Below are 57,671 nucleotides of genomic sequence, written 5' to 3'. Positions count from 1 at the left end.
ATCCAGGCGTAAAAGGGATAGGACCGAAAACGGCACTTTTATTAATTAAGAAATACGGATCTGTAGAAGGTGTTATTGAAGCACTCGGCGAATTAACACCTAGAAGACGGCAACTGATTGAAGAGGGAATGGACATGCTGCTGTTATCAAAACAACTTGCTGAAATACATTGTGATGTCGATATGACTGATAATATAGAGAAAATGGAAACCCCTATTTACAATCAATTAAGACGGGAGCTAATTGAAAAAGAAGGTTATTCGATGATTGTTAGACAAGCGGATTCACTTTTTATCTAAAACAGAAGGGGGAAGGCTAAGGGATGATTGAACACTTACGGCAGATGAGTAAAGAAATAATAAATCAAGCACCAAAATTAGCACAAGTAGTTACAGAAAAGCAGAACAGTAGGTACCCAGCATTAAAAAATTAGCTAGTCAATTTCTTCCTATGCGCGAAAGTCTGTTTTGTCTATACGCTGAAGCAATTACGTTGGATGAAAAAGATCGATATAAACTGTTAAAAGAATGGGCGGAGAAGAATGGGAAAATAGTTTCCATGAAAAGCTCTATATCCCTCGATGCGATGTTGAGAGAACTGCCAGAATACCGAAACTTTATAGGAAACATTATGAGGAACGAAGCGCTTGAACTCGGCTTAACTCCGGCTGAAATGTATGATGTTATTGAAGTTCTGGACACATCGCTTAATGAAGGGGTTTACTATTTTAGTTTGCAGTTCATTATTAAGGAGCAAGAACGCCACCAAGTGACGCAATCAATTGTCAGAGAGTTGTCTTTTCCTATCGTATCCATTACTGACCATATAGCAGTACTCCCAATAATAGGCTCTTTTGACGATGAGCGAGTTTTTACTTTGCAGGAAGATATGCTATTCCAAGCATCTGAACTTGAGTTAGATCATTTAATAATCGACTTATCGGGATTAGGCACGACGGATACGCATGTTGCGCAGGAGTTGTTTAACTTATTCGATGCATTGAGATTGCTTGGCATTCAGCCAATAGTGAGCGGCATTAACCCATCGATTGCGCTATCACTCGTACAACTTGGTTTATCGTTCGGAAAAGTAGAGAGTTTTGCTACGCTGAAACAGGCACTTGAATCTTTATACTAATTATAAAAAGCTTCGGTTGCATGGGCACGAACTTATCAGTCGAAGCTTAGTATGTTGATGTCTTTTCTATTTTTACGAATGTAAGAATTGATTTGTTCTTCTTATAGGAAACTTGTCGCAACTTACTTGGTCGATTTATCCCGCCATTATCATGAATGATGAGCGTGACATCATCGGCAGATTTGTCATATCCTACAACAGGCACCCAGTGATAATCGAATTCATATTTACCGCGCCATTTAAATGAAAACCATTTATCGAACTTGGCAGCAACCGGATGTCCCGCATCGATTTGCTCTATAACTTCATCAATTGTACAACGTGCGACATTCCAATCGCTTCCCAGTAAATTATTCATGTTTTTAATGAAGCGTCGTGTAAATAAACCGATTCTTGTTCCGCCCAGAATTCGGTATAGTTCATTGACATTGTACTGGGATGCTTCCGGGAAATGATGAGCCAACATGAGGTATGCAGTAACTGGACCGCAGGCAGATTGGCGAAAACGTTTATCAATATCGTCATCGTGTTGTGATTTTCCAATAAAATCGAGTGGATCTATCATTATTTAAATCCCCTTTCATGAATACATGCCCACAAAGTATACTGTTACCCAAGTTTACGAGGGATGGGATTAGAATACAACTTTAATTGTTGATAACAAACTCATTATTACCGCTAAATCTATTAGTACTAAAGAAAATTTCATGAAAAGCCTTATATTAAAATAATTATTTCCTTTTTCTCATTAAAATATTGCGAAAAGTATATTAATGCTTTACAATAAGGATATAGAAGTTGGTTCTATTTTTTTTGCCAATAAAATGAATGAGTGTTCATTCAAAAAGATAAAGGGAGGTATTCCACGTGGCTTATCAAATTAAAAAAGCAGCAGTTTTAGGTTCGGGTGTTATGGGATCGGGCATTGCAGCTCATCTCGCAAATATAGGGATTCCCGTACTTTTATTGGATATTGTTCCAAAGGAATTAACAGACGGCGAGAAAGCGAAAGGTCTTACGCTTGAAGATGGTCAAGTACGCAACAAAATTGCAACGAGTGCATTGCAGAATCTAGTAAAACAAAAGCCTGCGCCGTTAACGTCAAAAAGCAATTTATCCCTTATTGAAGCAGGGAACTTTGATGATGATCTTGAAAAACTAGCAGAAGTTGACTGGATTATTGAAGTCATTGTTGAAAATCTAGAAGTGAAAAAAGGTTTGTATGAAAAAGTCGATGCAGTTCGTAAACCTGGCACAATCATTACTTCGAACACATCAGGTATAAGTATCGAAGCAATGAAAGAAGGACGTTCGGAAGATTTCCAGAAACATTTCCTGGGAACACACTTCTTTAATCCACCGCGTTATTTGAAACTATTAGAAGTTATTCCGGCAAGTACAACAGCTCCTGAAGTTGTCGATTTCATGGTTGGTTTCGGTGAAGATATTCTTGGTAAAGGGGTCGTAATCGCTAAAGACACACCGAACTTTATCGCAAACCGAATTGGTACGTACGGATTACTCGTTACACTCCGTGAAATGGAGAAGCGTGGGTATTCAATTGGTGAAGTGGATTCCGTTACGGGGACATTAATAGGACGGCCAAAATCAGCAACGTTCCGTACACTAGATGTTGTCGGACTTGATACGTTTATGCACGTAGCGAAAAACGTTTACGATAAAACAGAAGGCGAAGAACAGCAAGTGTTCGAATTGCCGGAATTTATGAAGAAGATGATTGATAATGGTTGGTTAGGTGCCAAATCGAAACAAGGATTCTACTTGAAAAAAGATAGAGAAATCCAAGAACTTAATACAGAGACATTTGAATATAGCAAAGCGAAGAAATTGAAAACGCCTTCAATTGAAATGGCTAAACAACAAAAAGGCCTTGCGAATCGTGTGAAGTCTCTTGTTTATGCAAAAGATCGCACGGGTGAAATTTTATGGAACGTATTTGCACCAACGCTTCTTTATTCAGCAGAATTACACGGTGAAATTGCAGACGACATCGTTGCAATCGATAATGCAATGAAGTGGGGATTCGCTTGGCAACAAGGTCCATTTGAAATGTGGGATGCAATAGGCGTTAATAAATCTGTTGAAAGAATGAAAGAAGAAGGAGAAGTAATTCCTGCTTTCGTTCAAAGTTTACTAGACAAGGGTTATGAATCTTTCTATAAAGAGGTAGAAGACGAACTTTATTTCTTTGATGGAGAAGATTACAAGCCAGTACCTGTAAATGAAAAAGAGATTGATTTAAGGCGCTATAAGAAAAAGCACGGTGTTATTAAAAAGAACTCGGGCGCAAGTCTTATTGATTTGGGCGACGGTGTTGCTCTACTAGAATTCCATTCGCAATCAAATGCAATAGGGCTCGATATTATGCAAATGATCAACTTTGCGGTTGATGAAGTTGAAAAGAATTTTAAAGGGCTAGTGATTGGCAACCAGGGAAGAAACTTCTGTGTAGGGGCGAACCTCGGACTGATCTTAATGGAAGCCCAGGATGACAATATCTTTGAACTCGATTTCGTCATAAAAACATTCCAAAACGCGATGATGAAAATTAAATACTCTTCGAAACCAGTTGTTGCTGCACCATTCGCAATGACACTAGGTGGCGGGGCCGAAGTTTGTCTTCCAGCCGCACATATTCAAGCTACGACAGAAACGTATATGGGGCTTGTTGAAGCAGGTGTTGGGCTGATTCCAGGTGGAGCAGGAAACGTTGGGCTATATGCAAAACATCTAAAAGGCATGCCAAACGGAGTTGTAGTTGACTATCAAAATGTCGCAAACAAAGTCTTTGAAACGATTGCGATGGCGAAAGTATCTACCTCTGCTGAAGAAGCACGTGATAATAACTTCCTCAATTTTGCAGACGGTATTAGCGTCAATGCAGATCATCAAATTTATGATGCGAAACAAGTAGCAATATCTCTACATGATAATGGCTACCAAGCACCAAAACGCCAGAAGATTCCAGTGACTGGAAGTTCGGGTTATGCAACGTTACTTCTCGGTGCAGAAGGAATGTTCTTGTCAGGATTTATTAGCGAATATGATTTGAAGATTGCGAAGAAACTTGCGTATGTACTTGCGGGTGGAAAAGTTCCATACGGCACATTTGTGGAAGAGCAATACATGCTAGACCTTGAGCGTGAAGCGTTCCTAAGCCTTGTTGCAGAACCAAAATCACAACAACGTATGCAGCACATGCTCGTAAAAGGAAAACCACTGCGTAACTGAATAGATAAGCACCTTTGAATGGTAAAAAAATTCAATATATAAGTAGTTTAAAGGAGGAAGAAATAATGCGTGAAGCAGTTATAGTAGCCGGCGCACGGACACCGGTAGGAAAAGCGGGCAGAGGCTCACTTGCAACAGTTCGTCCGGACGATCTCGGCGCGTTAGCAGTAAGGGAAACATTGAAGCGTGCAGGTGGTTATGACGGTGCTATCGATGATTTAATTATTGGTTGTGCGATGCCTGAAGCGGAGCAAGGAATGAATATGGCGCGTAATATCGGGGCTCTTGCGGGGTTACCAGATACGACGCCGGCCATTACAATAAACCGTTTCTGTTCGTCAGGCCTTCAATCGATTGCCTACGGTGCAGAACGAATTATGCTCGGTCACTCGAAGGCGATTATTGCAGGTGGCGCTGAGTCGATGAGTATGGTGCCAATGATGGGGAATACAGTCCGTCCGAACGCCCACTTAGCAGAAACGGCACCCCAGTACTATATGGGAATGGGCCATACAGCAGAACAAGTTGCAAAGAAATATGGTGTTAGCCGTGAAGACCAAGATGCGTTTGCTGTTCAGTCCCACGAAAGAGCAGCTGCAGCAATTGCGGCAGGCAAATTCGACGATGAAATTGTACCTGTAGAAGTTACGAAACGTAACGTAGATCATAACGGAAAACTTGAAGAAACAACATCCATGTTTGGAATGGATGAAGGCGTTCGACATGGCACGACAACAGAAGTACTTGCACGTTTACGTCCAGCATTTCACGTAGCGGGTTCGGTAACGGCAGGTAACTCTTCACAAACATCTGATGGCGCCGGAGCAGTCCTAGTCATGGACCGTGAAGTTGCGTTAGCAGAAGGTCTAAAACCGATTGCAAAATTCCGTTCGTTCGCTGTTGGCGGAGTTCCACCTGAAATTATGGGTATCGGACCGATTGTAGCAATCCCTAAAGCACTTGAACTAGCGGGGCTTTCAATCGAAGACATCGATTTATGGGAATTAAACGAAGCATTTGCATCTCAATCGCTTCAAGTTATCCGTCATCTAGGTCTTGATATGAACCGTGTAAACGTTAACGGTGGAGCGATAGCATTAGGCCACCCACTGGGAGCGACAGGTTCTGTCTTAACAATACGCATGATGAATGAATTGAAACGCCAAAACAAACAATTCGGCGTCGTAACAATGTGCATCGGCGGCGGAATGGGCGCAGCAGGCGTATTCGAAATGCTCTAAAGAAAAGCACAAGGTGCCGTTTAGCCCCGACAAGCGCTGGAAGAATTACTGGAAAAGGCGTACTTTGCCTTTACCAGTAATTCTGAAGCGACTCGAGGGGCTGGCACCTGGAGCTAGACAAGAAGAAAAGCGCAAGGTGCCGTCCAGATGCGACAAGCATAAGACGGGTCAATGAAGTGGCGCCCTTTGCCACGTAATTGAACTGGCTTATGACTCGAGCATCTGGCACCCAAGGATTATTAAAAAAGAATAAAGCGGTTTAACTAAAAGGAGGAAAATAAAATGACTGAATTAAAAACGAATGATTTAATAAAAGGCGGAGCTTTTCTTATTGAGGATATTGAAGCGGATAGGATCTTCACACCAGAGGACTTTACCGATGAACATAAAATGATTGCTCGAACGACAGCAGATTATGTGGAAAACGAAGTTGTACCGGTTATTGATAACCTTGAAAACCATGAATTTGAGCATTCTGTAAAGCTACTGAAAAAGGCTGGGGACCTGGGTCTTCTTGGTGCAGATGTACCTGAAGAATATGGAGGACTTGGACTAGACGCTATATCTTCATCTCTTATTTCTGAAAATATGTCCCGTGCAGGTGGTTTTTCGATTACACACGGTGCACACGTTGGAATTGGAACATTGCCAATTGTACTATTCGGTAACGAAGAACAAAAGAAGAAGTATTTACCAAATTCCGTATCAGGTGATAAAATCTCCGCTTATGCTTTGACAGAGCCGGGTTCAGGATCTGATGCGTTGGGCGCAAGTGCTTCTGCGAAGTTAAATGAAGCAGGCACACATTACGTCCTAAATGGAGAAAAACAGTGGATTACAAATGCTGGATTCGCGGACGTATTTGTTGTATATGCAAAAGTTGATGGCGATAAATTCTCAACATTTATTGTTGAAAGAGATTACCCTGGTGTATCAGTTGGTGCAGAAGAAAAGAAAATGGGTATTAAATCATCTTCTACACGCACATTAATTTTGCAAGATGCACAAGTTCCAGTTGAAAACTTACTAGGCGAAGTTGGCCGTGGTCATGTGATTGCGTTTAACATTTTGAACATCGGTCGTTACAAGCTCGGAGTAGGTACTGTAGGTGGTTCAAAACGTGCGCTTCAATTAGCAATCGAGTATGCAAATGAGCGTAAGCAGTTTAAAACGGCAATTTCTTCATTCAACTTAACGAAAGAAAAAATTGCGACGATGGGCACACAGATTTATGCGGCAGAAAGCTTGATTTATAGAACAATCGGTTACTTCGAAGAACGTAACAGTGCAATGACACCTGAAGAACGTAAAGATGGTAAAGCGATTGCAGCATCAATTGCTGAATATGCAATTGAGTGTTCGATCAATAAAATTGCCGGTTCCGAATTACTAGACTTTGTTGCTGACGAAGCAGTTCAGCTACATGGTGGATATGGCTTTATGGCAGAGTATGAAGTTGAGCGTATTTACAGAGACTCGCGTATTAACCGTATATTCGAAGGAACAAACGAAATTAACCGTTTACTTGTGCCAGGAACATTTATGCGAAAAGCAATGAAAGGCGAATTGCCTTTACTTCAAGAAGCGCAAAAACTTCAAGAAGAACTACTCATGATGATGCCAGAAGAAATCGGTGACGAAGCCCTTGCACAAGAAAAAGTACTTGTGAAAAATGCGAAGAAAATTGGACTTCTAGTCGCAGGGCTCGCAGCACAACGCTTTGGATTAGAACTTGAAAAAGAACAAGAGGTTCTAGTTAATATTGCAGATATCGCAAGTAATGTTTTCGCAATGGAATCTGCATTACTTCGTACAGAAAAAGCAATTGCACGTAACGGGGTAGAAAAAGAACAACAGAAGATTCTATACACTGAAATCTACTGTCAAGAAGCGTTTGAAGCAATCGAAAAAGATGCGAAAGAAACACTACTTGCAGCAGTTGAAGGCGATAACCAACGCATGATGCTGTCAGCACTACGCAAGTTAACTCGTTCAACACCTTATAATGTTATTGCTAAGAAACGTGAAGCATCAGTAAAACTAATCGACCAAGCAAAATATATCGTTTAAGTATAGAGGCGCAACACCAAAGTCTTTACTTGATAGGAGTGGAGAGCGTCGACTCCAGCGGAATTAGCGAGACAGCCGAGACCCAGCAGGAGCGTAATTTGCGACGATGCGGCTTGGCGCTCGCCCGCGGAAAGCGTCCGCTCGTAACGGAAATCAGGGTGAATGAAGCGAATCGGACTTACAATGGCCTCATTAGCTCATTCTCAATCAGATATAGTAGGATTCAATATCCTGCAATATAAACAATCACCTAGAAGCCATTAATGGTTCTAGGTGATTTCTTTGCTATGTTTGCTATAATGAATAAAAATGGAGGTGTTACAGTTATGGAAATTACATATTACGGATACCCAAAATGCAGCACATGTAGGAACGCGAAAAAGTGGCTGGAAGCAAAGGAATTTAATTTCAAAGAAGTAAACATTGCAGAAACCCCGCCAACAGAATCAGAGTTGCGCGAAATAATAGCTACATCAGGATTGGAAATTAAAAAGTTTTTCAATACAAGTGGAAAAGTATACAGAGAGCTTAAATTGAAAGACAAACTACCGACAATGACCGAAGCAGAGAAAATCAGCTTGCTTTCATCAGACGGCATGTTAATAAAAAGACCGATTGTTCACGGAAATGGAAAAACAACGGTTGGATTTAAAGAAGAAGATTTTGAAAAAGTCTGGAAGTAAGACAACTACTCTTGTATTTACCTACGTGTTATGGCACTATTAGATTGAAAGAATATATAATCAGGGGGCTAGAATTATGAAAACACCAGTAGAGTTGAAATATTCAGAAGAGCACGAATGGGTTAAGGAAGAAGACGGTAACTACCGCATTGGAATTACGCACTTCGCACAATCTGAACTTGGCGATATTGTTTTCGTTGAACTTCCAGAAGTCGGAGATCAAATCAAGTCGAACGAGCCTTTCGGAAGCGTTGAATCAGTTAAAACAGTTTCTGAGCTCTATGCACCAATTAGCGGAAAAGTACTTGAAGTGAACGAAGAGCTAGAAGATAGCCCTGAATTCGTTAACGAATCTCCGTTTGGACAAGCTTGGATGATCGTTGTTGAACCATCTGACGTGTCTGAAATTGATACACTTATGACAGCTGAAGAATATGACAAAATGACAATCGAATAATTGTTGTAATGAGCGCCGGCGCTGTTTCGGCGTTTTTTACATTCCAAATGTAACGAACGCTAACCAAGGAGGACTCGTCGTGCCAGAACAAAGAGTGATAATTGTAGAAGGTAAATCAGATCGAAAGAGAATCTTAAGAATCCTGGCAGAACACGTGAAAGTAATTTGTACAAATGGTACCATTAGTTCGTATCAACTTGAAGAAATGCTCACACCCTATGAAGGATGGGAGATGTTTGTTTTTGTCGATGCCGATGAAGATGGTGAAAAACTAAGAAAATTATTCAAAAGGGAATACCCTTTGGCGATTCATATATATACTGAGAAAGTATACCGGGAAGTTGAGACGACACCTGATAGTGTTTTGGCGGCCGTCCTCTCAGCGGCACATATTGAGGTCCACTCTAAATTTTTGAAGTAAAGAAGGTTGAATTTATGGAAACATGGACACGAAAAGAATGGGAAACGGCTAGTATCAACTATGAAAAATCTTTGTATTATTTATATACCCCGATGTGCGGGACATGTGCAGTAGCATCTAAGATGATGACTGTTATTGATGCGATGAAGCCGGATTTACCTATTGGAAAAGCGGATTTGAATTATCTTGGGGACCTTGCGGTGGATTATGAAATTGAAAGTGTCCCGTGTCTGCTCATTATGAAAGATGGCGTGCTGCAGGAAAAAGTGTATGCGTTCCAATCAGTACCTGATCTTCTGATGAAAATAAATTGACATACTTTATAAGCCTATGGTAAGTTGTTACTAAGATTGAATTGAATATGTTAACTCTTATTGAGAGAGGCGGAGGGAAGTGCCCTATGAAGCCCGGCAACCATCACAATTGTGAAGTGGTGCCAAATCACCCACAGCGAATGCTATGGAAGATGAGAGATTGGACAAACGTAAATAACTAACTACTAACGTGAACCCTTTCTGCTCTTCTGCGGAAAGGTTTTTTTATTTTTATAGGAGTGGAAAATAGATGATTCGTTTAGCAAATGTAAAAAAACAATTTGGCCTTGGCGCAATAAGTATTGCAGCGGTAGATGATGTATCACTAGACATAACAAAGGGCGAAATATTTGGAGTCATCGGGTATAGTGGAGCCGGTAAAAGTACGTTAATCCGACTATTAAACGGTCTTGAGATGCCGACCTCCGGAACAATAGCGATTGGCGGTTTAGAAATTTCGTCGATGACCGGAAAAGAGTTAAGGGAAGCGCGCCAAAAAGTAACTATGATATTCCAACACTTCAACTTGCTTTGGTCGAGAACAGTGAAAGAAAATATTGCATTTCCGCTTGAAATTGCCAATGTACCGAAAAGTGAACGAGAACGAAAAGTGGCTGAACTTATAGAGATAGTAGGCTTAAGTGGTCGTGAAAACGCGTATCCATCGGAATTGTCGGGTGGACAAAAACAACGCGTAGGCATTGCTCGTGCGCTGGCAAACGATCCCGAAGTCTTATTATGTGATGAAGCAACCTCAGCGTTGGATCCAGAAACAACGGATTCTATTTTAGATTTACTGACGGGTATTAATGAACGACTCGGCTTAACAATTGTGCTCATTACGCATGAAATGCATGTCATTCGGAAGATTTGCCACCGGGTAGCGGTAATGGAAGCGGGTAAAGTTGTTGAGATGGGAAATGTTCTGGATGTATTCCAGTCACCGCAAGAACCAATTACGAAACGGTTTGTTTCTCAAATTACGGAACCTGTGGAAGCGAAACAGGCGATCACGCACATTATTGAAGAATATCCAAATGGTAAACTTATAAAGTTAGTGTTTGTAGGAGAACGAACGGAACAACCAGTACTTGCAAGCCTCATTCGTAAATTTGATGTTGAGATAAACATTGTGCAAGGAAATATATCACATACACATGGCGGCGCATACGGGACGCTTATTCTTCATTTAAATGGTGAAGCCCCGATTGTACAAGAAGCAATCCATTTTCTAAACGAAGAAGACGTACGAACAGAGGTGATCAGCAATGATTGAAAATCTATTTCCAAACGTCGATTGGGCTAAGATGTGGAATGCGACAGTAGAGACTATATATATGACGGCGATTTCGACTCTACTTACATTCATTATTGGGCTTGCCTTAGGCGTCTTATTATTTCTTTCAGGGCCAGGGCAATTATGGTCAAATAAGCTAATTAATACAATTTCAAATGCGTTTGTTAATATCTTTAGGTCGATTCCGTTTATTATTTTGATTATCTTGCTGATTCCATTCACTAAATTATTGTTCGGAACAGTGCGTGGTCCGGATGCGGCTCTGCCAGCGCTAATCATAGGTGCTGCCCCGTTCTATGCAAGAATGGTCTTAATCGCATTGCAAGAGATTGATAAGGGTGTTATTGAGGCGGCAAAATCAATGGGCGCAAAAACATCTACGATTATTTATAAGGTTTTATTACCAGAATCAATGCCAGCCCTTATTTCTGGAATAACCGTCACTTCAATCGCACTTGTGGGCTATACGGCGATGGCCGGAATTATAGGTGCAGGTGGTCTGGGTACGCTAGCATATATGGATGGATTCCAACGCAGTCGGGAAGACGTGACGATGGTCTCGACAATACTAATATTAATCATCGTTTTCATTGTTCAATTCTTTGGAGATATTGCAGTAAGAAAACTTGATAAACGATGAAAGTCAGGTAAACCTGCTTACATAAATTGATAAATAGGAGAGATGCTAAATGAAGAGGATATTACTAATCGCATTACTCGCGTTCGGTGCACTGGCACTTGTCGCATGCGGAGCAGCTGAAAAGGATAAGGAAGATACAGGTTCAGGCGATGCTAAAGAGAAAACAGAGGATGTTAAACTAGTTGTTGGCGCATCCAATACACCGCATGCCCTTATTTTAGAAGAGGCAAAACCGTTGTTAAAGGAAAAAGGAATTGACCTTGTTATTGAACAATACACAGAATTTATATTCCCCAACCAAGATTTAGAGTCCGGTACTCTTGACGCAAACTATTTTCAACACGCTCCTTATTTAAATGCACAAATTAAGGATCACGGCTATAAATTTGTGAATGCGGGAAGTATCCATATTGAACCAATTGGTGTGTATTCGAAAAAATATCAATCAATAGACGAATTGCCAGATGGCGCGGTTATTCTAATGAGTAACTCAATTACAGATCACGGGCGTATACTTGCAATGCTTGAAATAGAAGGACTTATTACACTTGATGAAAAAGTAGAGAAAACGGCTGCTGAAGTGAAAGACATCATTGAGAACCCAAAGAATCTTGTGTTTGAAGCAGATTACGATCCTGCCTTAATGCCAGAACTTTATAAGCAAGATGAAGGTGACGCGCTATTAATTAACTCGAACTTCGCGATTGATGCGGGATTAGACCCAATCAACGATTCGATTGTTCTCGAAGATACAGATTCACCTTATGCTAATATTATTACTGTAAGAGAAGGCGATGAAGATAACGCAGAAATTAAAACATTGCTTGCAGTCTTAAGATCTAAAGAGATTCAAGATTTCATATTAAAAGAGTGGGACGGTTCAATCGTTCCGGTTAAATAAATAAAGTAACCCCTCCGATTATATTATAATTGGTGGGGTTTTTACGTTTATAGGCTGAAAAATAAAGATGTTGTTCCAATAGCGAAAATATTGTGGTATTCTTAGCTCTTATATACATAAAAGTAATAAGAGGAGGACTATATTTTGAAGAAGTTGGGACTTATATGGCGTATTATTATTGCAATAGGGCTTGCCGTCATTCTTGGTTTACTTCTGCCGAACATTCCTGTAATTGGTGAGGCATTTACAAGTTGGTTTGTCAGTCTTGCCGCAACATTTAATATGATATTTGGTGGGTTTTTGAATTTTATCGTTCCACTAATTATCATCGCTTTCATCGCACCAGGAATTGCAAAGCTTGGTAAAGGATCCGGGAAACTTCTTGGAATAGCGGCATTAATTGCTTATGCCTCTACAATAGCAGCGGGTATTCTTGCTTACTTTACTGCGTCCACGTTATTGCCTAAGTTTATTGGCAGTGTTGGAGAAGGGAATATTGAAGATGCGGCTCGTGTGGCCGGAGAAGCATTTTTTGAACTTGAAATGACACCAATTATGGGTGTTATGTCTGCACTTCTACTAGCATTTTTATTTGGTATCGGGATGGCTTCTATTGGTAGTAAGTCATTGCTAGATGTATTTGAAGAATTTAATGTGTTAATTGAGAAAGTGATTACTTTCGTTATTATTCCGTTATTACCATTTCATATTTTCGGGATATTCCTTAACATGACATATACTGGAGAAGTCGCCAGGGTACTTTCTGTTTTTGCGGTTGTATTCGCGATGATTATTATTCTTCACCTTGTCATGCTTACAATACAATATACAGTTGCGGGTTCTGTTTCAAAACAAAGTCCATTATTCTTAATGAAAACGATGGCGCCGGCTTATTTTACAGCTCTTGGAACACAATCGTCTGCGGCAACTATTCCTGTTACATTAAGACAAGCACGTAAAACAGGTGCATCGGATAAGGTAACGGATTTCACAATTCCCCTTTTCGCAACGATTCATCTATCAGGTAGTACAATCACGTTAGTATCATGTTCAATCGGCGTCATGATTATGAATGGTGTCCCAGTGGAATTCAGTTCATATCTTCCATTCATCTTCATGCTAGGTGTCACAATGATTGCAGCACCAGGTGTTCCGGGTGGTGCGGTTATGGCGGCAGTAGGTTTACTTAGCACGATGCTAGGTTTCAGCGAAGCAATGGTTGCGCTTATGATTGCACTTTACATGGCGCAAGATAGTTTTGGAACAGCAACAAACGTCACGGGGGATGGTGCACTTGCTATAATCGTTGATAAGTTCACTAAAGATAAAGGTGACAAATCGATTAAAACGAACCTAAAGACTGAACAGTAAAAAAAACACGCAGGCCGGTACAGTAAAATGTGCCGGCTTTTTAAATTGTTTGTATTCTCAGTAAGGGATAGATAAATGAAAATGGGCGAAGACTAGCAGTATGTATGTAAGAAGTCTTGAATTAAGGGCAATCAGTTGGTAGAGGAACATTTCTCAATGAGTTGCATGGTGAAGCTTTATACGTTAAGATTAGAATGATACTAAATTGAGAATGGGTATTGGATATCTATTCGACTTTATTATATTGGAGGTATTGGAATGGCTACTTTAGAAATTAAAGGTCTTCATGTAGAAATTGAAGGCAAAGAAATATTAAAAGGCGTCGATTTGACGATCAATACAAATGAGATCCACGCAATCATGGGTCCGAACGGTACAGGTAAATCTACACTCGCGCAAGCGATTATGGGACATCCCAGATATGAAGTAACTGCAGGAACAATTACACTTGACGGTGAAGATGTACTTGAAATGGAAGTTGACGAGCGTGCAAAAGCAGGTCTCTTCCTAGCAATGCAATACCCAAGTGAAGTTACAGGCGTTACAAATGCCGACTTCTTACGTTCTGCAATAAACGCAAAACGTGGTGAAGGTAACGAAGTTCCTTTAATGAGTTTCATTCGTACCCTAGATGCGAAAATGGAAACGCTTGAAATGGAAGAAGAAATGGCAACTCGTTATTTAAACGAAGGTTTCTCTGGTGGAGAGAAAAAGCGTAACGAAATTCTCCAACTTATGATGTTAGAGCCTAAATTTGCAGTGCTAGATGAGATTGACTCTGGTCTAGACATCGATGCATTGAAAATAGTTGCAAAAGGTATTAACGAAATGCGTGGCGAAGGTTTTGGTTGCCTAATTATTACGCATTACCAACGTCTACTTGACTACATCACACCAGATCATGTACACGTTATGATTCAAGGTAAAGTTGTTCAATCGGGTGGTGCCGACTTGGCGCATAAGTTAGAAGCTCAAGGATACGACTGGCTCCACGAAGAACTAGGTATTGAAGACACTGTAGAGCAAGAAGCTTAAGAGAGGGGACTATTCAAAATGACGGTTGAAACGAAATCGGTAATGACCGAGCAGGATGTCCGTTCCTTTTCTAAGAAAATGAATGAAGCCGCGTGGATGACAGATTTCCGTGCAGATGCATTTGCGAAATTGGAACAGCTTCCTATGCCAACACCAGATAAAACAAGAATTACACGATGGAACTTTACGGATTTTCCTATCCATGCGGTAGAAAGTCCTGTATATACAGCACTAACTGAACTACCTGAAGAGGCACTTTCGCTCTTTGACACTACAAAAGAAAATAACGTTTACGTACAACATAATAATACGCCTGCATTTGTTTCCTTGTCTGAAGACTTGAAAGCAAAAGGAGTTATCTTAACAGATATATTCACAGCAGCACGCGAACATAGTGATCTTGTTAAGAAGTATTATATGACGGACGGCGTAAAAGTAGACGAGCATAAATTAACTGCATTCAATGCGGCATATATGAACGGCGGCGTATTTGTGTACGTTCCGAAAAATGTCGTTATTGAGGAACCAATTCAGGCATTGTTTTACCATGATGATGAAAAAGTATCACTCTTTAACCACGTTATCGTAGTTGCAGAGGCGAATAGTTCATTGATATATATCGAGAACTACATGTCGACAGTGTCAGAATCAAAAGGAAAAGCAAATATTATATCTGAAGTATTCACGGGTGATAATGCACAAGTAACTTACGGTGCAGTAGATGTGCTTCCAGTAGGATTCACAACTTACGTAAACCGCCGTGGTGTCGTAGGTCGAGATAGCCAACTTAACTGGGCGCTCGGACTTATGAATGACTGTGATACGATTTCAGAAAATATCACACATCTTGTTGGAGACGGTTCTCATTGCGACATGAAAACAGTTGTTGTTGGACGTGGAAAACAAATTCAAAACTTCACAACTGAAATCATTAGCTGGGGGAAAAACTCTAACGGTATGATTTTGAAGCATGCTGTCGTAAAAGACGAGTCAACTGCGATCTTTAACGGAATCGGTAAAATCACTAAAGGAGCAACGGGATCTAACGCTGAACAAGAATCACGTATGCTTATCCTAAGTGACCGTGCACGTGCAGATGCAAACCCAGTTTTACTCATTGCAGAAGATGAAGTAACAGCCGGTCACGCAGCATCTGTAGGTAAAGTTGATCCGCTAGAAATGTTTTATTTAATGAGTCGTGGAGTATCAAAAGAAGAAGCACAACGCCTTATCATTCACGGATTCCTTGCACCAGTCGTAGCCGAATTAAAGGTTGAAGGTGTTAAGAAACTGTTGACGGAGGTTATTGAAAGGAAAGTGCGCTAATGCTTAGTAAAGACATCCGCAAACATTTTCCAATTTTAGCACATGAGATAAACGGGCATCCGCTCGTTTATCTTGATAGTGCTGCGACATCTCAAAAACCGCAGCAAGTCATAGATGCAATAAGTAACTATTACGAACATGATAACTCCAACGTTCACCGCGGTGTTCATACACTTGGAAACCGTGCGACGGAAGGTTATGAAGGTGCGCGCGATAAAGTGCGTAACTTCATTAACGCAAAGTCTAGGGAAGAAATTATCTTCACTCGTGGAACGACGACGGCGCTCAACATAGTAGCACAAAGCTATGGTCGAGCAAATGTCAATGAAGGTGACGAAATTGTCATTACTCATATGGAGCATCACTCAAATATTATTCCGTGGCAACAGCTAGCTAAGGAAAGAGGCGCTGTCCTGAAATACGTCGACCTTGAGGAAGACGGGACATTGTCACTTGAAGAAGTTCGCAAAGTTGTTACTGAACGGACAAAAATTGTTTCGATTATGCATGTTTCAAACGTGCTAGGAACGATGAATCCAATCAAGGAAATTACTGAAATAGCGCATGCGAATGGTGCTGTCATGGTTGTGGACGGGGCTCAAGCTGCTCCGCACATGAAAGTTGATGTGCAACATCTGGACTGCGATTTCTATGCATTTTCCGGACATAAAATGGGTGGACCTACAGGAATTGGTGTTCTGTACGGTAAAAAGGATCTATTGAATAAGATGGAACCTATTGAGTTTGGTGGAGAGATGATTGATTTTGTAGGCCTTCAAGAATCGACATGGAAAGAACTTCCGTGGAAATTTGAAGGTGGTACACCAATTATCGCAGGCGCGATTGGCCTCGGTGCTGCAATTGATTTTCTTGAAGAAATTGGACTTGATAAGATAGAACGACATGAGCACGACCTTGCAGCTTATGCAATAAAGCGCATGTCGGAAGTCGAAGGACTAACAATTTACGGTCCGCTAGATCCAGAAAAGCGTGCGGGACTTGTTACCTTTAACCTTAACGACGTTCACCCCCATGACCTTGCTACTGTACTTGATATGAACGGCATCGCAGTTAGAGCCGGGCATCACTGTGCACAGCCGCTCATGAAGTGGCTCGACGTATCAGCCACCGCGCGCGCTAGTTTTTACATTTATAATACGGAAGAGGATGTTGATCGCCTCGTAGACGGACTCCGTATGGCAAAGGAGTATTTCAACGATGTCAACTAGTAGGAAACTCGACCAGTTATACCGCTCGGTCATTATGGATCATTATAAAACGCCGAGAAATAAAGGTGTTATCGAAGGAAGCAGTGTCACTGTCGATATGAACAACCCGACATGTGGCGACGTGATCCATTTAACGATGCAAGTTGAAGAGGGCACGGTTCAAAACGCAAAGTTTGAAGGAGAGGGTTGTTCGATTTCCATGGCATCTGCATCAATGATGACACAGATGATTATTGGTAAATCGGTTGAAGATGCACTATCTCTCGCAAACACGATTTCGGATATTATGCTCGGCAATGAATATGACGACTCTATCGATTTAGGAGATATAGAAGCGCTCTCAGGCGTAGCTAAATTTCCAGCCCGGATTAAGTGCGCGACACTTGCATGGAAAGCGATGGAACAAGGCGTCGGCAAGGAAGATTCCGAGTAAAGTGCAAGGACAAGAAGTGATTGATAATCGCTTCTTTTTCAAGAGCACTTAAGAAATATAGGATGGAGGAAACAATAATGGCTAAACAAATGCCTGAAATTGGCGAATACGAATTTGGTTTTAATGATGGAGACATCTCGGTATTTCGTTCTGAACGTGGCTTAACGCGTGAAATCGTTGAAGAAATTTCATCGATGAAAGACGAACCACAATGGATGTTAGATTATCGTTTGAAATCATTAGAAATGTTTTATCGCATGCCAACACCACAATGGGGCGGCGATCTTAATTCACTAGATTTTGATGAAATTACGTATTATGTAAAAGCATCAGAAGGAACTGAACGTTCATGGGATGAAGTACCAGAAGAAATCAAACGAACGTTTGACAAACTTGGAATTCCAGCAGCGGAACAGAAGTATTTAGCAGGTGTTTCTGCTCAATACGAATCTGAAGTTGTTTACCACAACATGAAACAAGACCTTACTGATATGGGAATCATCTTTAAGGATACAGATTCTGCACTTAAAGAAGATGAAGAGCTATTTAAAAAGTATTGGGGTACGGTAATTCCGAACTCAGACAATAAGTTTTCGGCTCTAAACTCTGCAGTATGGTCAGGTGGATCATTCATCTACGTACCACCAGGTGTTAAGGTAGATTCACCGCTTCAAGCCTATTTCCGTATTAACTCGGAAAATATGGGACAGTTCGAGCGTACACTAATCATTGTTGATGAAGGCGCAAGCGTCCATTACGTTGAAGGGTGTACAGCACCTGTCTTCACATCGAACTCACTTCATAGTGCGGTCGTTGAAATCATCGTTAAAAAAGGCGGATACTGCCGTTATACAACAATCCAAAACTGGGCGAACAACGTTTATAACCTCGTTACGAAACGTGCAGTTGTTGACGCGCACGGTACGATGGAATGGATTGATGGTAACATTGGTTCTAAATTGACGATGAAGTATCCAGCGATCTTATTACGTGGAGAGTATGCGCGTGGTTTGACGTTATCGATTGCACTTTCAGGAAAAGGGCAACACCAAGATGCGGGTGCGAAAATGATGCACTTAGCACCAAATACGTCATCTACTATCGTTTCTAAATCCATTTCTCATGGCGGCGGAAAAGGAACATACCGTGGTATCGTTCATTTCGGTCGTAATGCAGATGGTGCTAGCTCACGAGTTGAATGTGACGCGTTATTAATGGATGACATTTCGATTTCTGATACAATTCCATATAACGAAATTCTAAACGACAACATTTCACTTGAGCACGAAGCAAGTGTTTCTAAAGTTTCGGAAGAGCAGCTCTTCTATTTGATGAGCCGTGGAGTTCCTGAGCTAGAAGCAATTGAAATGATCGTACTAGGTTTCATCGAGCCGTTCACAAAAGAACTACCGATGGAATACGCTGTAGAGATGAACCGTTTGATTAAGTTCGAAATGGAAGGTTCTATAGGGTAAATAATCCCGTTGATATCAAATGATTCAAGTTCTGTACTTTCGGGGCGTGAAGTCAATTCGATACCAATATTAAAAATCCGGCCACTCGTGGCCGGATTTTTATATTCATTAAAGCATACCAAGTTTTGAATACATACTATATTCACTGAAAAATTAAGAGGAAATATGATAGGATGAGAGTATTCTATATTTGGAGGAGGAAACGGGATGATTCAAATCGGACTAACGGGTTGGGGAGACCATCCGAATATCTACCATCCAACCTCAACCGCGAAGGAAAAGTTACTGGATTATAGTTCTCATTTACCAATTGTAGAACTTGATTCAACGTTTTATGCCATTCAACCGGAGCGAAACATTCGAAAGTGGATTGCGGAGACGCCGGATAATTTTCGTTTTATTGTTAAGGCTTATCAAGGGATGACCGGGCACCAACGCGGGGAATTACCTTTTGAATCGATAGATGAAATGTACGATTTATTTATACTATCAATGGAACCTTTACAAGAAGCGGGAAAGCTTGCGATGATTCTTGTTCAATTTCCACCATGGTTTGATTGTACTAAAGAAAACGTGGAAGAAATTAGGTCGATTTGTAAAAGGTTAGATGGATTTGATATTGCGATTGAATTTAGACATCAATCTTGGTATTCGCTATCATTTATGCAAAGAACACTGACATTTCTCCGAGAATTAAACGTCATTCACTCCGTTTGTGATGAACCTCAAGCAGGAGAGGGAAGTATCCCGCTCGTACCGGTGTCTACAAGGAGCGACAAGGTGTTGTTTAGGCTTCATGGTCGTAATGTTCACGGATGGGTAAATAGGACAGGGGATAACGAGGCGTGGCGTAAAGTGCGCTATTTATATAATTATAATGATGAAGAAATTGATGAATTTGAAACGGTTGTAAATGAGCTTGAAAAAGAAGCTGATGAAGTGTTCGTAATCTTCAACAATAACTCGGGTAAACATGCGGCGCAAAATGCATTACGATTTCAACATAAACTTGGTATAACCTATAATAATCTAGCGCCGAAACAGCTCGGTCTATTTGAAGAAGGATGGTAATAGGAATGGAATATATAGTACTTGCTATAATTGGTCTTGCATCGGGAGTTGTTGGGGCACTTGTTGGCCTCGGTGGTGGTGTTATCTTTGTCCCAGCGACATTGTTTGTCGCTATTAATCTGGGCTGGATTGACGGAATTACACCACAGAGTGTCGTCGGTCTATCTGTTATTATGATGATATTCACGGGACTTGGCTCAACACTTACCTTTATGAGAGCGAAGACGGTAGATTTTAGAAGTGGTTTTATTTTTTTCATTGGAAGTATTCCGGGAACCCTACTCGGTGCATTTGTTAATAAGGGGCTAGATCTACCATCATTTAATTTGTATTTTGGAATTTTACTTATTATATTATCGACATTATTAATTGTCCGAAGTTATTTGAAGCCAGTTCACTGGTTTGTTAAACGAGGAAAACCACGTACTTTTACAGATAAAACTGGCGAATCATTTGTTTATGGTTATCCAATATGGTTTGCATTGATACTTACATTTGGCGTTGGCTTTGCGTCTGGACTTTTCGGAATTGGTGGCGGTTCGATTATCGTTCCGGCAATGATTTTACTTTTCCTCTTTCCGCCTCATGTTGCGGTTGGAACGTCCATGTTTATGGTCTTTTTATCGGCCATCGTGAACTCAATTACGCATATTTCGCTTGGAAACGTTCCATGGCTTTATACAATACCGGTGGTTATAGCAGCGTATACTGGTGCGAAAATAGGTGCAAACTTAAACCAAAAACTGAAATCAGAAACACTAGTTTTTGCATTGCGAATAATTCTTCTTCTCCTAGGTATTCGATCAATTGTTGATGGTATATGGGGTTAGAAAGGTGGTTGAATAATGGAAACGATACATATTTATCATACAAATGACGTTCATAGTCATTTTGAAAACTGGCCACAAATTAGCCGCCTTGTTCGTGATAAAAGGCGTGAGCATACGGATGCAGGAGAGGCTTTTTTTCTTTTTGATATAGGTGACCATGTTGATCGCTCCCATCCGTTTACCGAAGGGACAAAAGGGAAAGGAAACGTCTTCCTTTTGAATGAAGCGGGCTATGATGCAGTGACGATTGGGAATAACGAAGGAATTACGATGTCCAAAAAAGCACTTTCTAGCCTTTATGACGAGGCAGAGTTTGATGTAGTTGTCGGAAACTTAGTCGATGAGAATGGCGAGTTTCCTAAATGGGCCGTGGAATCTATTATTTACGAAACGTCAAAAGGGACAAAAATCGGAGTCATCGGTGCAACAGCACTGTATACGCAGTTTTATGCGACTTTGGGTTGGAAAATATCACCCCCGCTTGAACAATTAAGAGCGGTTGCAGAAAAGCTTGCACCAGTAACAGATATAATCATTTGTTTATCGCATATGGGCGTTACCGAAGACGAGAGTTTAGCAGTAGAGTGTCCGGTGATTGATGTCATTTTAGGGGCGCATACGCATCATTTGTTTCAGGAGGGCGAGTTCGTAGGGAATACCCTGTTGGCGGCAACCGGAAAATTTGGTGCATACACGGGGCATGTAACGATTCATTTTAATCCAACTGAAAAACGTATTACAGAAAAGCAGGCAACCCTTTATTCAACGGAAACATTACCGGTGAATGAAGAGGATGTACAAAGACTGGAAAAGTTAATGCAAAGCGGTAAAAAATCAATGGGAGAACAGGTGTTTTATAATCCAAGCCCCCTAAAGCAAAACTTATTTGGGCCAAGTTCGCTGTCTAATTTCCTTGGGCGAGCAATTCTCGATTATTCTGGCGCAGACTGTGCAATGTTTAATGCTGGAATATTTCTTGGTAGTCTGGAAAGCGGATGGGTGACAAAGGAGACGATGCATTCACTGCTACCACACCCCATTAATATATGTGTCATAACACTTAGCGGGGCTGAGCTACTGGAAGTGTATGAGTTATCACTCAATGAAGATTGGCCGGAAATAAAGGTGAAGGGGTTAGGTTTTAGAGGTGAGCATATGGGCGCGATGATTCATGAAAGACTTTATAAAAATAAGCAAGGTACCCTCATTATAGGAAATCGTGAAGTCGAACCTAATGAAACCTATACATTAGCAACGCTTGATATGTTTACGTTTGGCTTCTTTTTTCCAGCGCTTCAGCATGCGGAAAAAGAATATTATATGCCCGAACTGATACGTGATATAGCCAGTAACTATGGTCGTGAATATTTTAAAGAATCTTCGGTTCCCTCTGAGCATAATCTATAGCAGGGGGAGTCGTTTTGAGATTTCAAGGACAGGTAAAGCGAAGGCGCAAGATTCGAAAAGGAAAATTGGTGCCGCTCCTAATACCGGCGATATTAATTGCTGTTGTCTTTTTTTTCTATCTTATCAATATGAGGCTAACACCAACTTATGTTAGATATGCAGAAGTGCAGACGGTAAAAATTGCATCTCACGTTATTAACCAGGCGATAAGTACAAGAATCGCAAATATACTCGACGTCAATGACATTATTGAACATGTGCCAACAGAGACATCCGAAATGGTTACGACAAAATTTAATACGGAAATCATCAATAGAGTGTTAGCAGATACTCGAAACCTTGTTGAGCTGCATCTTCAACAAGCGGAAGCTGGAAATCTTGAGGTATTACCAGAAACGGATAATATCGAATATGATCCAGAAAAGATGGAGGATCAGGGCGGCGTCGTCTTTTTTGTTCCGATGGGGCAGGCGGCAAACATACCATTGCTGGGTAACATGGGTCCGAAAATCCCCATCAGGTTTCATATTATTGGGGACGTGCAAGCCAATGTAGTCGCATCAATCGAAGAGTTTGGAATTAATAACGCGTATATAGAAGTAAATATTTTACTCAGAGTTAATGTTCAAATAATTATTCCGCTCGCTACGAAATCAAGTGTTGTTGAACAAAAAATCCCAGTCGCAATCGGCCTTGTTCAAGGACCTGTTCCGCATATATTCAGTCAAGGCGCGGGTGCGGAGTTACCATCAATCGAAGTTCCACTCACACTTCCAGACGTAAAATAAGGTGGGGTTGAAATGCTGCAACTTTATTGCTATAATTATGTTAGAAAAGAAAATATCGATTGGGTAGAGGCTGCATTGCTTATTAGTAAGACACGCGAGTTTGACGACTAGGACCGTGTACGAAAGGAAGTTTTGCCGAAGTCTATTGGTTTTGTCAAAGCCAATAGATTGGGGTCATTCTGAATAAGGATGACACTGTCATACAGTTAGTTAAAAGTATGATGAGCTACAGATTGTGCGTTTGATAAAATGGCAAGACATTTTTATCCAACTTAACGACACGTAGATAAAGCCGGCTCCTACTGCACTTTTTTAAAGTGCATCAAGTAGCCGGTTTTTGTATTCCCTAAATACACCTTTCTCATCGAACAGGAGGAAAGATTTAATGGATGGAACATGGATATCGATAATACCACCAATCATTGCAATTGTTCTGGTGCTTATTACACGCAAGGTGTTGGTATCACTCGGATCAGGTATTGTCGCTGGTGCACTAATCTACGCGTCATTTTCACCGGGTCAGTCAATCGTAACGTTGTGGAAGTCACTTACAGTTTCGTTTTGGAGCTGGGATTCTAGCACAATTAATACGGATAATATAAATATTATGCTTTTCATATTACTACTTGGGGTCATTACTGCCTTTGTAAGTTTGTCAGGTGGAAGTAAAGCATTTGCAGAGTGGGCAGTGAAACGTATTAAGACGAAAAGAGGCGCGAAGTTATTAACTGTAGTTCTCGGAGTCTCAATTTTCGTTGATGATTACTTTAACGCGCTTGCAGTTGGTCAAATATCAAGGCCGATAACAGATCACCACAAAATATCACGGGCTAAACTTGCCTATTTAATTGATTCGACTTCAGCGCCAATCTGTGTTGTATCGCCAATTTCTAGTTGGGGTGCTTACTTAATTGGATTGCTTGGAATTATTTTTAGTGGGGCAGCGATAAGTTATTCGCCACTATCAGCATTCGTTTTAATGGCACCGATGAATTTTTATGCGGTATCAACGCTAGCAATGGTATTTTTCTTTGCATGGACGAATATCGACTTTTTCACTATGAAAAAGCATGAGAAACTTGCAGAAGAAACGGGTCATCTATTTGATCCGAACAAAGAAATACCAGGTCAATTAAAAGTAGACTTTCCTGTACATTCGCACGGCAAGGTTATTGATCTTGTTGGACCGATTGTAACGCTCGTCGCGGTTACGCTAGTGACGATGATCATGTCAGGATATAATGCAAGTGTTGCAGAAGGGCTTGCTGTAAATATATTTACGATCTTTGAAAATACGAATGTACCTTTCTCGTTAGTAATCGGTGGACTTGCTGGAACCTTACTTGCAGGTGTTTTATATGTATTACAAATGAAACATAATGAAACTGCAAATGCTCCGCTTATGGGACGCGCATTTTTAAGCGGTGTAAAGGCAATGATGCCAGCTGTAATGATTCTTATCTTGGCATGGGGGCTTACAGATCTAATCGATAAATTGGACACGGGCTTGTACTTATCTGAAGTTGTTGCGAAGGCAAATCTGCCAATCGAGTTCCTGCCGGCTATTATGTTTGTACTTGCAGGTCTTATGGCGTTTTCGACGGGAACTTCATGGGGTTCGTTCGGTATCCTGTTACCAATTGCCGGAAAGATAATGTTAGATGCATCACCTGAAATGCTACTCCCGGCATTAGCAGCGGTGCTTGCAGGTGCAGTGTTTGGGGACCATTGTTCACCCATTTCAGATACGACAATTCTGTCGTCTACAGGTGCAGGTTGTAATCACATCGATCACGTAACAACTCAACTGCCATACGCGCTAATTAGTGCTTCAATATCAACGGCAGGGTACTTAGTCTTAGGATTAACGGGGTCAATTTGGATTGGTTTTATATCGGTAATTGTCATACTGGCTATATTATTTACCGTATGGACAGTGATGTCAAAGAAGGATGAAAGTCAGTTGAATCGCATAGTATGATGGAAAAGAAGTGATGATAATTCATCACTTCTTTTTTTTGTGTCCTTTGACTACAAAGAAAAAATGTTTTGACAATTAACAGGATTATAGTTATACTTTACTAGAGTAATGGTTTAGATTATTCAGAAATCATGCGAGTTCCTAGAATCCCAGTTTAAGGGGAAGGAAGAAAAGGAGGAAATAATATGGCACAACGTTCGCAGTGGGGCACACGCGCTGGTTTTATCATGGCGGCCGTAGGTTCCGCAGTAGGGCTCGGTAATATCTGGCGATTTCCGTATGTAGCATACGAAAATGGTGGGGGCGCATTCTTTATACCTTATTTATTTGCACTACTAACAGCAGGTATTCCAATTTTAATCATGGAATTTACGATGGGCCATAAGTACCGTGGATCTGCACCGCTATCATTCTTCCGAATGTCGGGTAAAAAAGCAGAATGGATTGGGTGGTGGGGCATATTCGTCTCATTCGTCATTTCAACATACTATGCGGTCATTATCGCATGGGCAATGAAATATACGGTCTATTCATTTAATTTGAAGTGGGGGGCAGACACTGAAAGTTTCTTATTTGGGGATGTGCTAAATTTAGCTGAAACTCCAGGTCAAATCGGAGGTTTCGTTCCCGGTGTCGTATTCCCACTATTACTCGTTTGGGCAATAGCATTTGTTATTCTAATTGCAGGAGTCAAACGTGGAATTGAACTGGCAAACCGGATATTCATTCCAACCCTTGTCGTTGTGTTCTTGATGGTCGTAATTCGAGCAGTTACGCTTGACGGTGCAATGTTTGGCCTCGATGCATTCTTCAAACCGGATTTGACTAAGTTAGCGAATCCTACTGTTTGGGTCGCAGCATATGGACATATATTCTTTAGTTTGTCGATCGCTTTCGCAATAATGATTACCTATTCTAGTTATTTACCAAAGAAATCGGACATTACAAATAACGCATTTATAACTGGTTTTGCAAACTCAGGGTTTGAGCTACTCGCTGGTATTGGTGTTTTCGCAGCGCTTGGATTTATGGCAACTCAAGCAAATGTTGCAGTCGCAGATGTAGCTACAGCAGGCGTTGGTTTGGCATTCGTTGTTTTCCCAGAAATTATAAACCAAATGCCAGGGTTTAATGGACTGTTTGGGGTCTTGTTCTTCCTATCACTAGTCCTTGCCGGATTGAGTTCTCTTATTTCGATTTCGGAAACGTATATTGCAGGGATTTCGGATAAGTTCAATATCTCCCGTCAAAAGTCAGTATTTTTCGGGGTCGGATTGGCAGCAACTGTATCATTGTTGTTCGCAACACGTGGGGGGTTATTCTTCCTTGATGCTGCGGATTACTTCATTAACCAGTTTGGAGTTGCCGCAATTGGACTTGTCGAAGTGATCCTCATTGCATGGGCGTTTAGAAAACTTAGTGTTTTCGAAAAGCATGCAAATGCAATATCTGATATTCAACTAGGTGCATGGTGGAAAATTTGTTTAGGTGTTATTACGCCATTAGTTTTGGGCTATATGATGTTCGGTCTTTTGAAAGTGAATATCTTAAAGCAGCATGTTGATAGTGAAGGCACTGTTATTGGAAACTACGAAGGTTACTCGGACTCATTTATCTGGACGAGTGGCTGGTCCGTTGCAATCTTCGCAATCGTAATGGCAATCATATTTACACTATTCAAATGGAAAAAGAATACGCTTGAAACTAGCGATTACGAGGAAGATTAAGGGGGATTCGATATGAGTGGTGGAGCAATATTAATGATGATTGTTGGGATCCTCATCATTTGGGGAGGATTTGCCGCAAGTGTTATACACGCGGTAGTTAAATCCAAATCGAAAGCTAAAGCTTTAAGATAAAAGAAAGTGCCCAATTCAACGGGCACTTTCTTTTTTTGTTCTGAAATGCTTAATGCATAGGTGCAGTAGCGGTTGTTTGACTATTGTAAATGTGATACATTTACAATAGCCATAAAATGCACTACAGATATAAGACGTCTAAAACCATTACTGAATGGAGTCGATTATTTTGTCATGCAAACCTGGATTAAGGAACAAACCTGAACATATTAGAAAGCCTAAATGGTTGAATATTAAGCTTAATACGAATGAAAACTACAGAGACTTAAAAAAGTTAATGCGTGAGAAAAACCTGAATACTGTTTGTGAAGAGGCACGCTGTCCAAATATTCATGAATGTTGGGGCGAACGCCGTACGGCAACATTTATGATTCTCGGCGCAACTTGTACACGTGCCTGCCGTTTTTGCGCAGTGAATACTGGTTTACCGACCGAGCTTGACTTGGAAGAACCAGAACGTGTAGCGGATTCAGTGCAACTTATGAATTTAAAGCACGTTGTCATAACTGCGGTTGCACGTGATGATCAGAAAGATGGCGGATCCGGTGTATTTGCAGAAACAATCCGTGCAGTTCGTCGGAAAAATCCATTCACAACTGTAGAAGTACTTCCTTCAGATATGGGTGGCGTTTATGAGAACCTTGAACGTCTAATGGATGCAAAACCGGACATATTAAACCATAATATTGAAACGGTGCGCCGACTCACGAAACGTGTTCGTGCACGTGCGACTTATGATCGTTCACTAGAGCTACTAAAACGAGCAAACGAAATGCACCCTGAGATTCCAACCAAATCATCATTGATGCTAGGTCTAGGGGAAACACATGAAGAAATTATAGAGACGATGGATGATCTTCGGGCAAATAATGTTGATATTATGACAATTGGTCAATATTTACAACCGTCGGTAAAACATTTAGTCGTTCAAAAATATTATACTCCACAGGAATTTATCGAGTTAAGAGATATTGCAATGACTAAAGGGTTCTCGCACTGTGAAGCAGGTCCGTTAGTACGTTCAAGCTACCATGCAGATGAACAAGTGAATGCGGCAGCAAGAGAAAGACAACGTCAAGGCGAAGAGAAACTGAAAGAAGTATTGCAAAGCTGAGTGGCGGTGAAAATAAGTGATAACACTTGAAGAATGGGAATATGAAATTATAAAGGATTTTCGGGATGGTTTTTTAGAAGAGGCATTACTAGCAAGGTATAGTGATGTTCTACTAAAATATGATTATATACTTGGAGATTGGGGATATGGTCAACTTCGTTTAAAAGGTTTTTTTGAAGACCAAAACCAAAAAGCTACCTACGAGACGAAAATTAGCACATTACAAGACTATCTATATGAATATTGTAATTTTGGATGCGCACATTTTGTTTTGAAGAAAAAAGGTAAAGTAAAAAAAGAAACCGTTTCCGAAACTGTATCCGAATCGGTATCCGAAGGAAAGTAATAAAAGAAGGCCCATGTAAAGATCACTATGATCTTCATATGGGCCTTCTATTTGGATTGAATTAATGAATGGAAGTAGTCTCTTTTAGTACATTAGATTTGATTTTAGAATTACTTATTTTAGTTGTTTGGAAGATTGCTTTATTTAATCCTTTATGAAATAGGTTCATACATGCTCGATTTAGCAACTTTGGATATGATAGAATGAATATTGAATAGAAAGGGGTAATAAGATGTATTTTATTGACCGAAATAAAATCGAAAAAGCACTAAGCCATATGGAAGAATTACTTGCGTTATACAAAGAGGAAGAGAATTGGGAAGGTGATTTGATTCACTCGCTGGCACTTGCAAGGCTTACGCACGTTGTGATTGAATCGATTATTGACGTTGGCAATACAATGATTGATGGGTTTATCATGCGTGACCCTGGGGGTTATGATGACATTATCGATATTATGGACGATGAAAAAGTGATTACTCCAGAAATGTCTGATCCATTGAAGCAAGTTATTGGTCTTCGTCGGATGATTGTTATGGAATTTATTGATGTGGAAACGACTAGTATTATTAAGACATTGGACAGCTCCATGGCAACGCTACTTGAGTTTCCAACGAAGGTTCGCCACTATCTTGAAAATGAGCTTGGTCCCGTGTCGGCATTTTTACCAGCCGATGACAAATGACTAACGGGAACTACAAAGCCTATTGCCTGGATTTGGATGGTACAGTCTACCGAGGAACAGAGCCGATAAAGGAAGCTGTTGCATTTATTTCAAGATTACAGGAAATTGGATTGGATCCGTACTATGTAACGAATAATTCATCTGCAACACCGCTTCAGGTTAAAGCGAAACTGGCATCATTTGGCATTAAAGCAGAAGATGAAAAAATAATGACCTCTGCAATTGCCTCGGCTAAGTATTGTAAAGAAATGTATCCGGGGGCTAAGGTTCAGATGTTTGGTGAAAAAGGCTTGGAAGAAGCGTTACACTCATTGGACATAGAGATTGTGAGTGAGAATCCCGATGTTGTCATTATGGGGATCGACCGGAGTACGAATTATGAAAAATTGTCGGAAATCTGTTTGGCGATTCGATCGGGCGCGATATTTATTGCGACAAATGGTGATAAAGCAATTCCATCAGAAAGAGGCCTTTTACCTGGAAATGGTTCCTTTGTTAAACTTGTTGAATATTCAACAGGTGTAAAGCCCATCCTTGTCGGAAAACCAGAATCCCATCTACTTGGTTATATTCAGGCGGAAAAAGGGTATAGGAAAGAAGAGATGGTCATGATAGGCGATAATTATGACACGGATATACTTGCGGGAATTCGATTTGGTATTGACACGATTCATGTAGAAGGCGGCGTGACTTCGAAGGAAGAAGTTTTATTAAAAGAGAAACAACCAACACACTTAGTTCCAACACTGTCAGATTGGAAACTATAAAAAAAACCTCCCGCTAAATTGAGCGGAAAGTCATTTTTTAGAACTATCAAGATAAACTTCGAGAGCCCTTTTAAAAGAGCGGATTGTCCTCTATGAATTGATAGATCCGTTCCGTTAGTTCTTTAGGAGTGTCGGCTTCGACGATTTCGCCATTGACCATTGCGTACAAAGATTCTGCACAAATTGTACAATAACTTAGGCAACCATACTCAAGAACATCGAGGTTTGGATCATTTTCTAGTTTTTCAAAAGATTCATGTGAACCATTTGCAAGATTGCTCATGCAAAATTCAACTATTGGATTCACTGAGATCACCTCACTACTGAAAATTTTACTCCTTTTTCGAGTATACGTCAATTTGCTCGCCTTATTGTGAAATCTGTCTCCAAATGATACAATTGAAGGTAGGAAAATATCGGAAACTATGTAACGAAGGAGCGACAAATGAGAAAACTTGTACTTTTAGGCGCAGGATACGGAAATATGCGTGTTTTGTTGCGTTTATTAACTAAAGATTTACCGTCAGATATAGAAATTACACTAGTCGACCGAACACCTTTTCATAGTGTTAAAACAGAGTTTTATGCGCTTGCTGCTGGAACTGTTTCAGATTCAATCATTCGTGTTCCACTACCTGTTCATGATCAACTTAAGTTTGTTGAGGGTGAAATTATTGAAATTAATACAAATGAAAAAAATGTGTATCTCGATAATGGACAACACATTGAATACGATGAACTAGTCGTAGGTCTTGGGTGTCGAGATAACTACCATGAAGTACCCGGCGCAGCAGAGAATACATATAGCATTCAAACAATTGGGAAGTCGCGTATAACATATGAAAAACTTTTAGGACTAGGTGGAGGGGCCACTGTTGGAATCGTAGGAGCTGGATTGAGTGGTATTGAGTTGGCCAGTGAATTACGTGAAACGAGACCCGATTTAAACATTAAATTATTCGATCGTAGTCCACGAATTTTAGGAGATTTTCCAGAGCGTTTAAGCGATTATGTACAAGGTTGGTTTGATAAACATAACGTTGAAGTCGTTGCAGGTTCAAATATTACAAAGGTTGAAGAAGATGTCCTGTATAACCATGAGGAAACAATCGCTGTTGATGCCGTTGTTTGGACTGCTGGAATTCGTCCTGTTACGGCTGTACAGAATATAGATACAGAAAAAGGGAATTCAGGTCGTCTAGTATTAAATAAACACCACCAATTGCCGACATACAATGATGTCTACGTCGTCGGTGACTGTGCTGAGCTTCCTTACGCGCCCAGTGCACAAGTAGCAGAGGCGCAAGCAGAACAAATCGTTAAAGTTTTACGCCTTGTGTGGAACGAAGAGCCGCTTCCTGAGACGATGCCAGAAATAAAGCTAAAAGGATTCCTCGGCTCATTAGGTAAAAAACAAGGTTTCGCATATCTAGCAGATAGAACGGTGACAGGTCGCATTGCACGGTTATTGAAATCGGGCGTTCTTTGGATGTACAAATGGCATAATGGATAAATGTTGAAAAACCCCGTAATCCACACAGTATTGAGTGGATTACGAGGTTTTTATTTATGATTATTAAAAGTCAATTCTCAGCTACGAAGCCGTGCTTCTCGAGTGCGTTAAAAACTGGCTTTAATTGGATATGTCCTTCTCCGATCATATCCTCATTAATCAGTACTAGTGGATAAAAGAATTCGTCATTTCGTACCTGTTCTGCAATATTACTTTTACGGTCGTCTTCGATTTCAGAATCAATGTCGATATACTCAATGTTGAAGGCCTGTCCAGGATACTTTCTACCAATGGCAGCTTCTAACCACTCGTAAGTGTCTCTTGCAGAGGGGGCGTTTGCGCAGCTCGCACAAATAAGATCTGCACCAAAAACTTCAATTAATACTGTTGAATTGTCCAATGTAAATATCTCCTTTCGAATGTAAAGATGGATTTTTTCTGCTTTCCAGTTTATAATGATTATAAGGAAAGGGGTAGAAATTAAATGACTGATAAATTGATGACAGAGCCAGTACAAGAAGTACTAAATAAATTACGCCCATTTCTTCTTCGCGATGGTGGGGATTGTGAACTCGTCGATATTGAAAATGGAATTGTAAAGCTTCGCCTTCTAGGTGCTTGCGGTACATGCCCAAGTTCTACAATCACATTAAAAGCGGGTATTGAACGCGCCCTGCTAGAAGAAGTCCCAGGTGTAGTCGAAGTCGAACAAGTATTTTAATTGTTATTTTTCAAAAGGGCCTTTACTAGGCTCTTTTTTTATTCATAGCTCATAAAAAAACTCATAGTCTCCTTTCAACTCTACTATTTAGGACTCATCTCTATTATAGCCTAAATAACTGAAGAATCGAGCGATATTGATTGCATGCAGGCTTATTTACTTGATACAATAGAATAAAATGATGGGAAGGTGAACGCAAATGACTCAATTAGTTGAACTTTCAGAAGCGGCAGCATTCCACGTGAAAAAAATGATGGAGAACAATGGGGAAGAAGGTTCGTACCTCCGTGTCGCTATTAATGGCGGTGGTTGTAGCGGACTCACGTATGGATTGGGCTTTGAAACAGAAATGACAGAAGAAGACCAGTTATTAAAACAGCATGGCATTGAAATTATTGTCGCAAACGACGATGTTGATATTTTAGAAGGCACTCAAGTTGATTATAAAGAGTCTTTGATGGGCGGCGGCTTTACGATTGAAAATCCAAACGCAATATTATCTTGTGGTTGCGGAACTTCATTCAGAACAGCTAAAAAAGTAGGAGCACCATCGGATTGCTAAAAGGCGAACCCTCCTAGGTCGATTGCGGGAGGGTCTTTTTATGTCTGCCTTGGTAAAAATATTGCGAAGTCAGTGTTTTCTAATCATTCCTACTTTAGGTATAGTGTTGAAATACCCTTCTAAAAGGGCTATTATAAGTAAGAGTAGGCTTATTAAAAATAATTACAGCCGGGAATGTGTAATCCCTCTAGGTCGAGATCGATTTCACGTGTTCCAGGTAAAATAAAATAAAATAAAAGGTGGTTCGATCTTCGTGAAAAGACCGACAGTATTAGTTTTAGGTGCAGGATACGGTGGTTTAGCAACAGTCGTTAACTTGCAGAAAACACTTGGAGCAGACGACGTTAACATCGTGCTTATTAACCAAAATGAGTATCACTACGAATCAACGTGGCTTCATGAAGCAGCTGCTGGAACAATGTCTCCTGAGCAAGTCCGTTATGACATCAAAAGTGTCATTGACCCTGTAAAAGTGGATTTTGTTAAAGCAACAGTTGAAGGAATCGATGTAGATACAAAAGTTGTAACGTCAAGCGTTGGTACGCATACATACGATTACCTAGTTATTGCACTTGGATTTGAAGGGGAAACTTTCGGTATTCCTGGACTTGACAAGTATGCATTATCGATGGCAAACGTTAAAGCTGCACGCCAAATTCGCGAGCATATGGAATATCAATTCGCAACATGGTCACTGGAAGAAGAGAAAGACGATAGCCGTCTAACGATTATCGTTGGTGGAGCAGGTTTCACTGGAATTGAATTCCTTGGAGAACTTGGTAACCGCGTTCCAGAACTATGTGAAGAATACGACGTTCCATTTGAGAAAGTTCGTGTACTGTGTGTGGAAGCGGCGCCAATGGTACTTCCTGGATTTGACGAAGGTCTTGTTAAGTACGCAGTTGGTCAACTTGAAGCCAAAGGAATTGAATTTTCAATTGGTACACCTGTCGTAGAAGCTACTGAAGAAGGCGTTAAGATTAAAAAGGGTGAAGATGAATTTGAATTCATCAAAGCGGGTACTGTCGTTTGGGCTGCTGGAATCCGTGGTAACCACCTAATCGAAGAAACGGGCATTGAAAGTAACCGTGCTCGTGTTAAAGTCGATAAAGATCTTCGTGCACCAGGTTATTCTGACGTGTTTATTGTTGGAGACTGCGCACTAATGATCAACGAAGAAATTAACCGTCCATATCCTCCAACTGCACAAATCGCTATGCAGCAAGGAGATACGTGTGCAAGCAATATTGTCGCACTAATTAGAGACGAACCAACGAGTGAATTTGTACCAGATTTGAAGGGGAGTATTTGTTCGCTTGGTGATGACGATGCAATCGGTGTCGCATTCGACAAGAAATTAACAGGTACTAAAGCTTCATTCATGAAGAAAATGGTTGATAACCGTGCTCTCTTCATGATTGGTGGAATTGGCCTTACTTTGAAAAAAGGGAAATTCAATCTACTAAAATAAACTACGTAGAAAGCACCTATCGTCACATGACGACGGGTGCTTTTTTTCCGCGTTCAACAAAACGAGTCTTGATTATTGTGTAGAAAGATTAATGAAGGGTCTTCCTGCTCAGCTTAATTGAGAACAGTAGTTAACTATTTGCGGAATTAATGAAGTTTGCACAAGAAGTATGGCATTTGTAAATTCGACAAATTATTGAACTGGTTACGTTCTGTTGAAAGCTACTTGGTAGTCGTGTAAAATTATGATTGGAAAATGGGGGTTATCATTTTGAATGATACAATTGCTTTGGCTAGTGCATCGTCGCCTCAGGGAACGATTTCACTGGTACATATTGTTTTATCAGTGCTCATATTCATCGTCATCTTTTTCGGTATCGGATTCTTGTTGAACATGTTACTTCGAATGACATGGCTTATGGCAATTATTTATCCAATCATCGTAATATTGATCATTGATGAAGTGAAAATATATGAATATTTTACTAAGCCAGCTTACGCTTTTAAGCTTTTAGGCACAAAAGTGATGGCGCTTCATACTGTGGATGTTGTCATCCTATCGAGTGGGTTAGTCGGTGCGATTATAGCAGGATTTGTTATGAAGCTGTTACGCAAACAAGGATACCAAATGTTTTAATGAAAACTAGGCGATGGCCAACGCTTAATTAGAATAATATGGTATAAAAAAATGGTGGGTGTAAGCAGAATAACTGCTTACACCCACCATTTTTAATTTAAAGTATAAATGAATAAGTGATCACTGAAATTAATATGCCCGTAACGGCCCCCGCGAATACTTCGTTGGGTTTATGACCAAGCAAAGTTTTCAACTCTTGAATCTTTTGTTGCTCATCTTTTTTCTGCCATCCTTTAGCTTCGTGAACAAACGTTTGAAAGTCTATTCTCATCTGATTAATAATGACAGCTTGCTGACCGGCTTGGTAGCGAATTCCTGTCGCATCGAACATGATAATGACAGAAAAGATTGCGGAAATCGCGAAAAGTGGTGAATGAAAACCTGCTTCGTAAGCAATCGCTGTAGTGAGTGCGGTTACGGCGGCAGAATGGGAGCTTGGCATACCACCAGTTGACGTCATGAGCTTCCAATCGATTTTGCGGGTAACAATATAATTCATTGGTATCTTAACGAATTGGGCAAATAAAATTGCGAATAAGGCCGCGAGAAGCGGAGTGTTATCAAGAATTGTCATTTGGAATACATCTCTTTTCTGAAGAAAAATAGTATTTTCAGTATATCACATAAGTACGCATTGAAAAATGAAAAGAGTGGTTTAGTGATGTTTATTTCAAACGATTGGAAATGTAGTATACAATTAAAGGTGAGTGTAAAAATTAGGGGGATTCTAATGCAAACAACTATTGTTGAACAGAATTTTAATGAAATCGAAGCAGAGGTACTAATTATAGGCGTGCCTCAACATCCAGAAAATATAAACGGCTGGGATAAGTTTGTCGCATCCTTTAGTGCGCAATTACCCGAATGGATAAAATCTGACGATGTAAAAACAGATTTTAAAAAACTTGTGAAAATGCCTGCAATGATTAAACAAGGATACAAACGTGTGCTGTTTATCGGCCTCGGTGCGAAAAACAAATTAACGGAAGATCGATTACGTGAAGTGTTTGCCGCAGCGGGGAAAGATCTTGCGGATTTGAAAACATCGTCGGTGGCAATTTGGACAGCACCGTTTACGAATGACAAGCTAGTATGTGAAGATGTCGTATATGCAGCTGCAGAAGGACTGGGCCTTGGTGCATATGAGTTCGAGGGATATAAAACAGACTCAAATGAACGCGATGTTGCACTTGAAACCGTTTTATTTTTATCATCTGCTGATGAAGAAGAACTGAAGGCAGCGTTCGAAGTTGGGAAAGTTCATGCACATGCAGTGAATGAGGCGCGAAATCTTGTCAATATGCCACCGAATATTTTGACGGCAACTGAAATGGCAAACTATGCACGCGAACTTGCGGAAAAGCATGATTTTGAAATTGAAGTATTAGGTAAAAAAGAAATGGAAGAGCTTGGTATGGGTGCGATTCTCGCGGTTAATAAAGGATCTGTTGAAGAACCCCAGCTTATTGTTTTGAAATATGCTGCAACTGATACGTGGGAAGATGTAGTCGGTCTTGTTGGTAAAGGTATTACGTATGACACCGGTGGTTATTCTATAAAGTCAAAAGATGGAATGGTTGGCATGAAAGGCGATATGGGCGGTGCAGCGGCCGTGCTTGGCGCGATGTCGGTTATTGGGGAACTACGGCCTGTGAAAAACGTCGTTGCAGTGATTGCGGCGACAGATAACATGATCTCGGGGGAAGCATTTAAGCCTGACGATGTGATTACATCATTAAGCGGAAAGACGATAGAGGTGCTGAATACGGATGCTGAAGGACGCCTTGTGCTAGCGGATGCCGTAACATATGCTAAACAAGCTGGAGCAGACTACCTAATCGACGTGGCGACACTTACAGGCGGCGTTATCGTTGCGCTTGGCATGGATAAGACTGGTGCGCTTACAAACGATGAGGCGTTCTTTGAGGAGTTTATGTATGCCGCCACAGAAACTGGCGAATTCGTCTGGAGGCTTCCATTGACGGAAAGTGATAAAAAGCGACTGCGGAAAAGTGATGTAGCCGATCTAAACAACTCGCCGGGCCGTGACGGACATATGATTTTTGGTGGTGGTTTCGTTGGTGAATTTGTTGGGGATACGCCGTGGATACATTTGGACATTGCGGGAACATCGAATGCGGATTCTGCTCATGACCTAGGTCCAAAAGGTGCGACAGGTGTTATGGTGCGGACGCTCGCAACAATCGTTGAAAGAATGGCGGATACTGAACTATAAAAACGATAGGCAAATGACGTCCCCCCTACTTTAGTTTGTGAATAAGATAAGTGGGAAGGGAGATGTCTATGTCTAGAGGTTATGAGAGTGGTAGAGGTAGAGGCGGTCATGGAGGTTATGGTGGCAGAAGAGGTTATGAACGCGGCGGTGGTTTTGGTTTAGAAGGATTCGGTGGATTCGGAGGACCGTTCCTTGGCGGTTTAGCTGGTGGATTGCTCGGAAACGCATTGTTCCCGGGATATGGATATGGCGGTGGATACGGTGGAGGATATGGTGGTTATCCGCAATATGGGGGCTACCCGTATTATCCATATTACCCACAATACGGCTATCCGCCGTACTATGGTCCGTACTAAGAAATAAAAAACGCATGGAAACCGAAAATCTCGGTCTTCATGCGTTTTTACTATGTTGAAAATACTTATACATTCCATCGGTAGTGTGTGAATACTAGCGTTTAAATATTCGTAGGTTGGTTTTCCGAAGCGAGAAATTCCTCGAAGTTTTGAATTGGTTTCCGTCTCGCGTAATAGAAGAAAGCGAATGCTATGAGAAATAGTGATGACGTGACGATGAAAACGGAAGAAATACCAATGAATCCACTCACAATCCCTCCGAATATCGGTCCGATAATATTTCCAAGGAACCGGAAACTCGTATTATATCCCATCATTTCGCCTTGTATATCGATAGGCGCTTCTCGTCTAACGAGTGCTGCCGTGATTGGGATCATACCGCCCACAGCAATACCGAATAACAAACGACAAATGATAAGTTGCCATAACTCCGTGACGAAAGCTTGTGGTATAACGAATAAGAAAGAGAGAAGAAGGAGAATGGACAACACTTTTTCATACCCAATGTCATCCCCGAGTTGCCCCCATCGCCTGGCAAAAAGTAGGTTACCAAGACCCGTGGCGCTGAAGGTGATTCCGGCTAGAAGGGCAACATCTTTTGCGGCTGTTAGTTCGGCTACGTATAAGGAGAGCAGAGGCTGAATACTAAAGTTCGCAATTTGAATCACTGTGGTTACAAGCATCACATTAAACATAAGGCGGTGACGTAAAATCCCGAGTAAAATGGATTTCCGGGAGTAAGCGATGGCACGACTACTCTTTACTCTCTCTTGTTCCTTAATACCAAAGAGAATGATAATCGCAGCAATTGTAATTGTGACCGCTGTAATGATGAATGTATATTGGAATCCAAAAGCATCGGCAAGCAGTCCACCGATTACTGGACCGAAGAGCATGCCGGAGACGCTACCCATTTGTAGGGTGCCCAGTACTTTTCCAGCTTCTTTTTTGTTGGTCTGAGCTGAAATGAATGCCAGTGACGTGGGGATAAATCCCGTAACGACACCCATAAAGAGGCGTAAGATGAAGAACGTTTCAACAGATTGTACAAAACCCATTAAAAAAATGGCTGTCGCGATGCCAAATCCATTAATTAGCAATATTGGTTTAAAGCCATATTTGTCAGCAACTCTTCCCCAAATAGGGGACATAATAAAGGCTGTGATGAACGTTGCGCCAAAAATTAGGCCTGACCATCTCTGCACATATGCCGGGGAATGATCGCCAAAGGTGTCGATATAAAGGGAAAGGAACGGCATAATCATTGTCGTAGTCCCGGCGACTAGAAAACTACAAATCCATATAATAATAAAATTGCGTTTGTTAACATCCATTTTGATAAACCTTCTTTCGGAGTCAAGCTCTTTATTGAGTATAAAACAGTTCGAGTACCGAAGGAAGCAAGGTGCTTCATTATCGAATTCAATGACCTAATATGGTAAACTGAAACATGGTGATTGCTAATGAGAAAAGTATATCTTCTTCTTTTAACAATGTTGTTACTTGTCGGCCTTGCTGCTTGCGGAAAAGGAACGGTAAAAGAAGAGAAAAGCGAGAATGAAGTAGGGACTAAAACAATCGGCTATCCACAACTATCGCCAGAAGTTGCAGATAATGAGGAGCTTGTAGTTATAAACACAACACTCGGTCCGATTGAAATTAAGCTCTTCCCAGAAATTGCTCCAAAGGCTGTTGAAAACTTCTTAACGCATGCCAAAGATGGTTATTATGACGGCGTTATTTTCCACCGTGTTATGGATGAGTTCATGATCCAAGGGGGAGATCCAGAAGGAACGGGAGCTGGCGGGGAAAGTATTTATGGTGGTTCGTTTGAAGATGAGTTTTCCGAATCTGTATTTCACTTACGTGGTGCGCTTTCAATGGCCAACGCTGGACCAAATACAAACGGCAGTCAATTTTTCATCGTTCAGAATACGAATGTAGACACCAACGGGTTGAACCATAAAATTACTCAGCCCGATGAAATTAAGAAAGCGTATGAAGAAATGGGTGGTACGCCACATCTAGATCATTCACACACTGTATTTGGACAAGTCACTAAAGGTATGGAAACAGTTGACAAAATTGCTAGAGTAGAAGAGAATCAGACACGACCGATTGAAGATATATTGATTGAATCAATTGATATTCTTACTAAAAAATAGGAGGCTACAATAATGTATCCACAATTATCGACAGAAGTTGCAGAAAATGAGGCACTTGTAGTTATGAACACAACGCTAGGCCCAATTAAAATTAAATTATTCCCAGAGGTTGCTCCTAAAACAGTTGAAAACTTCTTGACACATGCTGAAAATGGTTATTACGATGGAATCATCTTCCACCGTGTTATGAATGAATTCATGATCCAAGGTGGAGACCCGACTGGAACTGGTATGGGCGGAGAAAGCATCTACGGCGGTTCATTTGAAGATGAGTTCTCTACAAAAGTATTTAATCTACGCGGTGCGCTTTCAATGGCGAACGCTGGACCAAATACGAACGGTAGCCAGTTCTTTATCGTTCAAAAAACAAGCGTTGATGGTGGCACAATTAAGCAATTGAAAAACGCTAAGTTCCCTGAAGAAATTGTTACTGCTTATAGCGAAACAGGCGGAACACCGCATCTAGACCATATGCATACAGTATTCGGACAAGTAATTGAAGGTATGGACACTGTCGACAAAATTGCAACTACTAAAACTGGCGCTCAAGATAAGCCGGTTGAAGAAATTTCAATTGAGTCAATCGAAATTCTTAAAAAGTAATTCAGACATGCGAATATATAGAGTTAGGAAGTGTGCGTAAATGAACGTTTTATTGATGCCGTTCCTTTATTTTCCAGAAGATAAATCAGAATACATCCCAGCGGCTATTTCATTTGCAGTTTTTATGGTGTTGATGATCTTTGCGTTTAGATGGATTCGGAAAAACTCGAAGAAGCAAGAGGCAGAGACAAAAGTGCTAGAAGACCAAATTTTAAAAGAGCGCAGGCAAGCAAAGGAATTAAAATAAACAATTCCCCTCTAAATTGAGGGGAATCGTTTTTTTGAGCCTGCCATAATGAGTGATGCCGTGATATTTATAAACAAGGCGCTATTACTAAAATTCTTAATACCGCATAAAAAGGCTACTACCCATTAGATGGATAGTAGCCTTTTCGTTGTTTACTAAGAAAGTGCTGTGATAAAACGATTGACGCCATCTTTTACAAGAGAAGGTGGACAAGCAACGTTCATCCGTAAAAAGCCAACTCCGGTTTCACCATATTTTGAACCGGGCTCAAGTGCGAGTTTTCCTCTGTTCAATAGTTTGTCCATTATTTGAGATTCGGACAAACCGGTTTCACGGTAATCAATCCAAAGTAAGTAAGTACCATGAGGTTTATTAATATTTATGCCTGGCACGGCCTGCTCTAATTCCTGGATAACATAGTCCATATTAGAAGATACTGTTTCCAAAAGTTCTTTTAGCCACGGACCGCCTTCTTCGTAAGCGGCTTTTAAAGCAGCTGCTGCAAATGGACTAAGCGCCATTTGTCCGTGTGCTTGTGCATTTTGTTCAAGTTTTAACCTAATTTTTTCATCTGTCGCAATCATAACGGCTGCTTGAACGCCGGCAAGGTTGAAGGTTTTCGTTGGTGCAACACATGTAATGATGCGATGTGCTTCTTCACCCGCAATTGTAGCAAGCGCAATATGTTGGTGCTCAGTAAATACAAGATCAGCATGGATTTCATCAGACAAAATAAGCACGTCGTATTTAGTACAAAGTTCAATTATTTTAAGGAGTTCTTCTTTTGTCCAAACGATTCCGCCTGGATTATGTGGATTGCATAATATAAATATTTTCACATTTTGTTGAAGGGCTTCTTCGAATTGGGTAAAGTCGATTGAATAATTCCCTTTACTTTCAATCATCGGGCACTCAACAATTGTCCGTTCCATGTTTCCGGGGATTTGGAAAAATGGTGGATAAACCGGTGTTGTGATTAGAATCCCATCACCTTTATTTGTGAAGGTCTCAATAACTGTCGCAATCGCTGGTACTACACCGTGGTGGAATAACATCCACTCGTTTTTTGTTTGCCAAGAATGTCGACTTGCCAACCATAAACGAAGGGCATCTTTACATGATTCACATATGTATGAGTACCCAAAGACCCCGTGATCGAGCCGTTCTTTTAAGGCATCAATCACAACTTGCGGAGCTGCAAAATCCATATCGGCTATCCACATTGGTAAAACATCAGACGCGTCCTCTATTCCATAAACGTCTTCCATCGTATCCCATTTAACGGAGCGTGTTTTTCGTCTGTCAATTTCATTTGTAAAAACATTCAAGATAATCCCTCTTTCCTTTTTCACTTCCTATGCTATCATATAGTTAACCAAAAAAAAATAAGGTGAATTATAATGCAAACAATGGAAATGAATAAAAAAGCAGTTGCCATTCTCGAAAAATGGGATCCATTTAAAGAAGGTGCTAAAGCATATGGGCATGAGATTGTTGATGTCGTGGCGGAATTACAAAGTATTGACCATCCAGCGGATCTAGCAAAAAAGATTCGTGAAATTTACGAACATTCTTATCAAATGTGGATACCTTTTGAGGATTGTGTAAATGTTTCTTATAAACTATTGGCTATAAAGTACAAAGCGAAATGTATTGTATAATTGAAAATACCTATTTACGAGTTTAGTATAGTATAAAAATAAAAAACAACCTATGAATCCATAGGTTGTTTTTTTTATTATGATAAAATTTCAAATATCCAAGTAACGAAAATGATAATGATTGCCGCAGGTGCTGCATATTTAACTAGGAACTTCCAAACCGAGTGAATGAGTGGGTGGGTGTTCAGTTCATCAGTTGTTTGCTTATTCGTCAGGACAAATCCAGCGAAAATTGAAATAGCGAGCGCGCCAATTGGCATCCCAATACGACTAGTGAGGAGATCCGCAAAATCAAAGATTGTATCACCAAAAATAGTGAACTCTGAAAGTACTCCGAACGATAAGGCGCTAGGTATACCAATGATAAAGATTAAAGCTCCGAATACCCATGCAGCACGTTTACGACGGTCGTATTTGGCACGAATTCCAGTCGAGACGACGATTTCCAACATAGACATTGAAGAGGTGAGTGTTGCAAAAAGCATGAGTATGAAAAATAAAATCATGAAAAATCCGCCGAATGGTATCTGCCCGAAAATCGCCGGCAATATGATAAAAATTAACCCGGGACCTTCAGCGGGGGATAGCCCCAGCGCAAACACAGCAGGGAAAATGACAAGACCTGCCAAAATAGAGATGACAATATTCAAGATGGATACACTTAACGCTGATTGACCCAATTGTTCATCTTTCGACAGGTAGGATGCGTAAGTCATCATCGCTGTTACTCCGACACTAAGTGAGAAGAATGCTTGTCCGAGGGCAACTAGAAAAGTTCCACCCGTTAATAAGGACCAATCAGGTACAAATAAGAAACGGACACCTTCCATAGCGCCATCAAGTGTAAGAGAGCGGATTGCAAGAATAATGAAGAAGATGAACAAAAGCGGCATCATCCATCTACTTGCTCGCTCAATCCCGGCTTTTATCCCACCTTGCACAATCCATATAGTGAGTAACAGAAACACTGCTTGAGCAAGTAAAATCTCTAGCGGATTAGCGGTGATTGAAGCAAATAATGCTCCGAAATCAGCTACATCTAATTGAAAAGTAAGTGCACGGACCAAATAAGAAAGAATCCATCCTCCGACGACACTATAGAATGATAGGACGATGAACCCGAAGGCAAATCCTAACCACCCGATAATAGGCCATTTTTTACCAGGCGCTAGCCGTTTAAATGCGGTTACCGCATCCGACTGTCCCATCCGTCCGATGACGAATTCCGCAAGAAGAATGGGTAATCCAATACCGATTGTACTAATAATGAAAAGTAAAACAAAAACGCTTCCTCCGTTTGTGCCTACCATATAAGGAAATTTCCATATTGCACCGAGTCCAATCGCACTGCCAGCTGCGGCAAGGATGAAACCAAGTTTTGATGTCCACTGTTCACGTGGCGCCATAGTTAATCACTCTTTCTATTTATAAGCATCTCCCAATTGTACATGAATTAGAAAGGAATTACAGACAAATGTGAAACTGACCATTCGACTGAAGAGTTTATGTTTTCTGTTATGATTAAAAGAAAGAAGATACTACAAAGGGGGGCTATGAGTTTTGGAAGACATTAAGTTAATTCAAAACGCAAAGCAAGGTGATTTCACTGGACTCGGGGAATGGATAGACCTTCATTCCGGAGCCATCGAGCGCTTTGCATTCCAATATGGACTTACTTTAGATGTTGCGCACGATTTAACGCTGGATACGTTTAGGACGTTTCGGGAGGAACTGGAAGACTTAGATGAACATGAACCATTAATTCACGTACTTTATAAACTTTTAATAAATAAGCTTTCGCAGTATCAATTATCAATTCGAGCTCCCGATGACCTGTTTCTGTTTAAGGAAGATGAGGTACTTCATTCGGATATCATACAGCTAAATGGGGAAAATAGAGTCCCATTCATTCTCTCCTTATTTCATGGGCTAGATACAGAACAAATTGCATCGATTACGAAAAGTTCAACTGCCGACGTTGAATCGAATATTCAGCACGCAATGGAATTAATCGGAGGTGATAATCTACGTAAGAGGCTAATGCTTTTAGAGAAGTCATATGATCGACTACCCCTACAATTTCAGGCGACACAAATACTTGGGACTGTTTCACAGGCGGAAAGGCCAAAGAAGTCAAAGAAGAAATCGGTGCTATGGTCGATTGTGGCGGCGGTTATTTTGATGGTATGTATCGTTGCGATACAGAATCTATTTGTTTCTAAAAGTAAACAATCCGCACAAGGAGACGGAAATGACGCATTCTTGACCGAACTTGAGGAGAGTTATCAAGCAGAACGTGATATGCGTCAAGAGATGTTGAAGCTAGAAGACGCTAGATTTAACAGGCTAAATTTCATAAGAGTAGCGGATGAGAAAATGAATAAGTTGAAAAGTAGTAGCTCGATTGAAAATCAAAGTCAGCGTGGAGAAATGGCCGCAGAAGTGAAAAATATTATTAGCGAGCTAAAACTTCCTGATGAGATGATTGAAGAAATCAGGGGTGCGCAACTTAATGAAGATGAAAAAGCGAGTATCAAGTACCTCAGTTTATATCGTGGAAAAGTGAATGACATTATCACGGTGTATGACGGAATTATTTGGGATTACCGAGAAGCGATTGAAAACTATCTACAGGGATCAAAAACAGTAGATTCATTGATGTTGAGATTTGAAGAAACGCCAGAAGAACTACAAAATATCACTGCCACAATGCAGGACCAATCAATAAGGCTGTGCGAAAAGAAAAATCCGAGGGAAATAACTGCCTGTTATTATAATTCGGAAAATCATCAACATATGGAAAATCTTTTACATCATAATGCAGCAGGTTACGTTAGTATGTTGACTTACGATTACTACATGACTCATAAGAATCTGGAGTACAGTCCGGATTGGATTGCGAATGAATTACAAAGAGTCGAACAAACAGTAATTACTGCCGAAAAGGAAACGGATTTATATCCACTGTTAGAATCTTATTACATCAGACTTTTTTATAGTTTTGTTAAAAGTCCAGAAATCGTACAAATGTTAGATGAACAAGGGTCTGTTCCCGAAAATCATCAAAATGCATGGAGACGGTTATTCCTATATGAAGAGGCAACTCCTTTAGGTTATCTAGCTCGACCAATTTATAAAGAAATGGAAGCGTCTGGTTGGCGTAGTTCGGAAAGTTGGGAGCAGTTTAATCGTGAGAAAATAGAAGCAGCTATAAAACTTGCGAGGAACGGAGAACTTGACGAATTGGTCTATAGCACAACGCCGAAGCTTGAAAACTATGTGATTGAATTACCGGATAAGAAGTACGACAGGAAGGTAGAAGAGCTATACAATGAATTCAATAAATCACATGATAAAACGATATTTAAGGATTTATCACCGATTTATGTAGTTGGAGTTTTTGACTATGCCAACGAAATGGAAAATCCCGGAATGATGTTTAATTTGTTCTATGAGGGCGTTGTCAGGGACCGAGAGAATGGGTCAGTAGCTTCACTTGATTCCTATCTTAATAATTGGCGGAAAGGGTTTTCTCTTTTAAAAGACGCAGGAAGTATCGAGTATACGGGAGCTGATTTAACGCGTTCTGGTGATAATTACCAAGCTGAGGTAAAAATTACGCACAATAATCACTCAGAAACTTACGTCAGTACTTTGTTAGATGAAAACCAAATTTGGCAAATGGGGGAGACGTGGTTGGATGACTTACCTTCATATGAAGAAACGCCCCCTACAAATGTTGCTGGTGTATTTACACAAGAGACCCAAATCATCTATGACTATTTTGCGGAAATGAAAGATACTGCCCAAAGTCGTTGGTATAGTGCAGTCGATATTGTAAGGCTATTCTATTACGCGGCAGAGGTTGAAGATTATGAGACGCAATATGCACTTTACTACCAAGGTAAGGATTCACAGATAATCGAGAAAGAACGATTCCTAACAGATGCCGGTAAAAATTCCGGGCGTAAAATGGAAGACTTATTTGAAACGATTTCATTCAAAGCTAATGAACTAGATGACAATGGAAACTGGACCGGTGTTGCAACGTTAACTGTTGACCTTGAAAAGAATCCAGGTGAAGAACCAGTAAGAGCTATCCAAATGATGTGGACGGACAATGGATGGCGTGTCATCTATGATCCAATGGACTAAGGGTTGATAGGGCTGACCTATAATTGTTCAGCATTTTGCCCGCTATGTGTATTCGTGGTATAATTTTGATGGCTTTAGGGCAGATACGATAACATATATAGAGATAGGGAGCTGTTTCAAATGGCAAGGGAATATGAAGCGGGAGAAGAGCTCACCGGAACAGTTACGGGGATCCAACCTTATGGTGCGTTCGTCGCGCTTGACGAGGAAACACAAGGACTTGTCCATATATCAGAAATTACTTACGGTTTTGTTAAAGAGATTAACGAGTATCTTAAAATTGGTCAAAAAATTGAAGTGAAAGTACTCGAAGTTGATAAAGCGGCAGGGAAAATTAGTTTGTCAATCCGTGCACTTCAAGAAAGTCCACAGGCCGCTATGAAAGACGAAGGATCACGTCAACCCTTACAAGATCGAATAGATGAAGGGGATTCTGAAGGGTTTAATTCTCTAAAAGAAAAACTAGAGGAATGGATAAAGCAATCCGGGGAATAAATATGAAAGAGGGAAGGCAACGATGCCTATCCCTCTTTTTTTTATACAGAAAGTATTGGTTAAGAAAGGCATTAAAAGTATAGCTACGGAACTGAAGTCTCCAAGCTTACTTTATTTTACGCAATCGATACTGCAAGTTTTGTCGACTCATACCAAGTGCTTTTGCTGTTTTAGTCACATTCCCATCGTGAATCTTCATCGCATTTTCCAAGTAGTATGTTTCGGCAGCAAGAAGGTACTCGTCTAGTGGCAATAATGCCTTATCTCGCTGCATGATAAAGTCTTCGGCAACCATCGATTCGTCTGTTGAATCGTCAATCTTTAGTCGGAAGTGAAGGGGGAGCATTTCATAGGTTATGGAAGTTTCCTCCATTGCATGGGATGTGATTTCGTCGAGTAAAAGTTCTAATTCGCGCATGTTACCAGGCCATTCATAGTCCAGGAAGAGTTTCTCTACCTCTGGCGATAGTTCAATCAATTCTAAGTTGTGCCTCTCTCTCCTTTGAACTAAATAAGTGGAGATAAAGGGCATAATATCACTTCTTCTTTCTCGGAGTGGCGGGATTCGAATAGCGATGGATGAAAAGAAATAATATAAATCTTTTAGCAGCGTCCCCGATGCTATTAGCGCTACGGGATCATCTCCAATACTAGCTATAAATTGGCGGTGACCGTTCACGGGTTTAGAAAGTGTAGCTAGTAACTTTTGCTGAAGTGGAATCGCCAATAAATCAATACGGTCGCAAAATAATGTATAGGATTCATTGTCATCCAAGTCTTCAATAAGTCGCTCGATAAGAAGTGAATCAGAATTATGGCAATGTAGCGTATAATAAAAACGGTTTGTTGGAGATGAAGCATTGTGTATGCTTTGTGCAATCAGGTCTTTTCCGGTCCCTGTTTCGCCAATGAGAAGGACTGGTAATTTTGCCTTAGCTGCTTTTTTAGCAGTTGAAATAACTGTTTTCATGGCGGACGAGGCAGCGATAAGAACATTGAAATTTATAGGGCCACCACTTTGTTGAAATGGTTGATGCATGAACTTTTCCAATGCGGTTACGTCCCGTGCAAATTCAACCGCACCGATAATTTTATCATTTTCAAATACTGGGTATGTGTCGTTGACTGTTGTAATTTCAATACCATCATGATTCCAATAGGTTTGTTTGATGTTTAAAAGCTTTTTTCCACTCTGCACCACTTTGAGTAGGGTGCTTTCCTCGTGATTTAAATTGAATAATTCAAGAATAGACCTATCCTGAATATCCTCAAGTGCAAGTCCTTCGATTTGTTTCATTTTTTTATTGTATAGAATTGTGTTGCCCTTGTTATTAATCGCATGAATTCCGACAGCTGCATGTTCGATTGCAAAAGAATGAAACGGAGCCAGTAGCTCCCCTGTTTTTCGCATAAATACCACCATCCAATAGATTTTTTGAATAAATAGTGAATAACACTTGATATTAGCAAGATTATCTTGCATTATTATATAGGTAATCAATTACTAAGTGCAAATATTATTTGCATCTTACATTATTGAAGGGGGAAAAAACATGATTCCATACAAACACGAACCATTTACAGATTTTACACAAGAGGAAAATAAACAAGATTATCTTGAGGCATTGAAATTAGTCGACGGATACCTTGGTGAAGATTATCCACTTATTATTGGTGGAGAACGAATTACAACTGAAGAGAAACTAATTGTAACAAACCCATCTAACAAAGAAGAGCTAATCGGTCGCGTTTCAAAAGCGAGTCAAGAGCTTGCGGAAAAAGCGATGCAGGTTGCAGATTCAACATTTAATACTTGGAGAAAAGTTAAGCCAGAATTTCGTGCAGATATTTTATTCAAAGCGGCAGCGATTGTTCGTCGTCGTAAAGCTGAATTCTCAGCGCTACTTTCAAAAGAAGCAGGAAAACCTTGGAACGAAGCAGATGCAGACGTTGCAGAAGGTATTGATTTCTTAGAGTATTATGCACGTCAAATGCTAGACTTGAAAGAAGGTATGAAGGTTGAAAGTCGGCCAGGTGAATACAACCAGTTCCATTACATACCACTAGGAGTAGGTGTTGTTATTTCTCCGTGGAACTTTGCTTTTGCGATTATGGCTGGAACGACTGCGGCAGCACTTGTAACAGGAAATACAGTACTTCTTAAACCAGCATCTACAACTCCGGTTGTTGCATATAAATTTATCGAAGTACTTGAACAAGCAGGAATGCCAGCTGGCGTAGTAAACTTCATCCCAGGATCTGGAGCTGAAGTAGGGGATTACCTTGTTGATCACCCAAGAACGCGTTTCGTATCATTCACAGGTTCACGTGAAATCGGTTCGCGCATCTTTGAACGTGCAGCGAAAGTAAATGAAGGTCAAATTTGGCTGAAACGTGTTATCGCTGAAATGGGCGGTAAAGATACAATCGTTGTTGATAATGACGCTGATTTAGAACTTGCGGCACAATCGATTGTTAAGTCAGCATTCGGCTTTAGTGGGCAGAAATGTTCAGCATGTTCACGTGCAGTAATTCATGAAGAAGTATATGATGAAGTAGTCGCTCGTGTTGAAGTTCTTACAAAAGAATTGACGTACGGTGATACGTCGGATAACTCGAACTACACAGGTCCAGTTATTGACCAAGCTTCATTCGATAAAATCATGGGTTACATTGAAATTGGTAAAGAAGAAGGCCGACTTATTGCAGGTGGTACAGGCGATGATTCGAAAGGATACTTCGTTGCACCAACAGTAATAGTAGACCTTGATCCAAAAGCACGCATTATGCAAGAAGAAATCTTTGGGCCAGTAGTTGGCATAACGAAAGCTAAAAACTTCGATGAAGCAATTGAAATTGCTAATAACACAGATTATGGATTAACGGGTGCCGTAATTACAAACAACCGTGAACACATTGAACAAGCACGTGAAGACTTCCATGTTGGAAATCTATACTTTAACCGTGGTTGTACAGGTGCGATTGTTGGGTACCAACCATTTGGAGGATTCAACATGTCAGGTACGGACTCGAAAGCTGGCGGACCTGATTACTTGCAACTTCATATGCAGGGACAAACAACATCAGAAACACTATAATTTAAATAGAAAACGGTAGCCCACTTCTTCACCGAAGAGGCTACCTATTATTTAGGAGGAGGGATTTTTATGTCAGTATCAGAAAAGATAATCATGCAAACTGAAAAGTACGGAGCAAATAACTACCATCCACTACCAATTGTTATATCGGAAGCAGAAGGGGTTTGGGTGAAAGATCCAGAGGGTAATAGATATATGGATATGCTAGCTGCATATTCCGCTGTTAACCAGGGCCACCGTCATCCTAAAATCATCAACGCTTTAAAAGAACAAGCGGATCGAGTCACATTAACATCACGAGCATTTCATAATGCTGAGCTTGGACCCTGGTACGAGAAAGTATGTAAGTTATCAGGAAAAGATATGGCGCTTCCAATGAACACGGGTGCTGAAGCTGTCGAAACTGCTGTTAAAACAGCAAGACGTTGGGCTTATGATGTTAAAGGAGTAGCCGAAGGACAAGCAGAAATTATTGCATGTAATGGCAACTTCCATGGCCGTACAATGACGGCAGTATCATTATCATCAGACCCTGAATATCAGCGCGGATTTGGCCCAATGTTACCAGGTATTAACCTGATTCCATATGGCGATATCGATGCGCTAGAAGCTGCGATTACGCCAAACACTGCAGCATTTCTTATTGAGCCGATACAAGGCGAAGCTGGCATTATTATCCCTCCAGCAGGGTTCATGAAAGCGGCCCGCGATCTTTGTACGAAGCATAATGTCCTGTTTATTGCAGACGAAATCCAAGCTGGCCTAGGCCGTACTGGAAAGATGTTTGCATGTGAGTGGGAAGACATGGAACCAGACATGTATATTCTTGGAAAAGCACTTGGCGGTGGAGTATTCCCGATATCATGTGTTTTAGCTAACAAAGATATCCTAGGCGTATTCGAACCTGGTTCACACGGTTCAACATTTGGTGGAAACCCAATGGCATGTGCAGTATCAATTGCGTCATTAGAAGTTCTTCAAGATGAAAATCTTGCGGCTAATTCATTGGAGCTTGGCAATTACTTTATGCAAGAGTTAAAGAAAATCGAGCATCCGTCGATTAAAGAAGTTAGAGGGCGTGGATTGTTTATTGGCGTTGAACTGACAGAGGCGGCACGACCGTATTGTGAATCATTAAAAGAGTTAGGCCTTCTATGTAAAGAAACGCACGATACAGTAATTCGATTTGCTCCACCACTTGTTATTACTAAAGAAGAAATTGATTGGGCATTAGAAAAGATTAAAGAAGTATTTAATAAGTAAATTTTATAGTTTAAAGTGGCACCGATCTATGGTACACTTTAACCGAAGAAAAAATTATACCAAAGAGGCGAAATAATAATTGACTGAAAACATGAAGCTATTTACGTCCACACAGGAAGTTATCAAAGAAGCGCTAGACAAACTTGGCTACGATGACGGTATGTATGAACTTTTGAAGGATCCACTACGCATGATTGAAGTACGAATACCAATTCGTATGGATGATGGTAATGTTAAAGTATTCACGGGTTTCCGTGGGCAACATAACGATGCAGTAGGACCAACAAAAGGTGGCGTACGTTTTCACCCGGAAGTTGACTATATAGAGGTAAAAGCACTTTCAATGTGGATGACATTGAAATGCGGTATCGTTAATCTGCCGTACGGTGGTGGTAAGGGTGCGGTTATTTGTGACCCACGTGAAATGTCAATGGGGGAACTAGAACGTCTAAGTCGCGGTTATGTTCGTGCGCTTAGCCAAGTAATGGGACCTGCAAAGGATATACCTGCTCCAGACGTATTCACAAACGCTCAAATTATGGCGTGGATGATGGACGAGTATAGCCGTATTGATGAATTTAACTCCCCAGGTTTCATTACAGGGAAGCCGATTGTTCTCGGAGGTTCGCAAGGACGCGACCGTGCGACTGCAGAAGGTGTAACTATTGTTATACAAGAAGCAGCTAAAGTTCGCGGTATTGATATGAAAGGTGCTCGTATCGTTATCCAAGGATTTGGTAATGCTGGAAGTTTCTTATCGAAATTCCTTCATGATGCAGGCGCGAAAGTAATCGGAATTTCCGATGCTTACGGTGCATTACATGATCCAGATGGACTCGATATTGATTACTTACTTGACCGTCGCGATAGCTTCGGAACAGTAACAACACTTTTCGAAGATACAATTTCAAACAAAGAATTATTTGAACTTGATTGTGATATTATCGTTCCAGCAGCAATCGCAAACCAAATCACTGCAGAAAATGCACATAATATTAAAGCGAGCATTGTTGTTGAAGCGGCAAATGGTCCTACGACTGCAGAAGCAACACAAATACTTACTGAACGTGGAATTCTTCTAGTTCCAGATGTATTGGCAAGTGCGGGTGGAGTTACTGTATCTTACTTTGAGTGGGTTCAGAATAACATGGGCTACTATTGGTCTGAAGACGAAGTTCGTGAAAAGTTGACTGAAAGAATGGTAGAGGCATTTAATAATGTTTATACAACAGCAACGAATCGTAACATCGATATGCGTCTTGCGGCTTATATGGTAGGAGTCCGTGCAACAGCGGAAGCATCACGTTTCCGTGGTTGGGCATAATAATCAAAAGCATCTCCCTTTTTTTCGGGAGATGCTTTTTTTAAACTCAAAAAAATCTGTAGTTTCCAAGTTACCTTTATATATCCTTGGGTTCCGGGGATCGAATAATAACTACTTCTCGGTTTCGCCACTCTTCAAAAAGTAGTCCTAGACTGAAAAGACCTGATACGCCAATAATAATGTAAATAAAGCGGGCGAGCGGTTCTGCGGGTCCACCGGCCAGTTCGGCAACGATATCAAAGCGGAAAAATCCAGCAAGACCCCAGTTTAGTGAACCTATGATTACCAATGCAAGTGCAGTTTTTTGCACGATGCTCATATTCATACACCTCCGCTGTTATTATGTCCTACTCTATGAAAAACATACGGGGAAACAAAATATTGCTATAACGAGTCTAATTCTAGATAATGAAAGAATAAGAAGGAGGGAATTTTAAATGAATGATTTTACATTTTACAACCCGGTTAAATTAATTTTTGGTAAAGATCAATTGAATAAGCTTTCTGAAGAGCTGCCAAGTTACGGAAAGAAAGTGCTTGTCGTATATGGTGGGGGTAGTATTAAAAAGAACGGACTTTATGATGAGCTAATGTCGCTTCTTAGTGAAATTGGCATGGAGGTACATGAATTATCAGGGGTCGAACCGAATCCAAGGATATCAACAGCTCGAAAAGGTGCGAAGATTTGTAAGGACGAAGGAATCGATGTCTTACTCGCTGTAGGTGGCGGTTCAGTCATAGACTGTACAAAACTGATTGCATGTGCTGCTAAATATGAAGGAGATGCATGGGATCTTGTAAGTAAGAAAGCAAGCCCAACAGACGCATTACCTTTTGGAACGGTGCTAACGCTTGCTGCTACTGGCTCAGAAATGAATGCTGGTTCTGTTATTACGAACGAAGAGACTGAAGAAAAGTTAGGATGGGGAAGCCCGTTAAGTTTTCCCAAGTTTTCAATTCTTGATCCGACCTATACGATGTCAGTCCCATTAAATCAAACAATTTACGGCATCGTTGATATGATGTCGCATATATTTGAGCAGTACTTTAACGAGGCGAAAAATACGCCAGTACAAGATGAAATGTGTGAGGGCGTATTGCGAGCTATTATGGATAATGGTCCCAAGCTCGTCGAAGATTTGGAAAACTATGACTTGCGAGCATCGATACTAATAGCCGGAACGATAGGATTAAACGGATTTCTGCGATTGGGCTACCAGGGTGACTGGGCATCGCACCAAATTGAACATGCTGTATCCGCAGTTTATGATATTCCACACGCGGGTGGTCTTGCCATCATATTCCCGCACTGGATGCGTCAGAATGTCCATGTAAACCCGGAGAGATTTGCTCGATTAGCAGTTAAAGTGTTCCAAGTAGATCCTGAAGGAAAGTCAACTGAGGAAGTTGCCTACGAAGGAATTGAGCGATTGAGATCATTCTGGACGTCAATCGGAGCACCAGAAACACTTGCGGATTACGAAATTGATGATTCTAAGATTGCTATTATGGCTGATAAAGCAACAAGCAATGGTAAGATTGGCAATTTCAATCCGTTAGGTAAGGAAGATGTCGAAGCGATTCTACAAGCGTCGCTGTAAGTAGTTACTAAAACTAAAACGTCACGCAGGATTTAAGAATCCATGCGTGACGTTTTTTTATTTAGGTTCAGTTGTTTCGTTTGTTCCTGTCCATGTTCGAACACCATCATCTTCATCGAATGAAATAAGAACATCCCGCACACCTTTTTGTTTAAGAATTATCTCCATTAAACGATCACGAATATCATCTACGTAAGCGATTGTATGAGAGGAGTCTACTTCCGCAATAATTTCTACGTGGAGAAATTCGCCTTCCTTAACGACTTCAATGCGCTGAAGGTCTTTAATATCGGCATCACTGGTTAGGATTTGAGAGATGTGATTAAGCATTTCTTCGTCCGTTTCGCCGATTGCACCCCTAGCATTTTCAAGGAAGATTCTACCCACTACATAAAACATCATTAAACCGATTATTATTGACGCTATTCCTTCGGCAACGAGGAAATTTAAATAATGGGCGAGTATTATAGCTATAAATGCTAGGATACCACCAGCAGTGGCGACTAAGTCCTCCATAAATACAAGTTTTGTTGCTGGCTTTGCTCGATTCATATGAGTAAAGCTAGTTGTGATAGGTGCTAGTAATCCACTCTTGTCAACTCCGGCCTCATGGAGTATTTCTTTACCTGCTTTGTAAAGTACAATAAATTCTAAGATGATGGCGATTCCTAGAACTACTAGGTTAATGATTAAGCCAGTAGACTCAACGGGATTCATCACGTGGTGCCATCCTTCTTTTATAGCCTCATAAGCCATAATAGCAACGACGATGACTGCCCCTAGACAAACCAAGTTAACTACACGACCGAATCCATTTGGAAATTTAGGTGTAGGTGCTTTTCTGGAGAGTGCGGATCCAATATAGACAAAAAATTGATTGGCGGCGTCACCAATAGAGTGCAACATTTCTGCAAACATCGCCACATTCCCAGTAAGGAAAAAAGCAATGCCTTTTAGTATAGCGATTATTGTATTTACGATTGCTGCTAGTAGAGAAGGTTTGTTACCTTCTTTCAATAACTTAAGTATATCTTTCATAATCCATTTGCCTCCATTAAGTATAAATTTCTATTTCGATTGATTCTATAGAAGGAAGTGCAATTAGTTCGGTATATAATTGTGGTGTTGGTTTATTGGTGACTGTGACAAGATGAAGTTCAAGTACGTGTTTAAGTGGAGTATGAGCTGTCACTTCTTGCTTAAGACGTAGATGTTCAATCGACATGTTCTCGTTATCCAAGTAGGTAATTAACGCTTCGATTTTTGTGATGTCGAGTAATGTAGCGATTAAGAACATCTCTTTGGATCGGAGACGCTTAGGACCGAATTTTGTAAGTGCGGGGGCAAGCACTTCAATTACAAGCATAACGCTAAGGACGGCGAACGCCGCTTCTATATAAAAGCCTGCACCGACAGCAATACCGATACTCGCTGCACCCCATATCATTGCAGCTGTTGTAAGGCCGGTAATGTTGTCGTTATTTCTCCGTAAAATAGCACCGGCCCCTAAAAATCCAATTCCGCTTACTACTTGTGCGGCTAAACGAAGTGGATCCATCGTTACGTTAATATCATCGCGGGCCGGAACGAGATAAGCTGCTTCTATAGAGACGATTGTTAATAGACAACTAAAAGTAGCGATGACGGCACTTGTTTTTAATCCAATCGGTTTCTTTTTAATTTCCCTTTCTACACCAATAACTAAACTCAACGTTAATGCGATAGCAATTTTGATCAGCACCTCAGGATACATAGCTTCATTTATTATCCAATCCATCAGCATCTACTCCCTTATAGCAAGATGTTCTTTTGTGGATTAACTGATATACTCTTTATTGTATTACCCATTTGTAGTGGAAAATAACTTATTACTTGAAAGAGATGTGTTTTAAATGGCAAGGCCACCAATAAATCCGTATATACCAATAATGATTGGTGTCATATCGGTTGCACTATCAGCTATTTTTGTAAAGATGGCGACTGCAGATGCGGGAGTCATAGCATTTTACCGAATGCTTTTCTCAGTTTTACTAATGTTGCCGATTTTTTTACTTAACTATAGAAGAGAAGTATTAGTACTAAGCAAAAGGGATTGGATTTTTTCTGCCTTCGCAGGTGTCTTTTTAGCTTTCCACTTCATCTTTTGGTTTGAATCCCTAAATTATACATCGGTTGCAAGTTCAACTGTACTTGTTACGCTACAACCTATATTCGCATTTGTCGGTACCTATTTCTTTTTCAAGGAAAAGTTAGCCTTTAAAACGATATTATCTGCAGCCATAGCAATACTAGGTAGTGTTATTATTAGCTGGGGTGATTTCCAATTAAGTGGCACGGCTCTTTTTGGGGATATCTTGGCGCTTATTGGATGTGCACTGATTACTGCCTATCTTTTATTTGGACAAGATGTTCGAAAGAGGCTCTCTCTTATTACTTATACGTTCATCGTGTACTCGATTAGTACAGTTACGCTCTTTTTTTACGTTCTTATTCAAGGCGAGTCTTTTGGGCCTCATCCAGGTGCAGATTGGTTTTGGTTTGTTATGCTTGCCCTTATTCCTAACCTTTTAGGACATACATTGTTTAACTGGTCACTCAAATGGGTGAGCACAAACGTCCTATCAATCGCGATTTTATTTGAACCTGTAGGTGCTTCAATCCTTGCGTACTATGTCTTCCAGGAGACATTATCATTGACTCAAATAGCAGGAGGATTAATCGTTATATCGGGTATTTTGCTCTTCGTAATGGACGTCAGAATATTGAGAAGAATCTTCTTTTTAAAAAGTACTTGATTTGTTACTGCTCTTTAGGGTATATTAAGTCTTGTCCTTAGGGAGCAGCAAACAACAAGCAATTAACAACTGACAAAGAAAAAAAGAATTTGAAAGTTGTTGTTGACATCTTCTAAACGATTTGTTATATTAGAGGAGTTGCTGTTGCAAGCAAGAAGCAAAGCGAACAAAAGCAAATAAAACTAAATGAAGAAGAGCGTGAAACACTTCTTCCTAAATGAACCTTGAAAACTGAACAGCAAAATGTCAACGAAATAAAGCGAAGAACACTTCGGTGTTTGGAGCAAATCGTTTCTTAGTAAACCGATCTCCGTCGGAAGAACAGAAACAAACGAAAAGAAGAGTAATGTAAATTACTCTTGCTAGCAAGAAATGAGCTATTCATTTTCTTCTATTATGGAGAGTTTGATCCTGGCTCAGGACGAACGCTGGCGGCATGCCTAATACATGCAAGTCGTGCGGATGCTTCAGAGAGCTTGCTCTTTGAAGTGTTAGCGGCGGATGGGTGAGTAACACGTGGGCAACCTGCCCTACAGATGGGGATAACTCCGGGAAACCGGGGCTAATACCGAATAAACAGTTTGTCCGCATGGACAAGCTCTGAAAGACGGTTTCGGCTGTCACTGTAGGATGGGCCCG

58 protein-coding genes, 1 rRNA gene and 2 riboswitches (1 of these 61 running past the window's edge) are annotated in these 57,671 nt (G+C 40.6%); of the genes, 48 read left to right on the top strand and 11 right to left on the bottom strand.

The features are described from left to right. Positions 1–299, top strand: partial view of a 5'-3' exonuclease gene (locus tag KSU66_RS18700; protein ID WP_443029008.1) — the 3' end only. 547 nt of this gene lie to the left of the window's left edge; the window shows 299 of its 846 coding nt (coding positions 548–846); the start codon falls outside the window, past its left edge; its stop codon occupies positions 297–299. A gap of 151 nt (positions 300–450) precedes the next feature. Next, positions 451–1,137, top strand: coding sequence for an STAS domain-containing protein (locus KSU66_RS18695; RefSeq protein ID WP_269052980.1), 687 nt, complete (start codon positions 451–453; stop codon positions 1,135–1,137). Between the two features lie 46 nt (positions 1,138–1,183). On the opposite strand, the gene KSU66_RS18690 is transcribed toward KSU66_RS18695, so the two are convergent. Then, on the bottom strand, positions 1,184–1,702 hold the full coding sequence (locus KSU66_RS18690; protein WP_269052979.1) for a C39 family peptidase: 519 nt from the start codon (positions 1,700–1,702) through the stop codon (positions 1,184–1,186). 302 nt (positions 1,703–2,004) lie between these two features. Between KSU66_RS18690 and KSU66_RS18685 the strand changes: the two genes are divergently transcribed. The 27 genes from KSU66_RS18685 (at position 2,005) to KSU66_RS18555 (ending at position 30,130) form a co-directional block, all read left to right on the top strand. Next, the gene (locus tag KSU66_RS18685) at positions 2,005–4,389 is read left to right on the top strand and encodes a 3-hydroxyacyl-CoA dehydrogenase/enoyl-CoA hydratase family protein (RefSeq protein WP_269052978.1); all 2,385 of its coding nucleotides are present in this window, start codon (positions 2,005–2,007) and stop codon (positions 4,387–4,389) included. 65 nt (positions 4,390–4,454) lie between these two features. Next, a complete protein-coding gene (locus KSU66_RS18680) occupies positions 4,455–5,630 on the top strand; it encodes an acetyl-CoA C-acetyltransferase (RefSeq protein ID WP_269052977.1) in 1,176 nt (391 codons plus the stop codon). Between the two features lie 282 nt (positions 5,631–5,912). Further along, positions 5,913–7,700: an acyl-CoA dehydrogenase family protein gene (locus KSU66_RS18675; protein ID WP_269052976.1), complete on the top strand. Its 1,788-nt coding sequence runs from the start codon at positions 5,913–5,915 to the stop codon at positions 7,698–7,700. 326 nt (positions 7,701–8,026) lie between these two features. Further along, the gene (locus tag KSU66_RS18670) at positions 8,027–8,383 is read left to right on the top strand and encodes an arsenate reductase family protein (protein ID WP_269052988.1); all 357 of its coding nucleotides are present in this window, start codon (positions 8,027–8,029) and stop codon (positions 8,381–8,383) included. Positions 8,384–8,459: 76 nt separating this feature from the next. Then, positions 8,460–8,840, top strand: a complete 381-nt coding sequence (gcvH, locus tag KSU66_RS18665; RefSeq protein ID WP_269052975.1) for a glycine cleavage system protein GcvH — start codon at positions 8,460–8,462, stop codon at positions 8,838–8,840. A gap of 79 nt (positions 8,841–8,919) precedes the next feature. Further along, positions 8,920–9,261, top strand: a complete 342-nt coding sequence (locus tag KSU66_RS18660) for a toprim domain-containing protein (protein ID WP_269052974.1) — start codon at positions 8,920–8,922, stop codon at positions 9,259–9,261. Positions 9,262–9,275: 14 nt separating this feature from the next. Further along, positions 9,276–9,575 (top strand): thioredoxin family protein, encoded by a 300-nt coding sequence (locus KSU66_RS18655; RefSeq protein WP_269052973.1) that lies wholly within the window; start codon positions 9,276–9,278, stop codon positions 9,573–9,575. Between the two features lie 54 nt (positions 9,576–9,629). Continuing rightward, positions 9,630–9,734, top strand: a riboswitch (SAM riboswitch). 91 nt (positions 9,735–9,825) lie between these two features. Then, positions 9,826–10,851, top strand: coding sequence for a methionine ABC transporter ATP-binding protein (locus KSU66_RS18650; protein WP_269052972.1), 1,026 nt, complete (start codon positions 9,826–9,828; stop codon positions 10,849–10,851). Then, the gene (locus KSU66_RS18645; RefSeq protein WP_269052971.1) at positions 10,844–11,512 is read left to right on the top strand and encodes a methionine ABC transporter permease; all 669 of its coding nucleotides are present in this window, start codon (positions 10,844–10,846) and stop codon (positions 11,510–11,512) included. Before KSU66_RS18650 ends, KSU66_RS18645 begins: the two co-directional genes overlap by 8 nt. A gap of 49 nt (positions 11,513–11,561) precedes the next feature. Continuing rightward, on the top strand, positions 11,562–12,413 hold the full coding sequence (locus tag KSU66_RS18640) for a MetQ/NlpA family ABC transporter substrate-binding protein (protein WP_269052970.1): 852 nt from the start codon (positions 11,562–11,564) through the stop codon (positions 12,411–12,413). Between the two features lie 144 nt (positions 12,414–12,557). Beyond that, the gene (locus KSU66_RS18635; RefSeq protein WP_269052969.1) at positions 12,558–13,784 is read left to right on the top strand and encodes a dicarboxylate/amino acid:cation symporter; all 1,227 of its coding nucleotides are present in this window, start codon (positions 12,558–12,560) and stop codon (positions 13,782–13,784) included. A gap of 258 nt (positions 13,785–14,042) precedes the next feature. Next, a complete protein-coding gene (sufC, locus tag KSU66_RS18630; RefSeq protein ID WP_269052968.1) occupies positions 14,043–14,819 on the top strand; it encodes a Fe-S cluster assembly ATPase SufC in 777 nt (258 codons plus the stop codon). Between the two features lie 18 nt (positions 14,820–14,837). After that, a complete protein-coding gene (gene sufD / locus KSU66_RS18625; protein WP_269052967.1) occupies positions 14,838–16,145 on the top strand; it encodes a Fe-S cluster assembly protein SufD in 1,308 nt (435 codons plus the stop codon). Further along, positions 16,145–17,374, top strand: a complete 1,230-nt coding sequence (locus KSU66_RS18620; protein WP_269052966.1) for a cysteine desulfurase — start codon at positions 16,145–16,147, stop codon at positions 17,372–17,374. The genes sufD and KSU66_RS18620 overlap by 1 nt, the downstream gene beginning before the upstream one ends. Continuing rightward, positions 17,364–17,807, top strand: a complete 444-nt coding sequence (sufU, locus tag KSU66_RS18615; RefSeq protein ID WP_269052965.1) for a Fe-S cluster assembly sulfur transfer protein SufU — start codon at positions 17,364–17,366, stop codon at positions 17,805–17,807. The genes KSU66_RS18620 and sufU overlap by 11 nt, the downstream gene beginning before the upstream one ends. Positions 17,808–17,884: 77 nt before the next feature. After that, positions 17,885–19,282, top strand: a complete 1,398-nt coding sequence (sufB, locus tag KSU66_RS18610; protein WP_269052964.1) for a Fe-S cluster assembly protein SufB — start codon at positions 17,885–17,887, stop codon at positions 19,280–19,282. A 207-nt stretch (positions 19,283–19,489) separates the two neighbouring features. After that, entirely contained in the window at positions 19,490–20,353 is an 864-nt protein-coding gene (locus KSU66_RS18605) for a DUF72 domain-containing protein (protein ID WP_269052963.1), read from the top strand. A gap of 5 nt (positions 20,354–20,358) precedes the next feature. Continuing rightward, positions 20,359–21,183: a sulfite exporter TauE/SafE family protein gene (locus tag KSU66_RS18600; protein ID WP_269052962.1), complete on the top strand. Its 825-nt coding sequence runs from the start codon at positions 20,359–20,361 to the stop codon at positions 21,181–21,183. 15 nt (positions 21,184–21,198) lie between these two features. After that, complete coding sequence (locus tag KSU66_RS18595; protein ID WP_329958852.1) at positions 21,199–22,590, top strand: bifunctional metallophosphatase/5'-nucleotidase; 1,392 nt, start codon at positions 21,199–21,201, stop codon at positions 22,588–22,590. A gap of 14 nt (positions 22,591–22,604) precedes the next feature. After that, entirely contained in the window at positions 22,605–23,378 is a 774-nt protein-coding gene (gene yunB / locus KSU66_RS18590; protein WP_269052961.1) for a sporulation protein YunB, read from the top strand. Positions 23,379–23,434: 56 nt separating this feature from the next. Next, a riboswitch (Lysine riboswitch) is annotated at positions 23,435–23,615 on the top strand. A 148-nt stretch (positions 23,616–23,763) separates the two neighbouring features. Further along, the gene (locus tag KSU66_RS18585; protein ID WP_269052960.1) at positions 23,764–25,359 is read left to right on the top strand and encodes a Na+/H+ antiporter NhaC family protein; all 1,596 of its coding nucleotides are present in this window, start codon (positions 23,764–23,766) and stop codon (positions 25,357–25,359) included. Between the two features lie 185 nt (positions 25,360–25,544). Further along, positions 25,545–27,086 carry a sodium-dependent transporter gene (locus KSU66_RS18580; RefSeq protein ID WP_269052959.1) on the top strand — a complete coding sequence of 514 codons (1,542 nt, stop codon included), beginning with the start codon at positions 25,545–25,547 and terminating at the stop codon, positions 27,084–27,086. Between the two features lie 12 nt (positions 27,087–27,098). After that, the gene (locus tag KSU66_RS18575; RefSeq protein WP_269052958.1) at positions 27,099–27,218 is read left to right on the top strand and encodes a methionine/alanine import family NSS transporter small subunit; all 120 of its coding nucleotides are present in this window, start codon (positions 27,099–27,101) and stop codon (positions 27,216–27,218) included. A gap of 154 nt (positions 27,219–27,372) precedes the next feature. Continuing rightward, a complete protein-coding gene (lipA, locus tag KSU66_RS18570; RefSeq protein WP_269052957.1) occupies positions 27,373–28,332 on the top strand; it encodes a lipoyl synthase in 960 nt (319 codons plus the stop codon). Between the two features lie 16 nt (positions 28,333–28,348). Beyond that, positions 28,349–28,678, top strand: coding sequence for a YutD family protein (locus tag KSU66_RS18565; RefSeq protein WP_269052956.1), 330 nt, complete (start codon positions 28,349–28,351; stop codon positions 28,676–28,678). Between the two features lie 232 nt (positions 28,679–28,910). Then, positions 28,911–29,363 carry a DUF86 domain-containing protein gene (locus KSU66_RS18560; protein WP_269052955.1) on the top strand — a complete coding sequence of 151 codons (453 nt, stop codon included), beginning with the start codon at positions 28,911–28,913 and terminating at the stop codon, positions 29,361–29,363. After that, entirely contained in the window at positions 29,360–30,130 is a 771-nt protein-coding gene (locus KSU66_RS18555; protein WP_269052954.1) for a TIGR01457 family HAD-type hydrolase, read from the top strand. Before KSU66_RS18560 ends, KSU66_RS18555 begins: the two co-directional genes overlap by 4 nt. A gap of 70 nt (positions 30,131–30,200) precedes the next feature. Here the strand turns inward: KSU66_RS18555 and KSU66_RS18550 are convergent, their stop codons facing one another. Beyond that, on the bottom strand, positions 30,201–30,437 hold the full coding sequence (locus tag KSU66_RS18550; RefSeq protein ID WP_269052953.1) for a YuzB family protein: 237 nt from the start codon (positions 30,435–30,437) through the stop codon (positions 30,201–30,203). Positions 30,438–30,575: 138 nt separating this feature from the next. On the opposite strand from KSU66_RS18550, the gene KSU66_RS18545 reads away from it, so the two are divergent. Continuing rightward, the gene (locus KSU66_RS18545; protein WP_269052952.1) at positions 30,576–31,643 is read left to right on the top strand and encodes an NAD(P)/FAD-dependent oxidoreductase; all 1,068 of its coding nucleotides are present in this window, start codon (positions 30,576–30,578) and stop codon (positions 31,641–31,643) included. Between the two features lie 70 nt (positions 31,644–31,713). Here the strand turns inward: KSU66_RS18545 and KSU66_RS18540 are convergent, their stop codons facing one another. Further along, positions 31,714–32,043 (bottom strand): YuzD family protein, encoded by a 330-nt coding sequence (locus KSU66_RS18540; RefSeq protein ID WP_269052951.1) that lies wholly within the window; start codon positions 32,041–32,043, stop codon positions 31,714–31,716. An 84-nt stretch (positions 32,044–32,127) separates the two neighbouring features. On the opposite strand from KSU66_RS18540, the gene KSU66_RS18535 reads away from it, so the two are divergent. The 4 genes from KSU66_RS18535 to KSU66_RS18520 all read left to right on the top strand — a co-directional run bounded on the left by KSU66_RS18535 (position 32,128) and on the right by KSU66_RS18520 (position 35,033). Next, complete coding sequence (locus KSU66_RS18535) at positions 32,128–32,364, top strand: NifU family protein (protein WP_269052950.1); 237 nt, start codon at positions 32,128–32,130, stop codon at positions 32,362–32,364. 199 nt (positions 32,365–32,563) lie between these two features. Further along, positions 32,564–32,926 (top strand): HesB/IscA family protein, encoded by a 363-nt coding sequence (locus KSU66_RS18530; protein ID WP_269052949.1) that lies wholly within the window; start codon positions 32,564–32,566, stop codon positions 32,924–32,926. 253 nt (positions 32,927–33,179) lie between these two features. Further along, positions 33,180–34,397: an NAD(P)/FAD-dependent oxidoreductase gene (locus KSU66_RS18525; protein ID WP_269052948.1), complete on the top strand. Its 1,218-nt coding sequence runs from the start codon at positions 33,180–33,182 to the stop codon at positions 34,395–34,397. Positions 34,398–34,667: 270 nt separating this feature from the next. Next, positions 34,668–35,033: a YuiB family protein gene (locus tag KSU66_RS18520; protein WP_269052947.1), complete on the top strand. Its 366-nt coding sequence runs from the start codon at positions 34,668–34,670 to the stop codon at positions 35,031–35,033. 97 nt (positions 35,034–35,130) lie between these two features. On the opposite strand, the gene KSU66_RS18515 is transcribed toward KSU66_RS18520, so the two are convergent. Further along, positions 35,131–35,607: a divergent PAP2 family protein gene (locus tag KSU66_RS18515; protein WP_269052946.1), complete on the bottom strand. Its 477-nt coding sequence runs from the start codon at positions 35,605–35,607 to the stop codon at positions 35,131–35,133. 156 nt (positions 35,608–35,763) lie between these two features. Between KSU66_RS18515 and KSU66_RS18510 the strand changes: the two genes are divergently transcribed. After that, positions 35,764–37,269 (top strand): leucyl aminopeptidase, encoded by a 1,506-nt coding sequence (locus KSU66_RS18510; protein ID WP_269052945.1) that lies wholly within the window; start codon positions 35,764–35,766, stop codon positions 37,267–37,269. A 68-nt stretch (positions 37,270–37,337) separates the two neighbouring features. Next, a complete protein-coding gene (locus tag KSU66_RS18505) occupies positions 37,338–37,625 on the top strand; it encodes a hypothetical protein (protein WP_269052944.1) in 288 nt (95 codons plus the stop codon). 101 nt (positions 37,626–37,726) lie between these two features. Here the strand turns inward: KSU66_RS18505 and KSU66_RS18500 are convergent, their stop codons facing one another. Continuing rightward, entirely contained in the window at positions 37,727–38,959 is a 1,233-nt protein-coding gene (locus tag KSU66_RS18500) for an MFS transporter (RefSeq protein WP_269052943.1), read from the bottom strand. Between the two features lie 129 nt (positions 38,960–39,088). Here KSU66_RS18500 and KSU66_RS18495 point away from each other — a divergent pair, with 129 nt between their 5' ends. The 3 genes from KSU66_RS18495 to KSU66_RS18485 are packed head-to-tail and all read left to right on the top strand — an operon-like array spanning position 39,089 to position 40,640. After that, the gene (locus tag KSU66_RS18495) at positions 39,089–39,790 is read left to right on the top strand and encodes a peptidylprolyl isomerase (protein ID WP_269052942.1); all 702 of its coding nucleotides are present in this window, start codon (positions 39,089–39,091) and stop codon (positions 39,788–39,790) included. Between the two features lie 12 nt (positions 39,791–39,802). After that, positions 39,803–40,393 (top strand): peptidylprolyl isomerase, encoded by a 591-nt coding sequence (locus tag KSU66_RS18490; RefSeq protein WP_269052941.1) that lies wholly within the window; start codon positions 39,803–39,805, stop codon positions 40,391–40,393. A gap of 40 nt (positions 40,394–40,433) precedes the next feature. After that, positions 40,434–40,640, top strand: coding sequence for a hypothetical protein (locus KSU66_RS18485; protein WP_269052940.1), 207 nt, complete (start codon positions 40,434–40,436; stop codon positions 40,638–40,640). Between the two features lie 155 nt (positions 40,641–40,795). Here KSU66_RS18485 and KSU66_RS18480 read toward each other — a convergent pair whose 3' ends face one another. Beyond that, complete coding sequence (locus KSU66_RS18480) at positions 40,796–41,968, bottom strand: MalY/PatB family protein (RefSeq protein WP_269052939.1); 1,173 nt, start codon at positions 41,966–41,968, stop codon at positions 40,796–40,798. A 72-nt stretch (positions 41,969–42,040) separates the two neighbouring features. Here KSU66_RS18480 and KSU66_RS18475 point away from each other — a divergent pair, with 72 nt between their 5' ends. Further along, positions 42,041–42,301 (top strand): DUF1871 family protein, encoded by a 261-nt coding sequence (locus KSU66_RS18475; RefSeq protein ID WP_269052938.1) that lies wholly within the window; start codon positions 42,041–42,043, stop codon positions 42,299–42,301. Positions 42,302–42,378: 77 nt separating this feature from the next. Here the strand turns inward: KSU66_RS18475 and KSU66_RS18470 are convergent, their stop codons facing one another. Further along, positions 42,379–43,707 carry a sodium-dependent transporter gene (locus KSU66_RS18470; RefSeq protein ID WP_269052937.1) on the bottom strand — a complete coding sequence of 443 codons (1,329 nt, stop codon included), beginning with the start codon at positions 43,705–43,707 and terminating at the stop codon, positions 42,379–42,381. Between the two features lie 154 nt (positions 43,708–43,861). Here KSU66_RS18470 and KSU66_RS18465 point away from each other — a divergent pair, with 154 nt between their 5' ends. After that, entirely contained in the window at positions 43,862–46,456 is a 2,595-nt protein-coding gene (locus KSU66_RS18465) for an RNA polymerase sigma factor (protein WP_269052936.1), read from the top strand. A 120-nt stretch (positions 46,457–46,576) separates the two neighbouring features. Then, a complete protein-coding gene (gene yugI, locus KSU66_RS18460; RefSeq protein ID WP_269052935.1) occupies positions 46,577–46,951 on the top strand; it encodes a S1 domain-containing post-transcriptional regulator GSP13 in 375 nt (124 codons plus the stop codon). Positions 46,952–47,057: 106 nt separating this feature from the next. On the opposite strand, the gene KSU66_RS18455 is transcribed toward yugI, so the two are convergent. Continuing rightward, positions 47,058–48,362: a sigma 54-interacting transcriptional regulator gene (locus KSU66_RS18455; RefSeq protein ID WP_269052934.1), complete on the bottom strand. Its 1,305-nt coding sequence runs from the start codon at positions 48,360–48,362 to the stop codon at positions 47,058–47,060. 142 nt (positions 48,363–48,504) lie between these two features. Between KSU66_RS18455 and pruA the strand changes: the two genes are divergently transcribed. From pruA to KSU66_RS18440, 3 genes are all read left to right on the top strand, one after another. Continuing rightward, a complete protein-coding gene (gene pruA / locus KSU66_RS18450; RefSeq protein WP_269052933.1) occupies positions 48,505–50,049 on the top strand; it encodes an L-glutamate gamma-semialdehyde dehydrogenase in 1,545 nt (514 codons plus the stop codon). A gap of 69 nt (positions 50,050–50,118) precedes the next feature. After that, complete coding sequence (locus KSU66_RS18445) at positions 50,119–51,312, top strand: ornithine--oxo-acid transaminase (RefSeq protein WP_269052932.1); 1,194 nt, start codon at positions 50,119–50,121, stop codon at positions 51,310–51,312. Positions 51,313–51,391: 79 nt separating this feature from the next. After that, entirely contained in the window at positions 51,392–52,636 is a 1,245-nt protein-coding gene (locus tag KSU66_RS18440) for a Glu/Leu/Phe/Val family dehydrogenase (protein ID WP_269052931.1), read from the top strand. Between the two features lie 76 nt (positions 52,637–52,712). Here KSU66_RS18440 and KSU66_RS18435 read toward each other — a convergent pair whose 3' ends face one another. Continuing rightward, positions 52,713–52,955 (bottom strand): DUF378 domain-containing protein, encoded by a 243-nt coding sequence (locus KSU66_RS18435; protein ID WP_269052930.1) that lies wholly within the window; start codon positions 52,953–52,955, stop codon positions 52,713–52,715. A 118-nt stretch (positions 52,956–53,073) separates the two neighbouring features. Between KSU66_RS18435 and KSU66_RS18430 the strand changes: the two genes are divergently transcribed. Continuing rightward, on the top strand, positions 53,074–54,237 hold the full coding sequence (locus tag KSU66_RS18430) for an iron-containing alcohol dehydrogenase (RefSeq protein ID WP_269052929.1): 1,164 nt from the start codon (positions 53,074–53,076) through the stop codon (positions 54,235–54,237). A gap of 57 nt (positions 54,238–54,294) precedes the next feature. Here the strand turns inward: KSU66_RS18430 and KSU66_RS18425 are convergent, their stop codons facing one another. Together KSU66_RS18425 and KSU66_RS18420 are read right to left on the bottom strand one after the other, a co-directional pair. Beyond that, positions 54,295–55,275 (bottom strand): cation diffusion facilitator family transporter, encoded by a 981-nt coding sequence (locus tag KSU66_RS18425; protein ID WP_269052928.1) that lies wholly within the window; start codon positions 55,273–55,275, stop codon positions 54,295–54,297. 16 nt (positions 55,276–55,291) lie between these two features. Beyond that, positions 55,292–56,014: an MgtC/SapB family protein gene (locus tag KSU66_RS18420; protein ID WP_269052927.1), complete on the bottom strand. Its 723-nt coding sequence runs from the start codon at positions 56,012–56,014 to the stop codon at positions 55,292–55,294. A 115-nt stretch (positions 56,015–56,129) separates the two neighbouring features. On the opposite strand from KSU66_RS18420, the gene KSU66_RS18415 reads away from it, so the two are divergent. Then, entirely contained in the window at positions 56,130–57,032 is a 903-nt protein-coding gene (locus KSU66_RS18415) for a DMT family transporter (RefSeq protein WP_269052926.1), read from the top strand. 393 nt (positions 57,033–57,425) lie between these two features. After that, positions 57,426–57,671 (top strand): 16S ribosomal RNA (locus KSU66_RS18410); the annotation flags it as partial.

Source organism: Sporosarcina sp. G11-34, assembly GCF_026931025.1.
This window is presented reverse-complemented; position numbering and strand designations above follow the sequence as displayed.

Coding starts and splice junctions, on each gene's coding strand:
- KSU66_RS18430 (WP_269052929.1), top strand. CDS start 53,074: ATGAATGATTTTACATTTTACAACCCGGTTAAATTAATTTTTGGTAAA.
- KSU66_RS18425 (WP_269052928.1), bottom strand. CDS start 55,275: ATGAAAGATATACTTAAGTTATTGAAAGAAGGTAACAAACCTTCTCTA.
- KSU66_RS18690 (WP_269052979.1), bottom strand. CDS start 1,702: ATGATAGATCCACTCGATTTTATTGGAAAATCACAACACGATGACGAT.
- KSU66_RS18675 (WP_269052976.1), top strand. CDS start 5,913: ATGACTGAATTAAAAACGAATGATTTAATAAAAGGCGGAGCTTTTCTT.
- KSU66_RS18495 (WP_269052942.1), top strand. CDS start 39,089: ATGAGAAAAGTATATCTTCTTCTTTTAACAATGTTGTTACTTGTCGGC.
- KSU66_RS18445 (WP_269052932.1), top strand. CDS start 50,119: ATGTCAGTATCAGAAAAGATAATCATGCAAACTGAAAAGTACGGAGCA.
- KSU66_RS18420 (WP_269052927.1), bottom strand. CDS start 56,014: ATGGATTGGATAATAAATGAAGCTATGTATCCTGAGGTGCTGATCAAA.
- KSU66_RS18645 (WP_269052971.1), top strand. CDS start 10,844: ATGATTGAAAATCTATTTCCAAACGTCGATTGGGCTAAGATGTGGAAT.
- KSU66_RS18670 (WP_269052988.1), top strand. CDS start 8,027: ATGGAAATTACATATTACGGATACCCAAAATGCAGCACATGTAGGAAC.
- KSU66_RS18555 (WP_269052954.1), top strand. CDS start 29,360: ATGACTAACGGGAACTACAAAGCCTATTGCCTGGATTTGGATGGTACA.
- KSU66_RS18655 (WP_269052973.1), top strand. CDS start 9,276: ATGGAAACATGGACACGAAAAGAATGGGAAACGGCTAGTATCAACTAT.
- KSU66_RS18585 (WP_269052960.1), top strand. CDS start 23,764: ATGGATGGAACATGGATATCGATAATACCACCAATCATTGCAATTGTT.
- gcvH (WP_269052975.1), top strand. CDS start 8,460: ATGAAAACACCAGTAGAGTTGAAATATTCAGAAGAGCACGAATGGGTT.
- KSU66_RS18470 (WP_269052937.1), bottom strand. CDS start 43,707: ATGGCGCCACGTGAACAGTGGACATCAAAACTTGGTTTCATCCTTGCC.
- KSU66_RS18490 (WP_269052941.1), top strand. CDS start 39,803: ATGTATCCACAATTATCGACAGAAGTTGCAGAAAATGAGGCACTTGTA.
- KSU66_RS18500 (WP_269052943.1), bottom strand. CDS start 38,959: ATGGATGTTAACAAACGCAATTTTATTATTATATGGATTTGTAGTTTT.
- KSU66_RS18435 (WP_269052930.1), bottom strand. CDS start 52,955: ATGAGCATCGTGCAAAAAACTGCACTTGCATTGGTAATCATAGGTTCA.
- KSU66_RS18575 (WP_269052958.1), top strand. CDS start 27,099: ATGAGTGGTGGAGCAATATTAATGATGATTGTTGGGATCCTCATCATT.
- yugI (WP_269052935.1), top strand. CDS start 46,577: ATGGCAAGGGAATATGAAGCGGGAGAAGAGCTCACCGGAACAGTTACG.
- sufU (WP_269052965.1), top strand. CDS start 17,364: ATGTCAACTAGTAGGAAACTCGACCAGTTATACCGCTCGGTCATTATG.
- KSU66_RS18595 (WP_329958852.1), top strand. CDS start 21,199: ATGGAAACGATACATATTTATCATACAAATGACGTTCATAGTCATTTT.
- KSU66_RS18560 (WP_269052955.1), top strand. CDS start 28,911: ATGTATTTTATTGACCGAAATAAAATCGAAAAAGCACTAAGCCATATG.
- KSU66_RS18505 (WP_269052944.1), top strand. CDS start 37,338: ATGTCTAGAGGTTATGAGAGTGGTAGAGGTAGAGGCGGTCATGGAGGT.
- KSU66_RS18695 (WP_269052980.1), top strand. CDS start 451: ATGCGCGAAAGTCTGTTTTGTCTATACGCTGAAGCAATTACGTTGGAT.
- sufC (WP_269052968.1), top strand. CDS start 14,043: ATGGCTACTTTAGAAATTAAAGGTCTTCATGTAGAAATTGAAGGCAAA.
- KSU66_RS18600 (WP_269052962.1), top strand. CDS start 20,359: ATGGAATATATAGTACTTGCTATAATTGGTCTTGCATCGGGAGTTGTT.
- KSU66_RS18455 (WP_269052934.1), bottom strand. CDS start 48,362: ATGCGAAAAACAGGGGAGCTACTGGCTCCGTTTCATTCTTTTGCAATC.
- KSU66_RS18545 (WP_269052952.1), top strand. CDS start 30,576: ATGAGAAAACTTGTACTTTTAGGCGCAGGATACGGAAATATGCGTGTT.
- KSU66_RS18510 (WP_269052945.1), top strand. CDS start 35,764: ATGCAAACAACTATTGTTGAACAGAATTTTAATGAAATCGAAGCAGAG.
- lipA (WP_269052957.1), top strand. CDS start 27,373: ATGGAGTCGATTATTTTGTCATGCAAACCTGGATTAAGGAACAAACCT.
- sufB (WP_269052964.1), top strand. CDS start 17,885: ATGGCTAAACAAATGCCTGAAATTGGCGAATACGAATTTGGTTTTAAT.
- KSU66_RS18475 (WP_269052938.1), top strand. CDS start 42,041: ATGCAAACAATGGAAATGAATAAAAAAGCAGTTGCCATTCTCGAAAAA.
- KSU66_RS18620 (WP_269052966.1), top strand. CDS start 16,145: ATGCTTAGTAAAGACATCCGCAAACATTTTCCAATTTTAGCACATGAG.
- pruA (WP_269052933.1), top strand. CDS start 48,505: ATGATTCCATACAAACACGAACCATTTACAGATTTTACACAAGAGGAA.
- sufD (WP_269052967.1), top strand. CDS start 14,838: ATGACGGTTGAAACGAAATCGGTAATGACCGAGCAGGATGTCCGTTCC.
- KSU66_RS18605 (WP_269052963.1), top strand. CDS start 19,490: ATGATTCAAATCGGACTAACGGGTTGGGGAGACCATCCGAATATCTAC.
- KSU66_RS18415 (WP_269052926.1), top strand. CDS start 56,130: ATGGCAAGGCCACCAATAAATCCGTATATACCAATAATGATTGGTGTC.
- KSU66_RS18535 (WP_269052950.1), top strand. CDS start 32,128: ATGACTGATAAATTGATGACAGAGCCAGTACAAGAAGTACTAAATAAA.
- KSU66_RS18650 (WP_269052972.1), top strand. CDS start 9,826: ATGATTCGTTTAGCAAATGTAAAAAAACAATTTGGCCTTGGCGCAATA.
- KSU66_RS18640 (WP_269052970.1), top strand. CDS start 11,562: ATGAAGAGGATATTACTAATCGCATTACTCGCGTTCGGTGCACTGGCA.
- KSU66_RS18485 (WP_269052940.1), top strand. CDS start 40,434: ATGAACGTTTTATTGATGCCGTTCCTTTATTTTCCAGAAGATAAATCA.
- KSU66_RS18530 (WP_269052949.1), top strand. CDS start 32,564: ATGACTCAATTAGTTGAACTTTCAGAAGCGGCAGCATTCCACGTGAAA.
- KSU66_RS18580 (WP_269052959.1), top strand. CDS start 25,545: ATGGCACAACGTTCGCAGTGGGGCACACGCGCTGGTTTTATCATGGCG.
- KSU66_RS18680 (WP_269052977.1), top strand. CDS start 4,455: ATGCGTGAAGCAGTTATAGTAGCCGGCGCACGGACACCGGTAGGAAAA.
- KSU66_RS18515 (WP_269052946.1), bottom strand. CDS start 35,607: ATGACAATTCTTGATAACACTCCGCTTCTCGCGGCCTTATTCGCAATT.